This window comes from Serratia sp. CY37869 (genome assembly GCF_052168895.1).
GTDB classification, from domain to species: Bacteria; Pseudomonadota; Gammaproteobacteria; order Enterobacterales; family Enterobacteriaceae; genus Serratia; species Serratia ureilytica.
The window spans coordinates 56373-112595 of the sequence record NZ_JBJNLU010000005.1; the positions used below are offsets into that span (position 1 = coordinate 56373).

General features: G+C 60.1%; 51 protein-coding genes, 4 tRNA genes and 1 other RNA gene (2 of these 56 running past the window's edge). 17 read left to right on the forward strand and 39 right to left on the reverse strand.

Features of this window, described 5'->3' with window-relative positions; genetic code table 11:
• Nucleotides 1-1463, forward strand: the 3' portion of a protein-coding gene (locus tag ACJ8J1_RS21780) for a zinc/cadmium/mercury/lead-transporting ATPase (RefSeq protein WP_033645000.1). Its footprint begins 853 nt before the window's first position; only the last 1463 of its 2316 coding nucleotides appear in the window; its start codon lies beyond the left edge, outside the window; the stop codon is at nucleotides 1461-1463.
• A gap of 59 nt (nucleotides 1464-1522) precedes the next feature.
• Here the strand turns inward: ACJ8J1_RS21780 and ACJ8J1_RS21785 are convergent, their stop codons facing one another.
• The 3 genes from ACJ8J1_RS21785 to tusA all read right to left on the reverse strand — a co-directional run bounded on the left by ACJ8J1_RS21785 (nucleotide 1523) and on the right by tusA (nucleotide 2305).
• The gene (locus ACJ8J1_RS21785; protein WP_033645001.1) at nucleotides 1523-1798 is read right to left on the reverse strand and encodes a type II toxin-antitoxin system RelE/ParE family toxin; all 276 of its coding nucleotides are present in this window, start codon (nucleotides 1796-1798) and stop codon (nucleotides 1523-1525) included.
• Complete coding sequence (relB, locus tag ACJ8J1_RS21790; RefSeq protein ID WP_223524348.1) at nucleotides 1798-1998, reverse strand: type II toxin-antitoxin system RelB family antitoxin; 201 nt, start codon at nucleotides 1996-1998, stop codon at nucleotides 1798-1800. The genes ACJ8J1_RS21785 and relB overlap by 1 nt, the downstream gene beginning before the upstream one ends.
• A 61-nt stretch (nucleotides 1999-2059) precedes the next feature.
• Complete coding sequence (gene tusA, locus ACJ8J1_RS21795; protein WP_025304890.1) at nucleotides 2060-2305, reverse strand: sulfurtransferase TusA; 246 nt, start codon at nucleotides 2303-2305, stop codon at nucleotides 2060-2062.
• Between the two features lie 220 nt (nucleotides 2306-2525).
• Here tusA and ACJ8J1_RS21800 point away from each other — a divergent pair, with 220 nt between their 5' ends.
• The 3 genes from ACJ8J1_RS21800 to ACJ8J1_RS21810 all read left to right on the forward strand — a co-directional run bounded on the left by ACJ8J1_RS21800 (nucleotide 2526) and on the right by ACJ8J1_RS21810 (nucleotide 4305).
• On the forward strand, nucleotides 2526-3185 hold the full coding sequence (locus ACJ8J1_RS21800; protein ID WP_025304889.1) for a 7-cyano-7-deazaguanine/7-aminomethyl-7-deazaguanine transporter: 660 nt from the start codon (nucleotides 2526-2528) through the stop codon (nucleotides 3183-3185).
• A 41-nt stretch (nucleotides 3186-3226) separates the two neighbouring features.
• Entirely contained in the window at nucleotides 3227-3661 is a 435-nt protein-coding gene (locus ACJ8J1_RS21805; protein WP_033645002.1) for a GNAT family N-acetyltransferase, read from the forward strand.
• 80 nt (nucleotides 3662-3741) lie between these two features.
• Nucleotides 3742-4305, forward strand: coding sequence for a DcrB family lipoprotein (locus tag ACJ8J1_RS21810; RefSeq protein WP_033645004.1), 564 nt, complete (start codon nucleotides 3742-3744; stop codon nucleotides 4303-4305).
• 35 nt (nucleotides 4306-4340) lie between these two features.
• Here ACJ8J1_RS21810 and glpC read toward each other — a convergent pair whose 3' ends face one another.
• Genes glpC through glpA form a run of 3 tightly spaced genes read right to left on the reverse strand, consistent with a single transcriptional unit; the run spans nucleotide 4341 to nucleotide 8444 of the window.
• On the reverse strand, nucleotides 4341-5540 hold the full coding sequence (glpC, locus tag ACJ8J1_RS21815; RefSeq protein WP_033645005.1) for an anaerobic glycerol-3-phosphate dehydrogenase subunit GlpC: 1200 nt from the start codon (nucleotides 5538-5540) through the stop codon (nucleotides 4341-4343).
• A complete protein-coding gene (gene glpB, locus ACJ8J1_RS21820; RefSeq protein ID WP_033645006.1) occupies nucleotides 5537-6805 on the reverse strand; it encodes a glycerol-3-phosphate dehydrogenase subunit GlpB in 1269 nt (422 codons plus the stop codon). The genes glpC and glpB overlap by 4 nt, the downstream gene beginning before the upstream one ends.
• On the reverse strand, nucleotides 6795-8444 hold the full coding sequence (gene glpA, locus ACJ8J1_RS21825) for an anaerobic glycerol-3-phosphate dehydrogenase subunit A (protein WP_033645008.1): 1650 nt from the start codon (nucleotides 8442-8444) through the stop codon (nucleotides 6795-6797). Before glpA ends, glpB begins: the two co-directional genes overlap by 11 nt.
• Before the next feature lie 364 nt (nucleotides 8445-8808).
• Between glpA and glpT the strand changes: the two genes are divergently transcribed.
• Together glpT and glpQ are read left to right on the forward strand one after the other, a co-directional pair.
• Nucleotides 8809-10164 (forward strand): glycerol-3-phosphate transporter, encoded by a 1356-nt coding sequence (gene glpT / locus ACJ8J1_RS21830; protein WP_033645009.1) that lies wholly within the window; start codon nucleotides 8809-8811, stop codon nucleotides 10162-10164.
• An 82-nt stretch (nucleotides 10165-10246) separates the two neighbouring features.
• Nucleotides 10247-11326 carry a glycerophosphodiester phosphodiesterase gene (glpQ, locus tag ACJ8J1_RS21835; protein ID WP_025304882.1) on the forward strand — a complete coding sequence of 360 codons (1080 nt, stop codon included), beginning with the start codon at nucleotides 10247-10249 and terminating at the stop codon, nucleotides 11324-11326.
• Between the two features lie 32 nt (nucleotides 11327-11358).
• Here glpQ and yigL read toward each other — a convergent pair whose 3' ends face one another.
• Together yigL and pldB are read right to left on the reverse strand one after the other, a co-directional pair.
• Nucleotides 11359-12156: a sugar/pyridoxal phosphate phosphatase YigL gene (gene yigL / locus ACJ8J1_RS21840; RefSeq protein WP_033645010.1), complete on the reverse strand. Its 798-nt coding sequence runs from the start codon at nucleotides 12154-12156 to the stop codon at nucleotides 11359-11361.
• A 4-nt stretch (nucleotides 12157-12160) separates the two neighbouring features.
• Nucleotides 12161-13204: a lysophospholipase L2 gene (pldB, locus tag ACJ8J1_RS21845; protein ID WP_033645012.1), complete on the reverse strand. Its 1044-nt coding sequence runs from the start codon at nucleotides 13202-13204 to the stop codon at nucleotides 12161-12163.
• A gap of 147 nt (nucleotides 13205-13351) precedes the next feature.
• Between pldB and rhtB the strand changes: the two genes are divergently transcribed.
• Nucleotides 13352-13972 (forward strand): homoserine/homoserine lactone efflux protein, encoded by a 621-nt coding sequence (rhtB, locus tag ACJ8J1_RS21850; protein WP_033645013.1) that lies wholly within the window; start codon nucleotides 13352-13354, stop codon nucleotides 13970-13972.
• A 48-nt stretch (nucleotides 13973-14020) separates the two neighbouring features.
• Here the strand turns inward: rhtB and rhtC are convergent, their stop codons facing one another.
• Nucleotides 14021-14641 carry a threonine export protein RhtC gene (gene rhtC / locus ACJ8J1_RS21855; RefSeq protein WP_033645015.1) on the reverse strand — a complete coding sequence of 207 codons (621 nt, stop codon included), beginning with the start codon at nucleotides 14639-14641 and terminating at the stop codon, nucleotides 14021-14023.
• Nucleotides 14642-14653: 12 nt separating this feature from the next.
• On the reverse strand, nucleotides 14654-16486 hold the full coding sequence (gene recQ, locus ACJ8J1_RS21860; RefSeq protein WP_046688049.1) for an ATP-dependent DNA helicase RecQ: 1833 nt from the start codon (nucleotides 16484-16486) through the stop codon (nucleotides 14654-14656).
• Between the two features lie 199 nt (nucleotides 16487-16685).
• On the opposite strand from recQ, the gene ACJ8J1_RS21865 reads away from it, so the two are divergent.
• The gene (locus ACJ8J1_RS21865) at nucleotides 16686-17156 is read left to right on the forward strand and encodes a thioesterase family protein (RefSeq protein ID WP_033645017.1); all 471 of its coding nucleotides are present in this window, start codon (nucleotides 16686-16688) and stop codon (nucleotides 17154-17156) included.
• A gap of 66 nt (nucleotides 17157-17222) precedes the next feature.
• A complete protein-coding gene (gene rarD, locus ACJ8J1_RS21870; RefSeq protein ID WP_442520427.1) occupies nucleotides 17223-18110 on the forward strand; it encodes an EamA family transporter RarD in 888 nt (295 codons plus the stop codon).
• 16 nt (nucleotides 18111-18126) lie between these two features.
• Here rarD and corA read toward each other — a convergent pair whose 3' ends face one another.
• A complete protein-coding gene (corA, locus tag ACJ8J1_RS21875; protein ID WP_004934262.1) occupies nucleotides 18127-19077 on the reverse strand; it encodes a magnesium/cobalt transporter CorA in 951 nt (316 codons plus the stop codon).
• A gap of 446 nt (nucleotides 19078-19523) precedes the next feature.
• Between corA and ACJ8J1_RS21880 the strand changes: the two genes are divergently transcribed.
• The gene (locus tag ACJ8J1_RS21880; protein WP_025160392.1) at nucleotides 19524-19997 is read left to right on the forward strand and encodes a WbuC family cupin fold metalloprotein; all 474 of its coding nucleotides are present in this window, start codon (nucleotides 19524-19526) and stop codon (nucleotides 19995-19997) included.
• A 43-nt stretch (nucleotides 19998-20040) separates the two neighbouring features.
• On the opposite strand, the gene uvrD is transcribed toward ACJ8J1_RS21880, so the two are convergent.
• From uvrD to lptM, 6 genes are all read right to left on the reverse strand, one after another.
• Entirely contained in the window at nucleotides 20041-22203 is a 2163-nt protein-coding gene (gene uvrD, locus ACJ8J1_RS21885) for a DNA helicase II (protein ID WP_025304874.1), read from the reverse strand.
• Nucleotides 22204-22281: 78 nt separating this feature from the next.
• On the reverse strand, nucleotides 22282-22998 hold the full coding sequence (yigB, locus tag ACJ8J1_RS21890) for a 5-amino-6-(5-phospho-D-ribitylamino)uracil phosphatase YigB (protein ID WP_033636653.1): 717 nt from the start codon (nucleotides 22996-22998) through the stop codon (nucleotides 22282-22284).
• Nucleotides 22998-23909 carry a tyrosine recombinase XerC gene (gene xerC, locus ACJ8J1_RS21895; protein WP_033645020.1) on the reverse strand — a complete coding sequence of 304 codons (912 nt, stop codon included), beginning with the start codon at nucleotides 23907-23909 and terminating at the stop codon, nucleotides 22998-23000. Before xerC ends, yigB begins: the two co-directional genes overlap by 1 nt.
• Nucleotides 23906-24619 carry a DUF484 domain-containing protein gene (locus ACJ8J1_RS21900; RefSeq protein WP_033645022.1) on the reverse strand — a complete coding sequence of 238 codons (714 nt, stop codon included), beginning with the start codon at nucleotides 24617-24619 and terminating at the stop codon, nucleotides 23906-23908. Before ACJ8J1_RS21900 ends, xerC begins: the two co-directional genes overlap by 4 nt.
• The gene (gene dapF, locus ACJ8J1_RS21905) at nucleotides 24616-25440 is read right to left on the reverse strand and encodes a diaminopimelate epimerase (protein ID WP_004934244.1); all 825 of its coding nucleotides are present in this window, start codon (nucleotides 25438-25440) and stop codon (nucleotides 24616-24618) included. Before dapF ends, ACJ8J1_RS21900 begins: the two co-directional genes overlap by 4 nt.
• Before the next feature lie 71 nt (nucleotides 25441-25511).
• Nucleotides 25512-25718, reverse strand: a complete 207-nt coding sequence (gene lptM, locus ACJ8J1_RS21910) for an LPS translocon maturation chaperone LptM (protein WP_080273427.1) — start codon at nucleotides 25716-25718, stop codon at nucleotides 25512-25514.
• A gap of 78 nt (nucleotides 25719-25796) precedes the next feature.
• On the opposite strand from lptM, the gene cyaY reads away from it, so the two are divergent.
• Nucleotides 25797-26117: an iron donor protein CyaY gene (cyaY, locus tag ACJ8J1_RS21915; RefSeq protein ID WP_033645025.1), complete on the forward strand. Its 321-nt coding sequence runs from the start codon at nucleotides 25797-25799 to the stop codon at nucleotides 26115-26117.
• A 36-nt stretch (nucleotides 26118-26153) separates the two neighbouring features.
• Here cyaY and ACJ8J1_RS21920 read toward each other — a convergent pair whose 3' ends face one another.
• Nucleotides 26154-28706, reverse strand: coding sequence for a class I adenylate cyclase (locus ACJ8J1_RS21920; protein WP_019452546.1), 2553 nt, complete (start codon nucleotides 28704-28706; stop codon nucleotides 26154-26156).
• 316 nt (nucleotides 28707-29022) lie between these two features.
• Here ACJ8J1_RS21920 and hemC point away from each other — a divergent pair, with 316 nt between their 5' ends.
• The 4 genes from hemC to hemY are packed head-to-tail and all read left to right on the forward strand — an operon-like array spanning nucleotide 29023 to nucleotide 33048.
• Nucleotides 29023-29964, forward strand: a complete 942-nt coding sequence (hemC, locus tag ACJ8J1_RS21925) for a hydroxymethylbilane synthase (protein WP_033645026.1) — start codon at nucleotides 29023-29025, stop codon at nucleotides 29962-29964.
• Nucleotides 29961-30701: a uroporphyrinogen-III synthase gene (gene hemD, locus ACJ8J1_RS21930; RefSeq protein WP_033645028.1), complete on the forward strand. Its 741-nt coding sequence runs from the start codon at nucleotides 29961-29963 to the stop codon at nucleotides 30699-30701. The genes hemC and hemD overlap by 4 nt, the downstream gene beginning before the upstream one ends.
• 22 nt (nucleotides 30702-30723) lie before the next feature.
• Complete coding sequence (hemX, locus tag ACJ8J1_RS21935) at nucleotides 30724-31848, forward strand: uroporphyrinogen-III C-methyltransferase (RefSeq protein ID WP_033645029.1); 1125 nt, start codon at nucleotides 30724-30726, stop codon at nucleotides 31846-31848.
• Between the two features lie 3 nt (nucleotides 31849-31851).
• Nucleotides 31852-33048, forward strand: coding sequence for a protoheme IX biogenesis protein HemY (gene hemY / locus ACJ8J1_RS21940; protein ID WP_033645031.1), 1197 nt, complete (start codon nucleotides 31852-31854; stop codon nucleotides 33046-33048).
• Nucleotides 33049-33754: 706 nt separating this feature from the next.
• On the opposite strand, the gene ACJ8J1_RS21945 is transcribed toward hemY, so the two are convergent.
• The 20 genes from ACJ8J1_RS21945 to trxA all read right to left on the reverse strand — a co-directional run bounded on the left by ACJ8J1_RS21945 (nucleotide 33755) and on the right by trxA (nucleotide 51529).
• Nucleotides 33755-33883: non-coding RNA, RtT sRNA (locus tag ACJ8J1_RS21945), on the reverse strand.
• A gap of 34 nt (nucleotides 33884-33917) precedes the next feature.
• Nucleotides 33918-33994 (reverse strand) — tRNA-Pro (locus tag ACJ8J1_RS21950).
• Nucleotides 33995-34068: 74 nt separating this feature from the next.
• A tRNA-Leu gene (locus ACJ8J1_RS21955) sits at nucleotides 34069-34155 on the reverse strand.
• A 42-nt stretch (nucleotides 34156-34197) separates the two neighbouring features.
• Nucleotides 34198-34273, reverse strand: a tRNA-His gene (locus tag ACJ8J1_RS21960).
• A gap of 63 nt (nucleotides 34274-34336) precedes the next feature.
• Nucleotides 34337-34413 (reverse strand) — tRNA-Arg (locus ACJ8J1_RS21965).
• Nucleotides 34414-34548: 135 nt separating this feature from the next.
• Complete coding sequence (gene thrP / locus ACJ8J1_RS21970) at nucleotides 34549-35952, reverse strand: bifunctional threonine/serine APC transporter ThrP (protein ID WP_004934226.1); 1404 nt, start codon at nucleotides 35950-35952, stop codon at nucleotides 34549-34551.
• A gap of 365 nt (nucleotides 35953-36317) precedes the next feature.
• A complete protein-coding gene (gene wecG / locus ACJ8J1_RS21975) occupies nucleotides 36318-37058 on the reverse strand; it encodes a lipopolysaccharide N-acetylmannosaminouronosyltransferase (RefSeq protein WP_033645032.1) in 741 nt (246 codons plus the stop codon).
• A 14-nt stretch (nucleotides 37059-37072) separates the two neighbouring features.
• Nucleotides 37073-38440, reverse strand: coding sequence for an ECA oligosaccharide polymerase (gene wzyE, locus ACJ8J1_RS21980; protein WP_033645034.1), 1368 nt, complete (start codon nucleotides 38438-38440; stop codon nucleotides 37073-37075).
• Entirely contained in the window at nucleotides 38437-39522 is a 1086-nt protein-coding gene (locus ACJ8J1_RS21985; RefSeq protein ID WP_033645035.1) for a TDP-N-acetylfucosamine:lipid II N-acetylfucosaminyltransferase, read from the reverse strand. The genes wzyE and ACJ8J1_RS21985 overlap by 4 nt, the downstream gene beginning before the upstream one ends.
• Nucleotides 39519-40769 (reverse strand): lipid III flippase WzxE, encoded by a 1251-nt coding sequence (gene wzxE, locus ACJ8J1_RS21990; RefSeq protein WP_033645036.1) that lies wholly within the window; start codon nucleotides 40767-40769, stop codon nucleotides 39519-39521. Before wzxE ends, ACJ8J1_RS21985 begins: the two co-directional genes overlap by 4 nt.
• Nucleotide 40770: 1 nt before the next feature.
• Nucleotides 40771-41901 carry a dTDP-4-amino-4,6-dideoxygalactose transaminase gene (rffA, locus tag ACJ8J1_RS21995; protein WP_033631478.1) on the reverse strand — a complete coding sequence of 377 codons (1131 nt, stop codon included), beginning with the start codon at nucleotides 41899-41901 and terminating at the stop codon, nucleotides 40771-40773.
• A complete protein-coding gene (rffC, locus tag ACJ8J1_RS22000; protein ID WP_033645038.1) occupies nucleotides 41888-42619 on the reverse strand; it encodes a dTDP-4-amino-4,6-dideoxy-D-galactose acyltransferase in 732 nt (243 codons plus the stop codon). The genes rffA and rffC overlap by 14 nt, the downstream gene beginning before the upstream one ends.
• On the reverse strand, nucleotides 42597-43478 hold the full coding sequence (gene rfbA, locus ACJ8J1_RS22005) for a glucose-1-phosphate thymidylyltransferase RfbA (protein ID WP_033645039.1): 882 nt from the start codon (nucleotides 43476-43478) through the stop codon (nucleotides 42597-42599). The genes rffC and rfbA overlap by 23 nt, the downstream gene beginning before the upstream one ends.
• A gap of 49 nt (nucleotides 43479-43527) precedes the next feature.
• The gene (gene rffG, locus ACJ8J1_RS22010; protein WP_033645040.1) at nucleotides 43528-44595 is read right to left on the reverse strand and encodes a dTDP-glucose 4,6-dehydratase; all 1068 of its coding nucleotides are present in this window, start codon (nucleotides 44593-44595) and stop codon (nucleotides 43528-43530) included.
• The gene (gene wecC / locus ACJ8J1_RS22015; protein ID WP_033645041.1) at nucleotides 44592-45854 is read right to left on the reverse strand and encodes a UDP-N-acetyl-D-mannosamine dehydrogenase; all 1263 of its coding nucleotides are present in this window, start codon (nucleotides 45852-45854) and stop codon (nucleotides 44592-44594) included. The genes rffG and wecC overlap by 4 nt, the downstream gene beginning before the upstream one ends.
• Nucleotides 45851-46981: a non-hydrolyzing UDP-N-acetylglucosamine 2-epimerase gene (gene wecB, locus ACJ8J1_RS22020; RefSeq protein ID WP_033645042.1), complete on the reverse strand. Its 1131-nt coding sequence runs from the start codon at nucleotides 46979-46981 to the stop codon at nucleotides 45851-45853. The genes wecC and wecB overlap by 4 nt, the downstream gene beginning before the upstream one ends.
• Before the next feature lie 84 nt (nucleotides 46982-47065).
• Complete coding sequence (gene wzzE / locus ACJ8J1_RS22025) at nucleotides 47066-48121, reverse strand: ECA polysaccharide chain length modulation protein (RefSeq protein ID WP_033645043.1); 1056 nt, start codon at nucleotides 48119-48121, stop codon at nucleotides 47066-47068.
• 27 nt (nucleotides 48122-48148) lie between these two features.
• Complete coding sequence (gene wecA, locus ACJ8J1_RS22030) at nucleotides 48149-49246, reverse strand: UDP-N-acetylglucosamine--undecaprenyl-phosphate N-acetylglucosaminephosphotransferase (protein ID WP_025160399.1); 1098 nt, start codon at nucleotides 49244-49246, stop codon at nucleotides 48149-48151.
• Between the two features lie 296 nt (nucleotides 49247-49542).
• Nucleotides 49543-50802, reverse strand: coding sequence for a transcription termination factor Rho (gene rho, locus ACJ8J1_RS22035; RefSeq protein ID WP_004934188.1), 1260 nt, complete (start codon nucleotides 50800-50802; stop codon nucleotides 49543-49545).
• 400 nt (nucleotides 50803-51202) lie between these two features.
• Entirely contained in the window at nucleotides 51203-51529 is a 327-nt protein-coding gene (gene trxA, locus ACJ8J1_RS22040) for a thioredoxin TrxA (protein ID WP_004934187.1), read from the reverse strand.
• A 131-nt stretch (nucleotides 51530-51660) separates the two neighbouring features.
• Here trxA and rhlB point away from each other — a divergent pair, with 131 nt between their 5' ends.
• Entirely contained in the window at nucleotides 51661-52947 is a 1287-nt protein-coding gene (gene rhlB / locus ACJ8J1_RS22045) for an ATP-dependent RNA helicase RhlB (protein ID WP_033645045.1), read from the forward strand.
• Nucleotides 52948-52952: 5 nt separating this feature from the next.
• A complete protein-coding gene (ppx, locus tag ACJ8J1_RS22050; protein WP_442520428.1) occupies nucleotides 52953-54449 on the forward strand; it encodes an exopolyphosphatase in 1497 nt (498 codons plus the stop codon).
• Between the two features lie 32 nt (nucleotides 54450-54481).
• On the opposite strand, the gene rep is transcribed toward ppx, so the two are convergent.
• Nucleotides 54482-56223 carry the 3' portion of a DNA helicase Rep gene (gene rep, locus ACJ8J1_RS22055; protein WP_033645047.1) on the reverse strand. Its footprint extends 283 nt past the window's final position, so the window shows 1742 of its 2025 coding nt (coding positions 284-2025); its start codon lies off the right edge, out of view; it ends in the stop codon at nucleotides 54482-54484.

Below are 56223 nucleotides of genomic sequence, written 5' to 3' on the forward strand. Positions count from 1 at the left end.
CGGTCGCCAGCCTGCGCCCCGGCGACGTGATTGAAATCGCGCCCGGCGGGCGTCTGCCGGCCGACGCCGAGCTGCTCAATCCGTTCGCCAGCTTCGACGAAAGCGCCCTGACCGGCGAATCGGTGCCGGTCGAGCGTCAACAGGGGGAAAAAGTGGCCGCCGGCAGCCTGTCCGTCGATCAGGCGGCACAGATGAAGGTGATCTCAGAGCCCGGCAAAAACGCCATCGACCGCATTCTGCAATTGATTGAAGAGGCCGAAGAGCGCCGCGCGCCGATCGAACGCTTCCTCGATCGCTTCAGCCGCTACTACACCCCGGCCATCATGCTGCTGGCCGTCGCGGTGATCCTGGTGCCGCCGCTGCTGTTCTCGCAGCCGTGGGAGACCTGGATCTATCGCGGCCTGACGCTGCTGCTGATCGGCTGTCCATGCGCGCTGGTGATCTCGACGCCGGCGGCCATCACATCTGGGCTGGCGGCCGCCACGCGGCGCGGCGCGCTGATTAAAGGCGGTGCGGCGCTGGAGCAACTGGGCCAGATTCAAACCATCGCCTTCGATAAAACCGGCACCCTGACCGAAGGCAAGCCGACGGTCACCGACGTGCTGCCCATCGGCGCGCTGACCGAACAACGGCTGTTGCAGCTTGCCGCCGCGGTAGAGGCCGGTTCGCATCACCCGCTGGCGCAAGCGATCATTAACCGCGCCGCCGCCAGCGGGGCCGAGCTGCCGCTGGCGCAGGCGCGCCGCGCGCTGGCCGGCGTCGGTGTGGAAGGGATCGTGGACGGCAAGACCGTGCTGATCAGCGCGCCGGGCAAGCTGGCGCCGGGCCTGCTCGCCACCCAATGGCAGAGCCAGGTAGACAAGCTGGAAAACGCCGGTAAAACGGCGGTGGTGGTGCTGGAAGACGGCGCGCCCATCGGCTTGCTGGCGCTGCGTGATACGCTACGCAGCGACGCCAAACAGGCGATAGCCGAACTGAACGCGCTGGGTATTCGCGGCGTGATGCTGACCGGGGACAACCCGCGCGCCGCCGCGGCGATCGCCGGCGAGCTGGGCCTCGACTATCGCGCCGGTCTGTTGCCGGAAGATAAGGTCGCCGCGGTTACCGAGCTGAACGAACTGCGCCCGACGGCGATGATCGGCGACGGCATCAACGACGCCCCGGCGATGAAAGCCTCCAACATCGGCATCGCCATGGGCAGCGGCACCGATGTGGCGCTGGAGACCGCCGACGCCGCCCTGACCCACAACCGGCTGGTGGGCGTCGCGGAAATGATCCGCATCTCGCGCGCCACCCACGCCAATATCCGGCAAAACATCACCATCGCGCTGGGATTGAAAGGGGTCTTTCTGATCACCAGCCTGCTGGGGTTAACCGGGCTGTGGCTGGCAGTGCTGGCGGACTCCGGCGCCACCGCGCTGGTCACCGCCAACGCGCTGCGGCTGTTGAGAAAGCGCCAATAACGTGACGCCAGGCCGGGTTCCTCAATGGGAACCCGCCATTATCGATTGCAGCGAAGATACTAAGGATATTGTCGGCGCGTATGTAACACCCGCAACACCCGGATGTGAGTTTCCAGCACCTGGTAAATCAGGAGATAATGGGGATGCAAGGGGATTTCATGCGTGCCGTCCACTCTGCCACGCCGGAAAATTCGAGGATGCCTGGCGGCGGGAGTGACGGCCTCCATGATGAGAACCTTCATTTTTCTGGCCGCCAGAGGGTTATCGTTGGCGATGAATCCCACAATCTCCGCCAGATCCTGACGTGCGGCTCGAGTCCATTCGATGTTGAGCATTATGCCTGCTTCGCGTTGATCCTGGCTTCTGCAGCAGCGATAACAGCATCCATTTCAGCCATCACGTCATCATGAGGAATACCGGGCCACGGCTCATCCATGGCTTCCTGAACTCTTTCAAGAAACCAGCGCTCATAGCCCTGTGTGTGTTCCTCATTTTCCATCTTGGCAACCGTAGGCAGTAGTAAAATACTCATCATCGTTTGTCCCTTTCGAACGCTCCCCAATCGCAGGGAGCTTATCTTACGAGACGATTAAAAACTATACACCTTTCCGTAACAGATAACGGTATGGCGCCTGCTCGGTCTCCTGCGCCACCAGCGTGTGCTCCATAAAGCGGCAGAACCCCGGGATATCGCGGGTAGTGGCCGGATCGTCGGCAATAATCAGCAGCGTTTCGCCGTTGTCCATATGGCGCACGGTTTTACGCACCATCATCACCGGTTCCGGGCAACGCAGCCCCAGCGCGTCGAGCGTCTGGTCTGCCTGGGCAAATAAGTCAGTCATGCAATTTTTCTCGTTCAAAAACGATCGGCGAACGCTCGCCGCATCTCATTAGCGCCTAGTTTACGCCGGTAGTTTTTCTGCGCAAGATGCGTTAACGTTTGCGTTAAATTTAACCATTGCATTGGTTGCGCAAACGCGTATCATGCCGCCGCGCAGCGTTTTTTGCTGTTTTGACAAGACACACTGGGTTCCCTCACCCCACTGCTAAAAAGGCTACAACATGTATTCGTTTACCGCACAGCAGCGCTTCACGGCGTTGGTCTGGCTTTCGCTGTTTCATATCGCCATCATTACCTCTAGCAACTACCTGGTGCAGCTGCCGATCACCGTTTTCGGCTTCCATACCACCTGGGGCGCCTTTACCTTCCCGTTTATCTTCCTGGCGACCGATCTGACCGTACGCATTTTCGGCGCGCCGCTGGCGCGACGTATTATCCTGGCGGTGATGGTGCCGGCGCTGTTCATCTCTTATGTGATCTCCACCGTCACCTATCAGGGAGAATGGCAGGGCTTCGCGGCGCTGAGCAGTTTTAACCTGTTCGTGGCGCGCATCGCCGTGGCCAGCTTTATGGCCTATGTGCTCGGCCAGATCCTCGACGTACACGTCTTCAACCGCCTGCGCCAACGCAGCGCCTGGTGGGTGGCGCCGGCGGCGGCGATGTTCCTCGGCAACATCAGCGATACGCTGGCGTTCTTCTTCATCGCCTTCTACAAGAGCAGCGATCCCTTCATGGCCAACAACTGGGTGGAGATCGCGCTGGTGGATTACAGCTTCAAGGTGATGATCTGCCTGCTGTTCTTCCTGCCGATGTACGGCGTGTTGCTGAACATGCTGCTCAAACGCATCGCGGCGCGCAGCGGCAGCCTGCAGCCGAGCTGAGTCGTGTTATTCTGGGCGGCCCTATCCTTTGGAGGCCGCCCATGCTCCCCATCGTCCGCACCGCCACGCTCGAAGAAATCCACCGCCTTTACCAAAGCATCCCCGAATTCGGCGGCCTGCACAGCCTGGCCGATCTGCAGCAGCGTATCGGCACCGCCCCCGCCAGCCTGTTGATCGCCGAGATAGACGGGCAGCCGGCCGGTTTCAAACTCGGCTATCAACGGCAGGAAACGGTGTTTTACAGCTGGCTGGGCGGCGTGCTGCCGGCATTCCGTCGCCACGGCGTGGCGCAGGCCTTGTTGGCCGAACAAGAACGCTGGGCGCGGGTGCAGGGCTATCGCCAACTGACGGTCAAAACCCGTAACCGGTTCCGCGCCATGCTGACGATGCTGCTCGCCCACCACTATCAGATTGTTCAGCTGGAAAAGAAAGGCGAAGTGGCTGATTATCGGCTATTACTGGAAAAAAACTTGTGACAACATCTGCCTTGCATTTCAACCTGGAATAGGTTGCGATACGACAGTGAATCCCTACCGGAAAGGAAGAAGGAAGCCCGATGCGTAAAGTAGCGAAATTGATGGGTATCAGCCTGCTGGCGCTTGGCCTCGCGGCCTGCGACGGCAACACCAAAGACACCAAGGCAGCGCCAGACGGCGCGGCGGCCAGCGCGCCGGCCGGGCAGCAGGTGAGCCTGCTGGACGGTAAGCTGGCGTTCACCCTGCCGGTCGGCATGGCGGATCAGAGCGGCAAGCTGGGCAACCAGGCCAACAACATGCATGTTTACGCAGACAGCACCGGCCAGCGCGCGGTGATCGTGATCCTGGGTGACAAGACCGCAGACAGCCTGGAGACCCTGGCCCAGCGCCTGGAGAACACCCAGCGCGCGCGTGACGCCAACCTGCAGGTGATCACCAACAAAGCGCTCGACGTCAACGGTGTGCCGCTGCGTCAGCTGGACAGCATCATCACCAGCGGCGGTGAAAAGGCGTATTCTTCCGTCCTGATCGGCTCGCTGAACAACAACATGCTGACCATCCAGGTAACGCTGCCGGCAGACAATCAGCAGCAGGCGCAGACTGAAGCCGAAGGCATCATCTCCACCCTGAAGCTGAAGCAGTAATCCCACAGAGGGCCGGCTTGCCGGCCCTTTCGTTTTTATGCCAGCGCCTGCGCCAGCAGGGTGATCGGATGTTCGCAGCGTTTGCTGGTGGACATTTCGATCTGCCATTTGCAGGTTTCGCAGTCGGTCACCACCAGATCCACTCCGCTCTCTTCTATCTGCCGGAACAGCGGCGCGCCAATGCCTTGCGACGTGGCGTAGTTCTCCGATTTGAACCCGTAAGTGCCGGCGATGCCGCAGCACTGCGAATCCAGCACCACCAGCTCCAGCCCCGGTATCTGCCGCAGCAGCTCCAGGGTATAGGCGGTCCAGCCCATCTTCTCCATATGGCAAGGCGTGTGATAAGCCACCCGCAGCGGCGTGCGCTTGAGCGGCAGGCTGCGCCCCTGATTGATCAGGCGATAGAGATAGCGCGTCGCCAGCTCCACCCGATCGCGCACCGCAGTGGTGTCTACGTCCAGCAGATGAGGGTATTCGTCACGCAGGGTGAAGGTGCAGCTCGATGAGGTCGCCACCACCGGAATGCCGCGCTCTAGCACCGTTTCCTGCAGCGATTCGGCATTGACCCTAGCCTGCTTTTTAGCCTGCTCGATAAATCCGTTGGCGATCAGCGGCACGCCGCAGCATTTCTCGCGTTTCAGCAGCTGCACGCCGATATCCAGCGCGTTGAACACCCGGACCAAATCCTTGCCCAGCTGCGGGTGGTTATAGTTGACGAAGCAACCGTGGAAGAATGCCACCTGCTCGGCGTAACGCTGCTGAGCCTGCGCCTGTTGCCGGTACCAGCGGCGGAAGGTGCCGAAGGAATATTTCGGCAGTTCGCGCCGGTGATCGATCTTCAGCGCCTTGTCCAGCAGCTTGCGCACCGGTTTCAACCCGGTGGCGGCGTTGACGATCGGCGCAAACGGCGTCGACAGCGATCCCATGATATCGGTATGGCTGAGGATGGCATCGCGCAGCGTCGGCTTGCTCTGGGCGAAGTCGGCGCGGGCGCGCTGAATGATGTCGCCGATTTTGACGTCGGACGGGCAGGCCACTTCACAACGCTTGCAGTTGGTGCAGTATTTCAGCGCTTCGTCGTACAGCGCCGGGTCTTTCAGCCGCAGCCGCTCGCCGTCCGGCCCCGCCTGTTTCGGCCCCGGGTAGAGCGGGTTCACTTTGGCGACCGGGCAGTAAGTGGTGCAGACGGTGCATTTGATGCAGCTTTCAAAGCTGTGGTCCCGATGCAGGCTCATACGTTCTCCTCCGCGGCGATCTGCTGCGCGACGTGCAGCGCGCCGATCAATGACACGCCGGCGCCGCAGCCCTGCTGCAGCGGATCGTAGCCGCCGGCGACCGCGCCGATGGCGTACAGGTTGTCGAACGGCACTCCCTGCTTCATCGCCCGCAACCTGCCGTCGGTACGCACGCCGAACTGCAGGTAAGGCTGCGGCGCGAACAGCTCGCGTCGGCTCCAGTCGGCGCGATCCGCCCGACTGTGTACGTCCAGCCCGAAGATCGGTTCGCGCACCCCGTCGAAATCGGCCACCAGTCCATTGCTGAAGAAGCTGCCGCTGGCCAGCACCACCTGCTGCGCCCGCAGCGGAATATCGCCGTGGTTGCGGGTGTACAAACCGGTGACGCGGCTGGCCTCGCTCTCGGCGCGCAGCACGCTGTCGCCCGGCATGAAAACGCCGCCCAACTGCTGGAAACGCCGCCGCAGCGCCTGATGCAAGCGCATGCCGGGCACCGAAGGCGGCAACGTCGGCAGCAGTCGGATCGGCTTGCCGACCGCATCCTGCAGCACCGCCAGCGACGCGTCGTCCTCCAGGCCCAGACAGGCCGGCAGGAAGAGCGCCTCGGCCTCGCCCGCCAGCCGCCGCAGCTCTTCGGCCATCGGCGGCAGGCTTTCCATCAAATCCAGTACCCGGGCGATGTTCACCGCGCGGAACTCGCTGGGGTTATTGCGCAATCTGTCCAGCGCCGGCATGTGCAGATAGGCTACCTCCGTCTCTACGCCAAGCTCGCGGCTCAGGGCGTCGGCGGCCATCTGCGGTTGGAAGTCGAGGAACCCTTCGATGCCGATCACCGCAATACGCCGCCACGGCAGTTGGCCGGTCAGCGGCAGCGTCGGGATCGCTTGCGGGCTGAGCCAGGTGGCGCGGCGCGTGCCGAGCGGCGTGATGCGCAGATGGTTGTTCACCCCCTCGCCCTGCAGATTCAACCCGCAGCGTTCCAGCAGCCGCTGCGCGGCGGCGGACAGCGCCGCCACCCGGCCGGGCCCGATCAGGGCGTACGGATGCTGCGGCGCCTGTTGCGCCAGCTGCGGCAACGCCGCCAGCGGCATCTCGACCGGCGTGCCGTCCGGCAATCTCGCCAGCAGATCGAGCGAGCCGGAGGAGAAGTAGAGCGCGCTCTGGCCAGAACTGACCACCGCGCAGCGCTTGCCCTGTTCGGCCACGGCAATGGCGCAGCTCAGGCCCGCCAGACCACCGCCAATCACCACAACGTCAAATCGCATCATCCGCCTCCTGCTCCTGGTCGGCCTGGGCTTCAAGCCCGCATAATCCCTGGTAAACCCAGCTGGTGAATTCGCTCTCGCGCAGCGCATCGCCCCAGGCGATCGGCCGTACGCCTTTCCAGCGTTCGTTGAGGAACTGCGACAGCTGCGCGATGGATTGCTGCGGCGTGCTGACGTTAAAGCGCGTCAACAGCCCGGCGGCGCGGCAGGCGCAGAGTTCGCCCTGGCAGGTGCCCATGCCGACACGGGTGCGGCGGCGCAGATCCACCAGGTTATTGACGGTCAGCGAGTTGACCGCATAGCGCACTTCCCCGGCGGTCACCGCCTCGCATTCGCACACCAGGCTGGTGTCGAGCCGATCGGCCGCCGGCACCTGGCTGGCGCGATCGCCGTGCCGATAGATCGCCGAGCCGCGAATGCTGGCGGGCAGAGAAACCACGCTGCGCACCGTTTCCTCCGCCGACTGACGGGATCCGGGCAGCGCGTCCTGCGCGGTGGTGCACGGACTATTTACGCCGAGCTTTTCGCATACCTTGTCGGTGGCCCACTCCGCCATCAGGCGGTAGGTCATCAGCTTGCCGCCGGTGATGGTGATAAACCCTTCCAGCCCGTCGCGGGCGGCGTGATCGAGCAGCACGATGCCGCGGCTGACGTTGCGCCCGCTGGGATCGTCGTCGCTGGCCACCAGCGGCCGCACCCCGGCATAGGCGCGCAAAATGCGGGTCTGCGCCAGGGTGGGCGCCAACAGCGCCCCTTCGCGGATCAGAATGTCCACCTCCTGCGGGGTCACCAGCATGTTGTCAATTTGGTCGTAGTCGATATGGGTCGAGGTGGTGCCGATCAGCGAGATGGTGTCGCCCGGCACCAGGATGTCGGCGTCCGCCGGTTTGCGGCAGCGGTTGATCACCATGTTGTTGATGCGATGGCCGAGGATCAGCAGCGCTCCCTTGGCCGGGAACATGCGGATGCGCAAATCGGCGTATTCGGCGATCTGCTGGCCCCAGATACCGGCGGCGTTGACCACCACCGGCGCGTGCAGCTCATAGCGCCGCTGATTCTGATGGTCGTAAACGCGCACGCCCGTCACCCGATCGCCGCTGCGCAGCAACCCCACCACCTGATGGTAGGTCAGGATCTGCGCGCCGTGCTCGCGCGCGTCCAGCATGTTGGCGGCGGTCAGCCGGAAGGGATCGACGGTGCCGTCCGGCACCCGCACCGCGCCGATCAGCGCCGGGTTGGCCGCCGGCTCCAGGCGCAGCGCCAGCTGCGGGTCGATCGCTTCGGCGTCGATGTCGGCCTGGCGACAGGCGGCGATAAACTGTTGCTGATAGTCCAGCGAGTCCTGCGGCAAGGTGATGAACAGCCCATCGGTGCGCTCGATGCAGTGGTGGGCAATGCGTTTCAGGATGCGGTTCTCTTCGATACACTCGCGCGCCGACTCGCCGTCGGTCACCGCATAGCGCGCGCCGCTGTGCAGTAAACCGTGGTTGCGGCCGGTGGCGCCGGTGGCGATGTCGTGGCGCTCCAGCAAAATGCATCGCAAGCCGCGCCGCGCACAGTCGCGGGCGATGCCTGCGCCGGTGGCGCCGCCGCCGATGATGATCACATCCGTTTCGCCGCCGTCAAAATAGCTGCTCATGTCGCTCCCTCAGGATCGGTAGTTATGAGCCTATTGAGCCACGGTTATTAGGGTCTTTGTTTGATAAGGAACAATAACGAACATGAAACGAAATAAAAATGTCCACAAAAAACCATCAATGTGATCATAATCACGATTTTTGGACGTTTTTCTATTTCATAACGTTAACGAATCGCTCAAAATCCGCCGTGGTTTCATGAAAGTGTAACAATTGCGCCATTCGTCACAGCGACACCAGGCGTATTTGATGACAATGGCGCTCGTTATGGAACACAAAAACACCACATTCGATATCCGCTCAATCATCAAATGAACGTAAAAGGTCATATTGATGTGATAACAGATAAAGCCATCGGAGGCGCTCATGTTGAGTATTTTTAAGCCGGCCGCACACATCGCCCGTGTGCCGAGCGATAAGGTAGACCCGCTCTACCGTAAGCTGCGCTGGCAAATTTTCCTGGGGATCTTCTTCGGTTACGCCGCCTACTATCTGGTGCGTAAGAACTTCACCCTGGCCATGCCTTACCTGATCGAACAAGGCTTCAGCCGCGGTGACCTCGGCTTCGCGCTGTCGGGCATCTCCATCGCCTACGGCTTCTCCAAATTCATCATGGGTTCGGTCTCCGACCGTTCCAACCCGCGAGTGTTCCTGCCTGCCGGCCTGATCCTGGCGGCGGCGGTGATGTTGTTCATGGGCTTCGTGCCGTGGGCAACCTCCAGCATCGCCATCATGTTCGTCCTGCTGTTCCTGTGCGGCTGGTTCCAGGGCATGGGCTGGCCGCCGTGCGGCCGCACCATGGTGCACTGGTGGTCGCAGAAAGAACGCGGCGGCATCGTCTCCATCTGGAACTGCGCCCACAACGTGGGCGGCGGCCTGCCGCCGCTGCTGTTCCTGCTGGGCATGGCCTGGTTCAACGACTGGCACGCGGCGCTGTACATGCCGGCCTTCGGCGCCATCCTGGTGGCCCTGATCGCCTTCGGCCTGATGCGCGACACCCCGCAATCCTGCGGCCTGCCGCCGATTGAAGAGTACAAAAACGACTACCCGGACGACTACAGCGAAAAAGACGAAGAAGAGCTGACCGCCAAGCAGATCTTCATGCAGTACATCCTGCCGAACAAGCTGCTGTGGTACATCGCGGTCGCCAACGTGTTCGTCTACCTGCTGCGTTACGGCATTCTGGACTGGTCGCCGACCTACCTGAAAGAAGTGAAGCACTTCGCGCTGGACAAGTCTTCCTGGGCCTACTTCCTGTATGAATACGCCGGTATCCCGGGCACCCTGCTGTGCGGCTGGATGTCGGACAAAGTGTTCAAAGGCAACCGCGGCGCCACCGGCGTGTTCTTCATGACGCTGGTGACCATCGCCACCGTGGTGTTCTGGATGAACCCGGCCGGTAACCCGACCGTGGACATGATCTGTATGCTGGTCATCGGCTTCCTGATCTACGGTCCGGTAATGCTGATCGGCCTGCACGCGCTGGAGCTGGCGCCGAAGAAAGCCGCCGGCACCGCCGCGGGCTTCACCGGCCTGTTCGGCTACCTGGGCGGCTCGGTTGCGGCCAGCGCCATCGTCGGTTACACCGTAGACTTCTTCGGTTGGGACGGCGGCTTCATGGTGATGATCGGCGGCGGCGTGCTGGCGGTTATCCTGCTGCTGCTGACCATGCTGAACGAGAAGAAACACCACGCGGAAATCGCTGCCGGCAAGCGCGGCTAACCGTCACACGACTTTTGCATGATTTAAAGGCCGCCCTGCGGCCTTTTTACTACCCTGCCCCCAACAACACGGAGAAAACGGAATGCGGACTCAAGTCAAAGCCCTGCTGACAGGGATCATTCTCGCCACCTCAATGGTCAGCGCCGCGCAGGCGGCGGACAAAGTGGTGATCGCCCACCGCGGTGCCAGCGGCTACCTGCCGGAACACACCCTGCCGGCGAAGGCGATGGCCTACGCGCAAGGCGCCGATTACCTCGAGCAAGATCTGGTGATGACCAAGGACAACGAGCTGGTGGTGCTGCACGACCATTACCTCGATCGCGTCACCGACGTCGCCGAACGTTTCCCGAACCGCGCACGAAAAGACGGTCGTTATTACGCCATCGACTTTACGCTGGCGGAGATCAAATCGCTGAAGTTCACCGAAGGCTTTGACATCGAAAACGGCAAGAAGGTACAGGGCTACCCTGGCCGCTTCCCGATGGGCAAATCCGACTTCCGCGTCCACACCTTCCAGGAAGAGATCGAATTCGTACAGGGTCTGAACCATTCGACCGGCAAAAACATCGGCATCTATCCTGAAATCAAAGCGCCTTGGTTCCACAAGCAGGAAGGCAAAGACATCTCCAGCAAAGTGCTGGCGGTGCTCAAGCAGTACGGCTACACCGGCAAGAACGACAACGTCTACCTGCAGTGCTTCGACGCCAACGAGCTCAAACGCATCAAGAACGAGCTGGAGCCGAAGCTGGGCATGGATCTGAAGCTGGTGCAGCTGATCGCCTACAACGACTGGCAGGAAACCTACGAGCAGAAAGCCGACGGCAAGTGGGTGGAATACGACTATGACTGGATGTTCAAACCGGGCGCGATGAAGAAAATCGCTCAGTATGCCGACGGCATCGGGCCGGACTACCACATGCTGGTGGTGGCGGATCAATCCAAACCGGGCCACATCGTGCTGACCGACATGGTGAAAGAAGCGCACGCCAGCAAGCTGGCGGTGCACCCGTTCACCATCCGCGCCGATGCGCTGCCGAAGTACGTGACCGACGTAAACCAGCTGTATGACGTGATTTACAACCAGGCCGGCGTCGACGGCGTGTTCACCGACTTCCCGGACAAGGGCGTGCAGTTCCTGCAGAAGCAGGGCCAGCACAAGTAATAACAAGGGCGCTGCAAGGCGCCCTGATTATTTCAGAGGAACATCTTGCGCAGGTAGTGCGGCACCGCGTTATCGGCATTGGAACCGATCACCTCCAGCTCCGGCAGCATATCCTTCAGGCGCTGATGCGCATCGCGCATGATGCAGCCCTTGCCGGCCATCGACAGCATCTCCAGATCGTTCATGCCGTCGCCGAAGGCGATGCACTCTTGCAGCGTATAACCGATGATCTTGGCCACTTCTTCCAGCGCATGCCCTTTCGACACGCCGCCCGCCATCACTTCCAGGCAGGTCGGGAACGAGAAGCTGACGTTGACCCGATCGCCCCAGCGGGCGTTGATGGCGTCTTCCACCTGCAGCAACCGCTCGTGGTCTTCACAGGTGAAGTAAACCTTGCAGACGCCGTCGGTTTCCAGCAGGCCCGGCTCGAACAGCTGATATTTGAACACCGACTCCTGGAAGTACTCTTCCTGCTCCGGGCTTTCGCGGTTGGTAAACCAATCGTCGTTGCGGTAGACGTTGGTGGTAATCTGCGGATCGTCGTGCAGCATGCCGTACAGATCGCGGGCGATATCCCCGTCCAGGTTATGGCTGAAGATCAGCTCGCCAGCCGTGTTGTGCACCCGCGCGCCGTTGGAGGTGATCATAAAGGCGCTGATTTCCAGGCTGTCGCGGATCTGCGCCACGTCGATGTGGTGGCGGCCGGTGGCGAACACGAAATGCACGCCGCGCTGGGTCAGCAACTTCAGCGTTTCTTTGGCGTACGGCGACAGGGTATGGTCGGGAGACAGCAGCGTGCCATCTAAATCGGAAGCGACGACGTGATACATAGCGTTATGTTCTAACCTCTGATGGAGTTGTCGGCGGCAGCGCGCCGCCTAAGTGTTGAGCAAAGAAGCGCAGGATTGCGTTCAGTGCTTCGGCGCGCATCGCGTCCCGCTCGAACAGGATCTCATGGCGTGCGCCGTTGATAACCCACGGAAGCCCCCCTTCGCAAGGGCGCCCCGCGTCTGACAGAGCCTGACAAAAAGCCTGGTGCGAACGGTTGTCGACCACCCGTTCTTCACCGGCCTGCAAAAGCAACAGCGGCGTTGTGATTTTCCCGGCCTGCGCGATGATCTGCCGGCCGGCGCGGATGCTCTCACGCACCCAATGGTAAGTCGGCCCGCCCACCTGCAGCTCGGGATAGTCGGCGTAATAACGCAGGCTGCGCCGGTAGCGCTCGCGGCTGTGAGTCAACACGTTGACCACATAGGGCAGCGGACGCCACTGGCCGGTGCCCACCGCGTAATAATCACGGATCGCCGGGCGTGTCTCCACCCAGTCGAGAATGCGGTCGGCCAGCCAGCCCGGCATCGGCAACTGGATGCCGAACATCGGCGCGCAAAACGCCGCCGCGTCGAACGCCTGCGGCCGGCGCTGCAGGAACTGCGCCAGGATCGCGCCGCCCATCGAATGCGCCAGCGCGAAACGCTGCCGGTAACCGCGCGACTCGACCTCGCGCAGCCACAGCTGCTCGAAATCGTCCACGTAGTCGGCAAAGTTTACCACATGACCGCGGTGCGTATCCGCCAGTAAACGCCCGGAGCGCCCCTGGCCGCGATGATCGACGATCACCACGTCGTAACCGCAGTGGAACAGGTCGTAGGCCACCTCAGGGTATTTCACGTAGCTTTCGATGCGGCCGGGGCTGACCACCACAACCCGCTGATGCCGCGCGGAACGGAAGCGCACAAAGCGGATCGGCACGCCGTCCACGCCGCTGAACTCGCCTTCTTCGCGCTGCCGCCAGAAATCCAGCAGCGGCCCGGTGGCGAAGGCAGCGAACTGCGTTTCACGCGTTAACCAGTCATCGGAGCTGAGAGTGAACGAGGTCATCGAGAGCGTTTTCCCTGTGGAGCCGGCGGAAAATGTGACCGCTGGCACAAGAAATCATACTAGCGTATTGTGATTCAATTCTGACAAAAAACGGCGCCGCCTCGGCGCATTGTGGCACAAAACGACACTTTCAGGGAGCCGAGAACCATGACCTTGGACTGGTGGTTAACCTACCTGCTGACCACGCTTATCCTTAGCCTGTCCCCCGGATCCGGTGCCATCAACACCATGAGCACCGGCATCAGCCACGGCTATCGCGGCGCCGCCGCGTCAATCGCCGGGCTGCAGGTCGGGCTGAGCGCGCACATCGTGCTGGTGGGCATCGGCCTCGGCGCGCTGATATCGCAATCGCTGCTGGCGTTCGAGCTGCTGAAATGGCTGGGCGCCGCCTACCTGGTGTGGCTCGGCATCCAGCAATGGCGCGCCGCCGGCGCGCTGGATCTGCATGCGCTGGCGGGCAGCATGCCGCGCCGCCGCCTGTTCCGCCGCGCAGTGCTGGTCAACCTGACCAACCCGAAAAGCATCGTGTTCCTCGCCGCGCTGTTCCCGCAGTTCATCTTGCCCCATCAGCCGCAGGCCGAACAGTATCTGGTGCTCGGCGTCACCACCGTGGTGGTGGATATTCTGGTGATGATCGGTTACGCCACCCTGGCGACGCGCATCGCCGGCTGGCTGAAGACCCCGCGTCAAATGCAGCTGCTCAATCGGGTGTTCGGTTCGCTGTTTATTTTGGTGGCGGGGCTGCTGGCGACCGCCCGCAAAGCCTGACAAAAAAGGCCGGGCATCGCTGCTCGGCCTTGGGCATTTCACTGCCGGTTAGCGGGTAAAGATCAGGTGTAACCCGAAGCCGGTAAACAGCACGCCAGCCACCCCGTCTATCCACTTGGCCAACCGCTGATAACCGCGGCGCATCGCCGGCAGCGCGAACACCACCGCCACCAGGCTGAACCAGACGAAGGTCTCGGCGACGATCAGCAAGAACAGCCCCCAGCGCGCCCCGGCGCCGACGCTGTCGCCGACGAACAGCGAGAACACGCTGCCGAAATAGATCACCGCTTTCGGGTTGGACAGGTTGGTCAAGAAGCCGCGAATAAAGCTGCGCCCGGCCTTCGGCAACGCCACCTGGGCCTCTGCCGCGGGCGGAGCTTGCTGCGCCCGCGCGGAACGCAGCAGTTGCCACCCCATCCAGCACAGGTAAATGCCGCCGCCGACCATGATTATCTGATGCAGCCAGGCCATCTTCTGCAGGATCAGATGCAGCCCCATCAACGCCACGCCGGCCCATACCACGATGCCGAGCGAAATGCCGACCACGCCCATCATCGCCTCGCGGCGCGAGCGGCTGGCGGCGGTCTGCGACACGAAAAAGAAGTCCGGCCCCGGGCTCATCAGCGCAATCAGATGCACCAGCGCCACGGTGAGAAACAGCATCAGCATGATTTATCGCCCTCAGTCTTCGTCATTGTCGAGATGGTCGCGGATCATCGCCATAAAGGGCGCGCCGAAACGCTCCAGTTTGCGCTGCCCCACGCCGTTGACGCTCAGCAGATCGCCGGCCTTGATCGGCATCTGTTCGGCCATTTCCAGCAGCGTGGCGTCGTTGAACACCACGTAGGGTGGAATGTTTTCTTCGTCGGCGATCGACTTGCGCAGTTTGCGCAGCTTGGCGAACAGCTTGCGATCGTAATTGCCGCCGTAGGATTTCTGGTTGGCGCTGCTGCGCGACTTCAGGCTCTGAATGCGCGGCACCGCCAGCTGCAGCGCCACCTCGCCGCGCAACACCGGACGCGCCGCCTCGGTCAATTGCAGCGCCGAGTGCATGGCGATGTTCTGGGTGATAAAGCCCAGGTGGATCAGCTGACGCAGCACGCTGGTCCAGTGCTCCGTGGTTTGATCGCGGCCAATGCCGTACACCGGCAGCTTGTCGTGACCGTATTCGCGAATGCGCTGATTGTTGGATCCGCGCAGCACTTCCACGATGTACCCGAGGCCAAAGCGCTGGCCGACGCGGTACACGCAAGACAGCGCCTTGCGCGCGTCCTCCAGCCCGTCGTAGCGCTTGGGCGGATCGAGGCAGATATCGCAGTTGCCGCAGTTTTCGTGCTTGCCTTCGCCGAAGTAATTGAGCAGCACCAGGCGACGGCAGGTTTGCGCCTCGGCGAAAGCGCCCATGGCGTTCAGCTTGTGACGCTCGATGTCCAGCTGTTGCCCGGCGGGTTTCTCCTCCAGACAGCGGCGCAGCCAGGCCATGTCGGCGGGATCGTACAGCAGGATGGCTTCGGCCGGCAGGCCGTCGCGCCCGGCGCGGCCGGTCTCCTGATAATAGGATTCGATATTGCGCGGGATGTCGAAATGCACCACAAAACGCACGTTGGGTTTGTTAATGCCCATGCCGAAGGCGACGGTGGCCACCACCACCTGCAGATCGTCACGCTGGAACGCCTCCTGCACCTGGGCGCGGCGATCGTTGTCCAGCCCCGCGTGGTAAGCGCCGACGCTCAGCCCGCGGCTTTGCAGGCGCGCGGCGGTGTCTTCCACCTTGGCGCGGCTGTTGCAATAGATAATGCCGCTCTTGCCGCGCTGATCCTGCACGAAGCGCCACAGCTGGTCGAGCGGTTTGAATTTTTCCACCAGCGTGTAGCGGATGTTCGGTCGGTCGAAGCTGCTGACCTGCACCAGCGGATCCTGCAGCGACAGCAGACGCACGATATCGCCGCGCGTGGCTTCGTCGGCAGTGGCGGTCAACGCGATCACCGGCATCGACGGGAAGCGCTGTTTCAACTGCCCCAGCGCGCGGTATTCCGGCCGGAAGTCGTGGCCCCATTGGGAGATGCAGTGCGCCTCATCCACCGCCAGCATCGCCGGCGGGCAGTGATCGAGCAGGTTGAGGAAGCTTTCCATCATCAGCCGCTCCGGCGCGATGTACAGCATCTTGATGGTGCCGTTGCGGCAGCCGGCCATGACGTCCAGCTGCTCCTCGCGGGTTTGCGTCGAGTTGTAGCAGGCGGCGGAAACGCCGTAGGCCAACAGTTGGTCGACCTGATCCTTCATCAGCGAGATCAGCGGAGAAACGACCAGCGTCAGGCCGTCCATCACCAGCGCAGGGATTTGGTAACACAACGACTTGCCGCCGCCGGTCGGCATCACCACCAGGCAATCCTGCCCGCCGATCGCGGCATTGATAATCGTTTGCTGCCCCGGACGGAATTGCTGGTAGCCGAAGGTATCGCGCAATACCTGCTCGGCCAGCAACTCTCTGTTAATCACTGCTGCGGTTGACACACACTTCCCCATTTTTTCATCGGTACACACCCACCGGGTATGATTACACAATATCGTTCAGCATGACACCAACGCGCGCGTGACTCTTTTGCCTAAACGGGCTGGCAAGCAACAAAGGTTAAGCATAAAATCAACATTCCATTAACCTGGACTGACCAGTTAGCTCCCTTAAAACGCAAAAGAAAAACGGAAACCCGCTATGTCGACAACACCACTGACCCTGGAAGCCGCCCGCCGCAAGATCGGCGAAATTTTTGTCTACCACATGCCGTTCAACCGCGAGCTTGGCCTGGAGCTGCGCCGCTTCGACGATGACTACGTCGAGCTGAGCTTCACCAACCAGCGCAAGCTGGTGGGCAACGCCGCGCAGGAAATTCTGCACGGCGGCGTGATCGCCGCCGTGCTTGACGTCGCCGCCGGGCTGGCCTGCGCCGGCGGCGTGCTGACGCGCCTGGAGCCGCTGGTTGAAGAGGAGATCGCCGCCAAGCTGTCGCGCATGGGCACCATCGACCTGCGCGTCGACTACCTGCGCCCCGGCCGCGGCGAGCACTTCGTCGCCTCCGCCAGCGTGCTGCGCAGCGGCAACAAAGTCGCCGTCGCGCGCGTAGAACTGCATAACCACGACGGCCTGCATATCGCGACCGCCACCGCCACCTACCTGGTCGGCTGATGATTGTGTGCGGTGAGCGTCTTCAGTACACTCACCGCATCTTAAGTTCCCCACCAGAGTGACGTCATGGACGCAAAGCAAACGCGTCAGGGCATTTTCTTTGCCCTGGCCGCCTATTTTATGTGGGGCATCGCCCCGGCTTATTTCAAACTGATCCAGCAAGTGTCCGCGGATGAGATCCTCACCCACCGGATCATCTGGTCGTTTTTCTTCATGCTGGCGCTGATCACGCTGGGCCGCAACTGGCCTAAAGTGCGCGCCGCCTGCCAAAATCGCAAACGGCTGCTGTTGCTGGCGGTCACCGCGCTGTTGATCGGCGGCAACTGGCTGCTGTTCATCTGGGCGGTGAACAATCACCATATGCTGGAAGCCAGCCTGGGCTACTTCATCAACCCGCTGGTTAACGTGCTGTTGGGGATGCTGTTTCTCGGCGAACGTTTCCGCCGCATGCAGTGGGTAGCGGTGGCGCTGGCGTTCACCGGGGGGCTGGTGCAGCTCTGGCAGTTCGGGTCGTTGCCGATCATCGGTCTGGGGCTGGCGTTCAGCTTTGCCTTCTATGGCCTGCTGCGCAAGAAAATCGCCATCGACGCGCAGACCGGCATGCTGATTGAAACGCTGTGGCTGCTGCCGGTGGCGGCGGCCTATCTGTTCCTGTTCGCCGACAGCCCCACCAGCCACCTGAGCGCCAACCCGTGGTCGCTGAACCTGCTGCTGGTCGCCGCCGGCATCGTCACCACCGTGCCGCTGCTGTGCTTCACCGCGGCGGCTACCCGGCTGCGCCTATCGACGCTCGGTTTCTTCCAGTATCTCGGCCCGACGCTGATGTTCCTGCTGGCGGTCACCTTCTACGGCGAGACCGTCGGCCAGGACAAGCTGGTGACCTTCGGCTTTATCTGGGCGGCGCTGATCCTGTTCACCCTCGACGCGCTCTATACCCAGCGCAAGCTGCGCTGAGCCCGGCGCCGCCGGGTTACAGCCAGTTCTTGCGCTTGAAGTACAGGTAAGGGGCCAGGCCCGCCAGGATCATCAGCGTGATCGCGCCCGGGTAGCCGAACGACCATTTCAGTTCCGGCATGAATTCGAAGTTCATGCCGTAGCTGGAAGCCACCAGCGTAGGCGGCAGGAACACCACCGACACCACCGAGAAGATCTTGATAATACGGTTCTGTTCGATGTTGATGAAGCCCATCGCCGCCTGCATCAGGAAGTTCACCTTCTGGAACAGCGATTCGTTGTGCGGCAGCAGGGATTCGATGTCGCGCAGCACTTCACGCGCCTGCTCCAGCTGGCCGGTCGGCAGACGCGCCTTGCGCACCAGGAAGTTGAGCGCGCGCTGGGTATCCATCAGGCACAAACGCACCTTCCAGCCGATATCTTCCAGCTCCGCCAGCGTCGAGAGCGCGGCGTCGTATTCGTCGCCCTGATGCCCTTCCATGATCACCCGGCTGAGCTGTTCCAGATCGCTGTAGATATTCTCTATCTCGTCCGCCAGCTGTTCAATCTTGGTCTCGAACAGATCCAGCAGCAGTTCGTAAGCGTTGCCTTCGAGCATCGTCTGGTTGCGGGCGCGCATGCGGTACAGGCGGAACGCCGGCAGTTCACGCTCACGCAGGGTATACAGGCGGCCGTCGCGGATGGTGAACGCCACCGTGGAGTTGCCGGCGTGATCTTCCGCATCTTCAAAGTAGAAAAAGGAGTGGATATGCAGACCGTCTTCGTCTTCGAAGAAACGGGCGGAGGCTTCGATGTCGTCCAGTTCGGGACGCGTCGCCAGGCTTTGTCCCAGCTCATTCTGCACGCGCTCACGCTCGCCCTCTTCCGGCTCGACCAGATCAACCCACAGCGATGACGTGAGATCATCCGAGTCGTCCAGTTCCAGACGGGACAAGCGGCGGTTATCTAATTTAAAAGCGCTCAGCATGTGCCAAAACTCCGTGAAGGTAACGGGTGCGGACAACGCGTTGAAGCACAGAAACAGAGGGAGATGCGTATCACCGATTTGTTTCAGACCATGAAGAGATCTGACTCATAGCGACACTTTGCGGGGTCGCCGACAACCACGAAGGCTATCAGCAAAAACGGAGAGCCTTAGAAGTTATACCTGCGGCGCAGGTCAGTGAGCCAGTATCTACTGGGTGTGTCCAAGGCGTCTGTCCTCAATGATAATAGTGCGCGCATGTTACGCCGAGAAGAAAAAGCCTGTCAACACGTTAGGCGGGATAATTGCGCAACAAATCATCACGATGATCAATAGCAGAAATGGGGCTTAAACCGTACTGAAAAAGTCGCGGCGATCGCTTACCGCCACCAAGAATGTTGCTAAGATGACATCACCCTAATGGTACGACAAGCATGCGGATTTAAATGATGAAACAGATTACCGCCCATGAACTGACCGCGATGAGCGAACAGGCCGCCAGCGTGGCCCGCCTGCGCGCGCACCGCACCTTACACGAAGAGCTGAGCGACCCGGTGCAACGCCTGGCGATCGCCATGGAACCCGGCACCTATATCCGCCCGCACCGCCATCCGCAAACCTGGGAGCTGCTGACGCCGCTGCGCGGCCGCTTTGTGGTGCTGCAGTTCAACGATGACGGCGTTGTAACACAGCGCACCCTGCTCGGCGAAGAAACCAAAGTGCTGGAGATGCCGGCCTTTACCTGGCATGCGGTGCTGTCGGTCGATGCCGGCGGCGTAGTGTTCGAAGTGAAGCAGGGCCCGTATCAGGCGCTGACCGAAGAAGACTGCATGCAGTGGGCGCCGCAGGAAGGCGGTGAAGGCACCGAAGCGGTGATGCGCTGGTATGCCACCGCCCAGGTCGGCGACCGGTACCCTCACTGATCGTGAAAGGTTGCAGGGGCTGGCCCCTGCAACGCCTCTCTCTTTATACCGTTTCCAAACGCGCGTAGGCCGCCACCAGCCATTTGATGCCCTCACCCGGGAAGGCGATCTGCAGCCGGCTGTGCTCGCCACTGCCCTCCAGATTGACGATGGTGCCTTCGCCAAACTTGGGATGACGCACGCGCTGGCCCAGCTTGTAACCGGTGTCGTTCTCGCTGATCGGCGTGCCCATGCGGCGGTGATTGACCGGGCGCGATACGCTGGCGCGCAGGCGCACTTCTTCCACGCACTCCTCCGGCAATTCGCCGATAAAGCGCGACGGCCGGTGATAAACCTCTTTGCCGTACAGACGGCGCGTTTCGGCATAGGTCAGCGTCAGTTTCTGCATGGCGCGCGTCACGCCCACATAGGCCAGACGGCGCTCCTCCTCCAGACGGCCGCCTTCGTCCAGCGACATCTGGCTCGGGAACATGCCTTCTTCCATGCCGACGATAAACACCAGCGGGAACTCCAACCCCTTGGCCGAGTGCAGGGTCATCAGCTGCACCGCGTCCTGATAGGCGTCGGCCTGGCCTTCGCCCGCTTCCAGCGCCGCGTGCGACAGGAATGCCTGCAGCGGCATCAGATCCTGATCTTCTTCCTGATAGCTGAACTGGCGCGTCGCCGTCACCAGTTCCTCAAGGTTTTCGATGCGCGCCTGTCCCTTCTCGCCCTTTTCCTGCTCATACATGATGAACAGCCCGGAGTCGCGGATCACCCGATCGGTCTGCACGTGCAGCGGCATATCGGCGGTTTCATGCGCCAGCGACTCCACCAGCTCGATGAAGCGCTGCAGCGCCGACGCGGCGCGGCCGGCCAGAACCTTGTCCTGCATCAGTTCACGCGTCGCCTGCCACAGCGTCAGCTGGCGATCGCGCGCCGCCTGGCGCACTACGTCGAGGGTGCGATCGCCGATGCCGCGCGTCGGGGTGTTGACCACGCGCTCGAAGGCCGCGTCGTCGTTGCGGTTGGAGATCAGGCGCAGGTAAGCCAGCGCATCCTTGATTTCCTGACGTTCGAAGAACCGCTGGCCGCCGTAGATGCGGTACGGCATCGCCGTCTGCAGCAGCGCCTCTTCCAGCACACGCGACTGGGCGTTGCTGCGGTACAAAATGGCGCAATCGTTCAGCGCGCCGCCGTTGTCTTGCCAGGTCTTGATGCGGTTGACCACGAAGCGCGCTTCGTCGAGTTCGTTGAAGGCGCAGTAGAGGGAAATCGGCTCGCCTTCGCCGCCTTCGGTCCACAGGTTTTTCCCCATGCGCCCGTCGTTGTTGGCGATCAGGGTGTTGGCCGCTTTCAGGATGTTGCTGGTGGAACGGTAGTTCTGCTCCAGGCGGATGGTTTCCGCGCCGGGGAAATCCTTCAGGAAGCGCTGGATGTTTTCCACCTGCGCGCCGCGCCAGCCGTAGATAGACTGGTCATCGTCGCCGACGATCATCACGTTGCTGTTACCGCCCGCCAGCAGGCGGATCCAGGCGTACTGGATGCTGTTGGTATCCTGGAATTCGTCCACCAGCACGTTGGTGAAACGTTCGCGATAGTGGTTGAGGATATGCGGCTTGTTCAGCCACAGTTCGTGCGCGCGCAGCAGCAGCTCGGCGAAATCCACCAGCCCCGCGCGATCGCAGGCTTCCTGATAGGCCTGGTAGATACGCAGCCAGGTGGCCTCTACCGGGTTGTTGTAGGTCTCGACGTGCTGCGGGCGCAGGCCTTCGTCTTTCTTGCCGTTGATGTACCACATCGCCTGACGCGGCGGCCACTGTTTCTCGTCGACGTTCAGCGCCTTGATGATGCGCTTGAGCAACCGCAACTGGTCGTCGCTGTCGAGGATCTGGAAATCCTGCGGCAGGTTGGCTTCCAGATGATGAGCGCGCAGCAGGCGGTGCGCCAGACCGTGGAAAGTGCCGATCCACATGCCGCCCTGGCTGGTGCCGATCAGATGTTCGATACGGTGGCGCATTTCCGCCGCCGCCTTGTTGGTGAAGGTCACCGCCATGATCGAATACGGTGAGCAGTTCTCCACCGACAGCAGCCAGGCGATGCGATGCACCAGCACCCGCGTCTTGCCGCTGCCCGCTCCGGCCAGAACCAACAGGTTGCTGCGCGGCGCCGCCACGGCTTCACGTTGTTTTTCATTCAGGCTGTCGAGCAGATCGGAGACGTCCATAGGCACCACTAATGGTTAAGGAAAAACCCGCCGGCGACGGGTTTTTCACTGGAAATTTATACAGAGTTCTGGCAGGGATTATAACAATGCTGTCAGCGATGCCAACTGCGAAATCTCAATATGCGGCAGCAGGCGGCTGTCGGCGGCCTGCATCAGGCTGCGTTGCCGATCGTTGATCCAACAGGCCTGCAGCCCCGCGCGCAGCGCGCCGGCCACGTCGGTGGTCAGATCGTCGCCCACGTGCAGGATCTGCTCGGGCGCCACACCCAGCCGCTCGACGGCCAGGTGATACATGTCCTGATACGGCTTGGCGCGCCCGTCCGGCCCGGAACGCAGCACAAACTGAAAGTAGCCGTCCAGGCCGCACTGCGCCGGATCGGCGTTGCCGTTGGTGATCGCCACCAGCGGGTAGCGCGCCGCCAGCGCCTTCAGCGTGGCATGGGTCGCTTCCGGCACCTCAATACGGCTGCGCCACAGCGCGAAATTCTGCATCGCCGCATCGGCCCCGATCGCCGCTTCGGCGTCGCGCAGCCCCTGCCGGCTCAACGCCAGATGAATGGCGCGCCAGCGCCACTGGGTGACGTCGTGGTAGATCTCCGGATCCTGCTCGCGCAGTTCCTGGCGCAGGCGGTGGAAATCCGCCGACTGGAAGCCGTTCAGGCCGGGATGGTAGCTCTGCAGGAAGGCCACCGACTGCTGCTCGGTTTGCCGGATCACCGGACGGTTGTCATACAGCGTGTCGTCCAGATCGAAAGTCAGCGCCGCCAGCGGGCGCAGCGGGCGATAAAAATGCATCAGGATTTCCCCCGTTTGGCGCGCGGATGCGCGGCATCGTACACGTTCGCCAGATGTTGAAAGTCGAGGTGGGTATAAATTTGCGTGGTGGTCAGGTTGGCATGGCCGAGCAGCTCCTGCACCGCACGCAGATCGCCGCTGGACTCCAGCATATGGGTGGCGAAGGAGTGGCGCAGCTTGTGCGGATGGATATGGCTATTGACGCCCTGCTTCACGCCCCATTCGGCGAAGCGTTTTTGCACGTTGCGCGTCGAGATGCGTCGCCCCTGATTGGACAGGAACATGGCGTCGTCCTGCGGCCCAAACAGATCGCGCATCGCCAGCCAGTGTTCCAGCCAGGTGACGGCGGTGCGCCCAATCGGCAGTTTGCGTTCTTTGCTGCCTTTCCCCATCACCCACACCTCGCCCGCCGCCATATCGACATGGCGGCAATCCAGCCCCACCAGCTCGGAGAGGCGCAGGCCGGCGCCGTACATCACCTCCAGCATGGCGCGATCGCGCACCGCCAGCGGATCGTTGAGATCGATCTCCAGCAGCTGGTTCATTTCATCGACGTCGATGTTTTTCGGCAGATGGCGGCCGCTGCGCGGCGTGCGGATGCCCTTCGCGGGGTTGGCGTGCAGCACGCCCTGGCTGACCAGCCAATCGAGGAAGCTACGCAACGAAGAGAGCCGCAGCGCCAGGCTGGCGGACTGCAGACCGGCGCGTTTGCTGCGCGCCGCCAGCATGCGCACCCGGGCGGCGTCCAGCGTCGTCCAGTCGGTGACGCCGATCTCCTGCGCCAGGCGCATCAGCGCCGTCAGCTGGCGTGAATAGCTGAGCTGCGTCAGCGGGCTGAGTTGCCGTTCTACCTTGAGATAACGCAGAAAAGCGTCCACCGGCTGCTGCAGGCTGGGCGCAATCGGCGTCATGCGCGTTCGATCCAGCGTTCCAGCAGCGCCGGCAGCATGCGCGCCAGCTGATTGAGCATCACCGTACCCATGCCCTGCTGATAATGTTGCGTATCGCGGCTGCTGAAGATCACCATGCCCAGCTCGCCGTCGTCGCCCAACATCGACAGCGCCACCGAGCCAATTTGGCCAATCTGTTTGGCCTGCGGCAACAGCAGCAGCAGCTCGGGGCCGTTCAGGCTGCCGAGATAGTGTTGTTCGCTGCCCAGCCGCTGAATGCGGAACGGCTCGAACGCCGAACGCGTCAGCGCCAGATGGGTGAAATCGGAAGGCGCGCCGATATTCCAGCGCTCGGCGAACAGCCGCACCGTGGCGCCGGCCAAACCGAAGCCGCGCGCCCAGCGCTGCAGCCGGTTTAGCATGTCCTGCAGGCTGTCGGCGGTGGCCAGATCGGCCTGCAGGTGCAGCAGCCTGGCGAACAGCCCTTCGTTGGCGCTGGCCTGCTCCATCAACAGCGTGATCTCTTCTTCCAGCCGTTCGATGTGATTGCGCTGGCGAGCCAGATGCCATTCCACCAGCGAAACGGTGCCGCGCACCGGGTGAGGCACGCGCATCTGCTCAACCTGGCGCGCGTTGCGAATAAAGAAATCCGGGTTCTGCAGCAGGTACTGCATCACGGCGTCGTCATCCAGCGCCAGGCCGGCGACGCTCTGTTCTTCTACGCTTTTCATAGATGAATAAATCCGTCATAGACATGGGTTGCCGGACCGGTCATAAACAGCGGATTGCCCGGCCCTTTCCAGCGAATATGCAGGCTGCCGCCCGGCAGTTCTACATGCACCTCTTCTGACAGCAATTCCTGTTGGATCCCGACCGCCACCGCCGCACAGGCGCCGCTGCCGCAGGCCTGCGTTTCACCGGCGCCGCGCTCGTAAACGCGCAGCTTGATGTGATCGCGGCTGACCACTTGCATAAAGCCGATGTTGGCCCGTTCCGGGAAGCGCTCATGCCCTTCCAGCACCGGTCCAAGCAGCTCCACCTTGGCGGTTTTTACATCATCCACCTGCAAAACACAATGCGGGTTGCCCATCGACACCACGCCGCACAGCACGGTATGTTCCGCCGCGCGCATGATGTAGGTCTTTTCCGCCTTGGCGGCGCGGAACGGCACCGCCTGCGGATCGAAATTCGGCTCACCCATGTTGACGCACACCAGATCGTCGTCGGTGACGCTGAGCACCATGCGCCCGGTTTGGGTGCTAACGCGGATATCGCGCTTGTTGGTCAACCCTTTCAGCCGCACAAAGCGCGCGAAACAGCGCGCGCCGTTGCCGCACTGCGCCACTTCGCTGCCGTCGGCGTTAAAAATTCGGTAGTGAAAATCCAGCTCGGGATCGTAAGGCGGTTCTACCACCAGCATCTGGTCAAAGCCGACGCCCAGGTGCCGATCGGCCAGCCGGCGGATCAGCTCAGGTGAAAAATAGACATTCTGTGTAACGGCATCGACCACCATAAAGTCGTTGCCCAGACCGTGCATTTTGGAGAACTGCATATCATACTCCGCTATCTGGACGCGCTATCCGTCTTGATTTTGCGGCGGCGCTCGCCACCGCAAACCGGGTGTTACTGGGCAACCATCGACGGTTTTTGCTGAGAGCCAGACTGCTCCTGCTGGTTCTTTTGCACCTGATCGCCCGTTTGCACCGGCGGTTTGGCCGGTTTTTGGCCGGCGGAGTCGGCAGGTGGGAAGTAAAGCGGGCCTTTCAGACCACAGCCGGCGAGGCCGGTAACCAGAACGGCCATCAGCGCATAGCGTAGTTGTTTTTTCATTTGCATTAATGCCTGTAATTCATGCGTCCAAGGTCTCTATAATCGCAGGTGGATCATGAAAAGCAATAGGAATTGAATATGAACGACAGTGAGTTTCACCAGTTGGCCGACCAGCTGATGCTGAATATTGAAGAGACACTGGACGATTTTGACGGCGATGCGGATATCGATTACGAAACCAATGGCGGCGTGATGACGCTGAGCTTCGAAAACGGCACCAAAATCGTCATCAACCGCCAGGAGCCGCTGCACCAGGTGTGGCTCGCCACCAAGGCCGGCGGTTACCACTTCAACTACCGCGACGGCGTCTGGGTATGCGATCGCAGCGGGCAGCCGTTTTACCAACTGCTCAGCGAAGCGGCCAGCGCGCAGGCCGGCGAGGAACTGAGTTTTTCCTGAGGCTAAGCAGGGCTCGGCAACCGAGCCCTTGCGGCGTCAATGCAGCTGGAACTGCTGCTTCAGCGGCTGAGCGGCGCCGTCGGCCACCGTCACGCACAGGCTGGACAGCACGTTGCTGCGGAACGGGATCACCTGCGTGCGCCCGTCGAGCTGCACGATTTGATAGAACTGCGGCAGGTTGAAGTTGATGAAGCTCGAGCCGTAGGTAAAGCGGTCGTGCGACGAGGAATAGAAGCGGCTGACGTCGCGCACCAGCTCCTCTTTGCTGCCCTCGCAGTGGTGATACACCTCTACCCGATTCGACTCATCCAGAATATAGATGTTGAAGCCCTTGTCGTCTGAGGTGTCTTCGAAGAAGAACTGGATGATCCCCTCGCTGGCGAAACCGTCCACCACCGGCGGCAGATGCACCTGATCGGTTTCCACCTTGATAGACAGGCCGTGCAGCTTGTTGTTGGAGATGGCGCCGTAAAACTCCACCGCGTTCTCCAGCTTCTGCACCGACACGCTCAGGCGCTCGAAGAACAGCCCCCAGGTTTGCCCGGCGACGCGCACCGCCTTGAAGCGGCCGGGTTCCAGCCGGGTGCTGGACAGGCGCAGCTCGATGCACTCAGACACCAGCTGCTGAATGCGGGTGCGAATAAGGCCGCGCAGGTGCTGACTGTAGCAGAACACTTCCACCGACTCCGGCGGTGCGGCGTCCTGGTGCATTTTGCCGAGAATGGTTTTCAATGCTTCCAGCACCGACTGCTCGCCGCTGAAATGCAGGGTGCGCACTTCGTTCCAGGAGTTGCGATACAGCAGATCGATGCTGCCCACCAAACACTGCTGCTGCTGGCCGAAGCTGAACACGTCCAGCTTGCGGAAATCGAAGTGCACCACCTGATTGCGGAAGGCGGCGGTCGGATCGTTTTCCAGATTGACGATGATCGCCAGATGGCGAATCTCGCACGGGCTGTACAACGCTTTCGGCGTCGGTGCCGGCAGGCGCAGCGGGAAGTGATGGGAAACGTCGGCCACCAGCTCCTGCAGCTTGGCGGTGTCGCACAGATTGCCGCTCTTGATGTGCAGGCGGGTCTGCGGCGTCAGCAGGCCGTTGAAATAGGCCCAGGCCACCAGCTTGTTCAGGTAGCGGTTATATTCCAGCGGCTGATGGCTGACGATCGAATCCATAGCCGGTGCCTGATTATACAGGTACCAGCCGGTGCGGTTGGCGCGGCCAACCGGCACATGAATAAAGGTTAAATCGTTTTCCGACAGGTCCGGCGAGATCTGCGGGTTCACCAGCGTCACCTTGCCGGGCAGCGCTTCGAACGCCGCATACAGTTTGCGGGTCAGCACGCCGATATCCTGCGGGCTGGCGCTGACGCTGAGGTTGTTGCGGCGGGCGAAACGGATCAGGTTGCGGTAGCTCTGCATCATCGCGTCGAGCAGTTCGTTGTGCGCTTCGCGCACTCGCTCGATCTTCCAGTTGGCGCGGTTGTCCAGCATCGCCAGACGCTCTTCGCTCCAGCCCCACTCGCTGACCAATTGGCTGAGGATCTCGCGCCGCCAGCCGACGCAGGCCTTGGCCAGCGACAGCTTTTCACACACTTTCAGGTAGAAACAGCGACGGGCCAAATCGAGGCGGGTGGTGTCGTTGATGTCGGTCAGGTAGCGGGTGACGCGCTCGAGCATCATGCAGTAGGCGTCGAGCCCGAAGCTGACGATCTCGCCCTGGTGCAGGCGATGTTTGATGTCCGTCGCCAGCAGTTGGGTATTGGGGTATTCCCAGGAATAGGCTTCCAGCAGCAGTGTTTTCAGCACCGCCTTGTAAGGCGAATCGATGCTCTTGTACAGCTGCCACAGGCTGGCGCCGAAGTACTCTTCCGCCGACAGCGAACTCAGGCCGCCGAGATCCAGCCACTCGTTCGGCGTCAGCGCGCCCTGCGCGTACAGCGACAGCACGTATTCATCGTAGTGCGCTTCTTCTTCGCCCGGCACCATGTTCCACAGGATGCGTTTGCCGGCCAGGCGCACCGCGGTGCGGTAGAACTCGTCCAGCAACAGGATGTGCTGCGTCGAGCCGCAGTCTTCGCCGCCCAGGCTGCCGCTTTCATTATGGCGGAAGCGGTTTTCGTCGATCAGGAAGAAGCTGACTTCCACCCCCATCGACGCGGCCCACTTCTCAAGCAGGCTGCATTTTTGCTGCAGGCGGGTGCGTTCTTCGTTGTCCAGCCAGGACTGGTGGCAGACCCAGATGTCGAGATCCGAGCTGCAGCTTTGGCCGATAGACGAGGTGCTGCCCATCGAATAGACGCCGGTGATCGGCAGCTCGCCGCTGGCCGGTTTGTCAAACGGGCTACCCCATTTGTCTTCTAAATCGTTCAGGTAATCTTGTTGAGTTTCATCAGGCGTGTAGAGGCAAATGCCGTGGGGAACGTTACCGTTCAGGTAACCCGGCATCAGCGGGTGGTGGTGGTGCAGTAAGGTGGGCAGCAGACTGTATACCCGTTGAAACGCGGGCTTCATAGCCGCCAGGGCGCGATCGACGCGTAGCTGATTGATCGCATCCAGTCTCTGCTTCAATGTCTCGATGTAGAGGTACAAGACGTCTCGCCTGATTATCCCGGTGTTTAGAAAAAAACCCGTATTCCATAAGCGCCGTTAGTGTAAGAAGAATATTTGGCGACTTATTGCTGGAAACGTGATCAATTTAACACCTTGCTGATTGACCGTAAAGGAGGTAACGCTTCACAATTATTGTAGCGCTTCCCTAAACGATTTACCCGCAGTGTTAACTGCCCCAAAGCACATCACACGTCCCTTTGATTCCGTTGTCCTTTTTCCGCCTCCGGCTTCTTGCACTGACAGTATTGACTCTCAGTGGTAGGATGGATGGCGAAATATAAAAACGGTAACAAGCATGTTAGACAAAATTATTCGAATTGCCACCCGACAAAGCCCGCTTGCACTTTGGCAAGCACATTATGTGCAGCAACGTCTGATGGCCTGCCATCCCGGCCTGCAGGTCGAGTTGGTGCCGATGGTCACCCGCGGCGACGTTATTCTGGATACGCCGTTGGCGAAAGTCGGCGGTAAAGGCCTGTTTGTTAAAGAACTCGAGCTCGCGCTGCTGGAAGGCCGCGCCGACATCGCCGTGCATTCGATGAAAGACGTGCCGGTCGATTTCCCTGCCGGGCTCGGTTTGACCACCATTTGCGAACGCGAAGATCCGCGCGACGCTTTTGTTTCCAATCGTTTCGCCTCGCTCGATCAGCTGCCGCTGGGCAGCGTGGTCGGCACCTCCAGCCTGCGCCGTCAGTGCCAGCTGCGTGAACGCCGCCCGGATCTTGTCGTGCGTGACCTGCGCGGTAACGTCGGCACTCGCCTGGCCAAGCTGGACAACGGCGACTACGACGCGATTATCCTGGCGGTGGCCGGCCTGAAGCGTTTAGGCCTGGAGCAACGCATCCGCAGCCCGCTGAGCGCCGAAGAGTGCCTGCCGGCGGTCGGCCAGGGTGCAGTCGGCATTGAATGCCGTCTCGACGACAGCGTCACCCGCGCGCTGCTGGCGCCGCTGAACCATGCGGCCACCGAAACCCGCGTGCGCGCCGAGCGGGCGATGAATACCCGCCTGGAAGGCGGCTGCCAGGTGCCGATCGGCAGCTATGCCGAACTGGATGGCGACAGCCTGTGGCTGCGCGCCCTGGTCGGCGCGCCGGACGGCAGCCAGATGGTGCGCGGCGAACGCCGCGGCCCGGCCGCCGAGGCCGAACGGATGGGCATTGAGCTGGCGGAAGAGTTGCTGGCGCGCGGCGCGCGCGAGATCCTGCGCGAGGTTTATCAGGGAAATCCGCCGGCATGACGATCCTGGTAACCCGCCCATCGCCTTCGGGGGAGCTGTTAGTGAGCCGGCTGCGCGCACTCGGCCGGGTTGCCTATCATGCACCGCTGATCGACTTCGCGCCGGGCGGCGACCTGCCGAAGCTGCCGCAGGCGTTGCAGCAGCTTAGCGCCGGCGATCTGGTGTTCGTGCTGTCGCAACATTCGGTGAGTTATGCCGATTCGGTTATCGGCCGCGCCGGGCTGAGCTGGCCCGCTCACCTGGCTTATTACGCCATCGGCCGCACCACCGGGCTGGCGCTGCACCGCATCAGCAGTTTGCCGGTGGAATACCCGCGCGAACGCGAGATCAGCGAAACGCTGCTGTTGCTGCCGGCGCTGCAAAAATTGGCGGGCAAACGCGCGCTGATTTTACGCGGCAACGGCGGCCGCGAACTGTTAGGGTCGACGCTGAGCGAGCGCGGCGCCGACGTCAGCTATTATGAATGTTATCAACGCAGCCCGGTGCACTACGACGGCAGCGAGCAAAGCGCCCACTGGCAGCGCGCCGGTGTGGATACGCTGGTGGTGACCAGCGGTGAAATGTTACAACAGCTCTATACTTTAGTTCCTGATTACTATCGTTCTTCATGGCTGCTGCGTTGCCGCCTGGTAGTAGTGAGCGAACGCCTGGCTACCCTCGCCCGGGAATTGGGCTGGCGTACGATTCGGGTAGCTGACAACGCCGATAATGACGCGCTGATCCGCGCGCTACAATAATCTGACTATGGGATGTGCCACTATGACGGAACAAAATACCCCAGCCGCCCCGGTTGAAGAACCCACCACCGCGGTTGAGAGCTCCCAGCAGCCAGCCGCTGCCAGCCGCAAAGGCAAGAACACCGGCCCGGTGCTCGGCGCGATCGCTATCGTGCTGGTCATCGCCCTCGGCGCGGGCGGTTATTACCATACGCATAAGCAGGCACAACAGCTGATCGCCGCCAATCAGGCGCTGCAGCAGCAGCTTGACGGCGTGAAGCAGAGCCAGCAGCAGGAAAGAAATGCGCTGGAAGGCTTGTTGCAACAACAGGGTAAAACCCTGGACGCCGCCGATCGCGAGCAGGCGAACCTGGCGCGCCAACTGAGCGAGCTGCAGGAAAAAGTGGCGACCATCTCCGGCAGCGACGCCAAAACCTGGCTGCTGGCGCAGGCCGATTTCCTGGTGAAAATGGCCGGCCGCAAGCTGTGGAGCGATCAGGACGTGACCAGCGCCGCCGCGCTGCTGAAAAGCGCCGACGCCAGCCTGGCGGACATGAACGATCCGAGCCTGCTCGACGTGCGCCGCGCCATTACCGAAGACATCAGCACGCTTTCTACGCTGACCCAGGTCGATTACGACGGCATCATCCTCAAGGTCAATCAGCTGTCCAATCAGGTGGATAACCTGCGCCTGGCCGATAACGACACCGACGAAGCGCCGATGGATCAAAACAGCAGCGAGCTCTCCGGCTCGATCGGCGAATGGCGGCAGAACCTGGCCAAGAGCTGGCGCAATTTCATGGCCGACTTCATCACCATCCGCCGTCGCGATACCAGCGCCGAACCGCTGCTGGCCCCGAATCAGGACATCTACCTGCGCGAAAACATCCGTTCGCGCCTGCTGGTGGCCGCACAGGCCATTCCGCGTCACCAGAACGAGACCTACAAGCAGTCGCTGGAAACCGTCTCCACTTGGGTGCGCGCCTATTTCGACACCACCGACCCGGCGACCAAGGCCTTCCTTGAAGAGCTGGACAGCCTGAGCCAACAGTCGATCTCGATGGACGTGCCGGATCAGCTGAAAAGCCAGCCGCTGCTCGAGAAAGTGATGCAGACCCGGGTGCGCAACCTGATGACCCAGTCCCCTGCCGCTCATCAGGAGGGTTAAGCCATGTTACGCGTGCTATTTCTGTTCCTGGTGGTGATCGCCAGCGTGGTGCTCGGGCCGATGTTGGCCGGGCATCAGGGCTATGTGCTGATCCAGACCGATAACTACAATATTGAAACCAGCGTCACCGGCCTGGTGATCATGTTGGTGCTGCTGTTCGTGGTGCTGCTGGCGATCGAGTGGATCCTGCGCCGCATCTTCCGTACCGGCGCCCGCACGCGCGGTTGGTTTATCGGCCGCAAGCGCACCCGCGCGCGTCAGCAAACCAAAGCCGCGCTGATCAAACTGGCGGAGGGCGACTACAAGCAGGTTGAAAAACTGATGACGCGCAACGCCGATCACGCTGAGCAACCGGTGGTGAACTATCTGCTGGCCGCCGAGGCTGCGCAGCAACGCGGCGATGACTTCCGTACCAATCAGTATCTGGAGCGGGCCGCCGAAGCCGCCGATACCGATCAGCTACCGGTGGATATCACCCGGGTTCGCATCCAGCTGGCGCAGGGCGAGAACCACGCCGCGCGCCACGGCGTCGATCGCCTGCTGAACCAGGCGCCGCGCCATCCGGAAGTGTTGCGCCTGGCGGAACAAGCCTATCTGCGCACCGGCGCCTATGCGTCGCTGCTGGAAGTGCTGCCGTCGATGCGTAAAATCGAACTGCACAGCGAAGAGCAACTGCAGGCGTTGCAGCAACAGGCTTACATCGGGCTGATGAATCAGGCGATGGCGGACGAAGGCAGCGAAGGCCTGAAACGCTGGTGGAAAGATCAGAGCCGCAAGACGCGTCACGAAGTGCCGCTGCAAATCGCGATGGTGGAGCACCTCATCGAATGCAACGACCACGAACTGGCGCAGGAGATTGTGCTCGACGGCCTGAAACGCCAATATGACGAGCGCCTGGTGCTGTTGCTGCCACGGCTGAAGTCCGGCAACCCCGAGCAGCTTGAGAAAGCGCTGCGTCAGCAGATGAAGCAGCACGGCGCGACGCCGCTGTTGAACAGCACGCTGGGGCAGTTGCTGATGAAGCACGGCGAGTGGCAGCAGGCGGCCGACGCCTTCCGCGAAGCGCTGAAACAGCGTCCGGACGCCTACGATTACGCCTGGCTGGCCGATACGCTGGAGAAACTGCATCGTTCGGATGAAGCGGCGCAGATGCGGCGTGAAGGACTGATGTTGACGCTGAAACAGAACGGCGGCGAATAACGGCCCGCCCGGCAGAGAAAGCGTGGCCTCGGTGCCACGCTTTTTTTTGCCCGTTAGCTTGCTGAAGCGCAAAAAAAAACACTTGCCGCATGGCAAGTGTATAAAGAAGCAATCAGGTCTAGGACAACAGGGGCGGTGCCTCACTCAACGTTTTGCCCTGAGCGTGATGACGGGTTAGTCATCGTTCTCGTGGGCGATAGGCACCCTAAATCGGCTCTGCGTCATTCCCAGGGTTTATGAAGCCTAAGGCGAACATAAGAAATGGAATGAGCATCTACGCTGTAGGTATTGCACTTGGCGTGCCAACTTTCAGATCCAGGAAAGTCTCTATAAAAAATAGCATTCAATTAATTGAAAATATTGAATTTTTATTTACGCCTAACTTTCTCTCAGCATGCCGTCCCCTGTCGTTCTTTACCCACGGCCGATCTGGCGCTGTCGCCGCAAAACGACGACTTAAGCCAAAGCCAATTTTAATGTTTAAAATCAATTAATTATGTGTCTCAAGCTGGCGACAACGTCGAACCACATTGTCGCTGAAAACCTACACACGTGCCGGTTGAGACAAAATGCCAATGTTCAGATACGCAAAAACCCGTGCAATGCTGCACGGGTTGGTCGCTATGCGTTTCGTCGCGGCGGGAAGGACTTACCCTCATAAACGGCGGACGTAAAAAAACCGACTTACGTCGGTTTCTTTGAAACTGGTCGGCGAGAGAAAGATGACGCGCGCCCCAGGATGTAACGCCCAGCGGGCCGTTGCTAAAGCAACGTTGTTTCGCTTCGCGAGGCTCGAACCTCCTGCGGAGGTGCTCATCCTCATAAACTGCAGGCGTAAAAAAACCGACTTGCGTCGGTTTCTTTGAAAGTGGTCGGCGAGAGAGGATTCGAACCTCCGACCCACTGGTCCCAAACCAGTTGCGCTACCAAGCTGCGCTACTCGCCGATTTGTGTTGCTCATACTACCCGATTTATCAGACCGTTGTCCATATAAATCTTATATTTATCAGATATTTTGCGTGGTGCGAAGAGAGGGACTTGAACCCTCACGTCCGTAAGAACACTAACACCTGAAGCTAGCGCGTCTACCAATTCCGCCACCTTCGCACTGTCACAAAATACTGCTAAATCTTCACTTCGCTTAGGAAGTGGGGTGGCTAATGGGACTCGAACCCACGACAACTGGAATCACAATCCAGGGCTCTACCAACTGAGCTATAGCCACCATTACTACTTCTTCTTACTCACGCGGTAATATTACCACCGCAGCTCCTGCGCACAAACTTAATGGCGCGCCCGACAGGATTCGAACCTGAGACCTCTGCCTCCGGAGGGCAGCGCTCTATCCAGCTGAGCTACGGGCGCGTAGCGCCGTTGCGGGAGGGGATACTACGGATTTACGCCAATCCTGTCTAGTGCTTTTTCGCAGAAATGTTGCGTTTGATTACGCTTTGCTCACTCCTGCGCAGGAAAGCGCACTCCGTAGCCCCTTTTCACCGTTTATTGCCGCGTTTCTACCCGATTTTCAGCCGGATGATGTTTCTTATGCATGCCGAAAGCGAAGTAGCACAGGCTGACGCCTGCTAAGAAAATCGCCCCGACCAGCAGGGAAATTCGCGTATCCGGGTTGATTCCCATGCCGACCAGCACGCAAACCAGAAAAGCGATGGTCAGATAGTTCACATACGGGAACATGATCGACTTAAAGCTGTGGTTTTTGATCGCTTCCTTGTGCGCGCGGCGGAAATAGAGCTGGCTTATCAGCACCACGAACCACGGCACCATGCCCGGCAACACGCTGGCGCTGTAGACATAGACGAACACCTGCTCCGGATTAGGGATGATGTAGTTCAGCGCGGAGCCCACCAACAGGCAGCCGATGGTGACGGCGATGCAGTTGACCGGCACGCCGCTGGCGGAAAGCTTGGTCAGCGCCGCCGGCAGTTGGCGATTCTTGGCCAGGGCGTACAGCATGCGGCCGCCGCTGTACATGCCGCTATTGCAACCGGAAAGCGCGGCGGTCAGTACCACAAAGTTAATGATGCCGGCAGCGGCGACGATGCCGATCTTGGCGAAGGTCAGCACGAACGGGCTGCCGGTAGTGCCGATGCCGTTCCAAGGGAAGATGGTCACGATGACGAAGATCGCGCCGACATAGAAGATCAGGATGCGCCACAGGATATTGTTGATCGCACGTTTCAGCGTCACCTGCGGGTTTTTGGCTTCCCCGGCGGTAATGCCCACCAGCTCAACCCCCTGATAGGACGCCACCACGATGCACAGCGCAAACAGGAAGCCCTTCCAGCCGCCGGCAAAGAAGCCGCCGTGCGCCGTCAGATTGGCGAAACCGATAGGTTCACCGCCGTTGCCGAAACCGAAGAAGATCACCCCCAGCCCCACCAGAATCATCACGATGATGGTGGTGACCTTGATCATGGCGAACCAGAACTCCAGCTCACCGTACAGGCGCACCGCCGCCAGGTTGGCCAGCGCCACCATCGCCACGGCGATCAGCGCGGGGACCCACTGCGGTATTTCCGGGAACCAGAACTGCACATACACCCCGATGGCGGTGATCTCGGAAATGCCGACGGCGATCCACATAAACCAGTACCCCCAGGCAGTCAGGTAGCCGAAATAGGGATTCATGTATTTATGCGCGTAAACGGCGAACGACCCGGCGACCGGCTCGAGGAACAGCATCTCCCCCATCGAACGCATAATGAAGAACACGAACAGCCCGGCGATGATGTAAGCCAGCAGTACCGACGGCCCGGCCCATTTCAGCGTACTGGCCGATCCCATAAACAGGCCGACACCAATGGTGCCCCCGAGAGCGATAAGCTCGATGTGCCGGGCCTCAAGGCCTCGGTGTAGCCCTTGCGGTTTCTCTTTGTGTGCCATAAATCCTCAATAATTTTTCTCGGGTTGTGTTTGCCTGCCGGCCGCTGCCGGTCGTTATTGTCATTATTAAAAGAATAAATCATCCCCTGCCGTTCGAGTTGGCATCAACGGGTAGTCGGAGCGAAGTTACCGTGAGAAGAACATCGTTCAGCGCTGTCGCATCAGGCTTCAGCGGCCAGGGATAATTTCCGGGCGGTATCGTTTCGCATTTCGTCGCTATAAGCAAACCGCAATTTAAAACTTTATGGAATAAATGCGGCGACGTTTAGGGCTGGGGGTTATAGATATGCGGGAGAAATAGGCAAAAGCAGATTATTGGTACAGCAGACCGGGGCGAACCGACACATTCCACCCCGGATAAGCGATTACATTTTACCGCTGTAGTAGTAGCCGACAAACTTCAACAGCTTCAGCTGCCGGCCGATACGGCTGGGCTGGCTGAGCAGGCGGTAAAGCCACTCCAGACCGAGTTTCTGCCACACCTTGGGCGCACGCTTCACATGGCCGGTAAACACGTCGTAGGTGCCGCCCACGCCCATATACAGCGCCTGCGGATGCACCTTGCGGCAGTCGCGCATCAGGATCTCCTGCTTCGGCGATCCCATCGCCACCGTCACGATGGCGGCGCCGCTGGCGCGAATACGCTCGAACAGCGCCTCTCGCTGCTCCGGTTTGAAATAGCCGTCCTGGCTGCCCACCAGGTTAACGTTCCACTGGCTGCGCAGCTTCCGTTCGGTTTCCGCCAGCACCTCCGGCTTGCCGCCGACCAGGAAGACCGGCGTGCCTTCACGGCCGGCGCGCTGCATCAAGGCTTCCCAAAGATCGGCGCCCGCGACGCGCGAAACGTCCGCCGCCGGGTATTTGCGGCGAATCGAGCGCACCATGCTGATGCCGTCGGCGTACTTGTACTCCGCTTCATCCAGCAACGCATGCAGCGCCGGGTCCTCTTCCGCCTTCAGGATCTTTTCCGCATTCATGGCCACCAACGTGCCCTGTTTGACTCGGCCGCCGTCGAACAAAAAGTCCATGCAGTGCGCCATATCGCGAAAGCCCCACAGGCTGAAACCGCGCAGCTCATACTGCGGCACCGAAATCTTTGTTTCCATCGTCGTCATTACCCTTACAAAAAACCGTCCGCCCGTGGGGGAGAGGCCAGCGCGCGGGCGCGCGTCACTCTGGCCTTGATGAGCCCGGCGGTATCGAACAGCCAATACAGCAACTTCGCCAGCACCAGACAGGCGCCGAAAATAATGCAGAAGAACACCACGCGCGAAACGAATGAGTCCACCCCTTCGCGCGCCAACACGATCATGTTGAACACCGCGCCGAAGCAGAATCCTTGCAGGATAGCCGCCTTATAGCGGTTCGGTTCGGTTTTGCCCAACTCATACAGCCAGTCGAACCACTTGATGATCATGCCCACCAGAATCGCGCCGAGCGGGATGAACAGCGCGCCGCCCATCACCACCAGCGAACCGATCAGCGTCGGGGATATCGCCAGCCCGGAGTGGTTGTTCAGCACTTCCCAGGTAAAATAGTTGGCCGAGTTCAGCACCACGTCCGGCCGGCCCGGCCATAGCCACGTTGGGATAAAGACGTAGAAATCACGCAGGATCGGCGCCAGGCCCTGGAAATCGATCTTGTCGTAATTTTGCAGCAGCAGCGCCAGATTTTCCCACGGCGAGAAAGTGTCTCGGGTCAGATAGAGGAAGGTATAAAACGCTTCCGCGCCGCTGACGTCCAGGCTGTAGCGCTTCAACGCCAGCCAGAACATGCCGACCACGCCGAATATGCCGGCCGCCGCCAACATCCACAGCGTGATCCAGCCGCGCACGATGCCGATAAACAGGAACAGCGCGAAGGCGATGATGATATTGGCGCGGGTGCCGCCGACGATCACGTAGGTCAAAATGCCGAACGCCACCGTCGCCACCAGGAACAAGAACCAGGCGCGCAGATCCTGCCGCAGGAAATAGACCACCAGCATCGCCGGAATGAAGAAGTAGAAGAACCGTTTGAGCGCCACGCCGGACACGTCGCTGGAGAAGATCTGGCTGTAGGAATTGAGCTTGAACAGCAGGAAGCCGTTCTGCATGAAGAAGATACCCACGGTCCCGATCGCCACCAGCGCCAGCAGCACCCAGGTCATATGGGTTTCCACCCGGTTCATGGTGAACAGCGCCGCGCGCGGCTGAGAGCGGCGCTTGCGCAGCCGGGTCTTGTAGGTGACGTAATAGATGGCGTAAAACGCCGTCGCCGACAGCAAGGCGTACAGCAGAAACTCCACCGGCACCACCTCGACGTCAAACTGAAACACCAGCAGACAGGTCAGCGGGAAGCCGAAATAAAACGTCAGCAAATACAGCAGCGAGAAGAAGACGTTGAAGTTAAAGCGCACGCGCCGAAACTCCTGGTAGGTCAGCGTCAGAATAAACGTCAGGCTGACCAGGTAGACGACGAACAGACCGCCGAATTGCGCCAACGTCATGAGTGCTCTCCCGCCGCCAGCGCCAGGGCTTGCTGCCAGCCATCGACATAGTTCGGATTAAAGAAGGCGATCGTCTGCTTATCCACCGCCGCCAGCTGACGCTGCGCTTCGCGCACCACCGCCTCGTCGAGCGAGTCGCCGTAGAACAGCACCGGCAGGTGCTGTTCCGCCAAATCCTGCCAGAACGGGTTCTGCCGGCTGAGCACGAAAGGCACGCCAAACTGAATCAGCAGACACAGGGTGCCTATCCCCTGCTGGCGATTGAAAATGAAATAACCCAGATCGCAGGCGCGCAGGATGTTGAGGTAGTCCTCAAACGCCACCTGCTGCGTGAGCAGCTGCAGGTTTTTCTCGCCGAACAGCGGCAACCCGGCGGCGCGCACCTGCTCGATGTAGGCGTCGTTATTGGCCGGATAGCCCATCGGCAGGATCACGCGCACGTCAGCGCCGAACTGCTGATGTATCGCCTGCAGCGCTTCGATATGCCGGTTGCTGCGATCGCCGGAGTTGCCCACCAGAATCGTCATCGGCCCGGCCAGATTTTTCTCGACGTGAACGTCGGTCAGCGCCGGATCCATCCGCGTCGGGAAGTACAACAACGAGGCCGGCACCCGCGCATGGCGCTGCTGATAGTGGATCACGTCGCCGCGGGTGGCGAACACGTTCCCCACTCGCCCCTGAGCAATGCGGCGCAGCAGGTAAAACAGCCGAAATTTCCAGCTGGTGGCGTCTTCGTACAGATCGGCACCCCAAATATGCCAACTGACCTGATGCGCCTTGATCTTGCCGCTCAGCAGCGCCAGCCACAGCCCCGGGTTAAACTGACCGTGCAGGAAGAAGCGCGCATCGCGATCGGCCTGGGCGCGGGCGATCACCGCCGCCGCCAGGCTCTTCTTGTCGGCGTAAGGCTCAATGTTCAGGGCGGGGAAATCCCCCAGTGCCGCCACATCCTTGGCCGCCACCATAAAATGCCGCGTCTGCTCAGCCGGCAAACGCGGCGCCAGCACGTCGTTGAAGAAGCGCAGCACCGTCTGGTTATGATGCGGGATATCGGATCCCAGAACGTGAATCAGTGTGGTCATACTCGTCTACGATAAATAAGAAACACGCAGCTACAGAGCGCGAAATACACGATGTAGGTTGCCATATAGGCCTGAGCCGCCCCCAGCGCGCCGCGCAGCGGGATCAGCCAGTGCGAGAACAGCGTCAGCAGCAGAAACTGGCTGACTTCCGTCAGGATATAAAAGCGCAGCGACGCTTTGGCGATCACCAAATAGCCGAACACATAGGCCCCGACTTTCAGCACGTCGCCCACCAGCTGCCAGGCAAACAGATCGCGCATGGCGACGAACTTGTCCGAGAACAGCAGCCAGATGGCGAAATCACGCAGCAACCACACCGTAAAGCTCGCCGCCGCTACCGCCGGCAGCACGAATTTCAGCGAGCGCACGATCTCCCGCGAGATGGCGCCCTTGTCCGTCAACCGCGACAGCGTCGGCAGCAGATAGACGGTAAACGAGGCGGTGATAAACTGCAGATAGGCATCGGAAATGCTGCTGACGCCTTGCCAGATCCCCACCTCATCCCAACCGTAATGCGCGGCCAACAGGTTACGCATCATCACGTAGGCCACCGGCAGCGTCACCGAGGTGATCAACGCCATGAGGGTGAATTTGCCGAGGTTGCCGGCCACCCCTTTGTCCCAGCGCGGAGCCAGGTAGCGCAGCGGCAACGTTTTGCGCCGCCACAGCATCAGCCCGGCCGGCAGCACCACCAACGCCGGCACCAACGCCAGCCCTGCCAGCGCGCCTTCATAGCCGCCCAGCTTGAAGCACAGATAATAAGCCACCACGCCGATCAGGCTGCCGCCGATCACCGCCAGCGCGTTGCCCATCGCGTCGCGATAGCCTTTCAGCACCGCCATGAACAGGTTGGCGTAGGCGATGCCCATCTGAATGAAGGCGACGGCGCGCACCACGCCGACGTAATCGGCATGCCCGAACAGCCCGATGCTGATCGGCTCGGCGGCGAACAAAAACACCAGCGCCAGCAAGGTCGAAAAGCCCAGCACAATGCTCGACGCGGTGCCGACCGCCAGACGCAGACGCTGCGAGTCCTGGTGGTACTCCGCCACGTATTTGGTGATGCCGTTAAAAATGCCCGCGCCGGACAGCACGCCCAGCACGGTGATCAACTGGCGAAAGTTACCCGCCTGCCCCACGCCGCTGGGGCCAAACGCCACCGCCAGCAATTTCACCACCAATAGCCCCACGCCAATTTTGATCAGCGTAGAGCCGGCGGTCCATATCGATGCTTTTGCCAACGACATATCAGGCGAAGAAGCTCAGAATGGTATTGATTACCGTACGCTGATTGACATCGGACATATTGTAGAACAGCGGCAAGCGCACCAGACGCGCACTTTCCTGCGTGGTGTAACGGTCTTCGCCGGCAAAGCGGCCAAACTGTTCGCCGGCCGGGCAGTCATGCAGCGGGATATAGTGGAACACGGCCATGATTTCGGCTTCCTTCAGGTAGTCGATAAAGGCCGTGCGCTCTTCGATATCGCGCAGCTTGATATAGAACATGTGCGCGTTATGCACGCAGTCCGCCGGAATGCTCGGCAACTCGATACGGCCTGACCGAACCAACGGCAGGAAACTGTCGTAGTACTTCTGCCACAGCGACAGGCGGCGCTGGTTGATGCGCTCCGCCACTTCCAGCTGACCCCACAGGTAGGCGGCCTGCAGGTCAGACATCAAGTAGCTGGAGCCGATGTCGCGCCAGGTATATTTGTCGACCTGGCCACGGAAGAACTGGCTGCGGTTGGTGCCTTTCTCGCGGATGACTTCCGCCCGATCGATCAGGGCCGGATCGTTCACCAGCGTCGCACCGCCTTCGCCGCCGGCGGTATAGTTTTTGGTTTCATGGAAGCTGAAGCAGCCGATATGGCCGATGGTGCCCAATGCCTTGCCTTTATAGGTCGACATCACGCCCTGCGCGGCGTCTTCCACCACGAACAGGTTATATTTCTTCGCCAGCGCCATGATGGTATCCATCTCGCAGGCGACGCCGGCGTAGTGTACCGGCACGATCGCGCGGGTTTTATCGGTAATCGCCGCTTCGATTTTGGTTTCGTCGATGTTCATGGTGTCCGGACGCAGATCGACGAACACCACTTTGGCGCCGCGCAGCACAAAGGCGTTGGCGGTTGAAACGAAGGTAAAGCTCGGCATGATCACTTCGTCGCCCGGCTGAATATCCAGCAGGATGGCGGCCATTTCCAACGACGCGGTGCAGGAAGGCGTCAACAGCACTTTCGCGCTGCCGAAATGCTGTTCCATCCACTGCTGGCAGCGACGGGTAAAACCGCCGTCGCCGCACAACTTGCCGCTGCCCATGGCAGCCTGCATATATTCCAGTTCAGTGCCAACAACCGGTGGTGCGTTAAATGGAATCATGTCTACCTCTGTATAACCAGTACGCGGTGCTTTCAATCACGGCACCCTGTCGTTGATAGAGTCGTAATGCGGCGATATTGCCTATCTGGGTCGCGACCCGCAGGTGCTGCATCCCCTGACGCCGGGATTCGGCGAGCGCCGCCGCCATCAGCCTGGAACCAATCCCCCGGCCGGATGCGCCGGGGAAAGCTGCCAACAGGCCGATGCGTGTTTCCCGTTCGCCCAAATTGCGCAGGCTGACGAATCCTTCTGGGTGCCCCTGTTCGTCCAGCGCCAACAGGCACTGATGATCGAAGGTGCCCAAAACGGCCTTTTCGATCCACAAAGCATAAAACCGGCCGCTGTCATCAGGTTGATACCAGGGCGCACGAAAGCGGCTGGCGGCGAACGCCTGAGCCGCCGCGCTACGCAATGCGGGGATATCGGCCTCGGTCGCAAAGCGTATCGCCTGTACGCGGTCACCAAATTCAAGTATCGACCTGTTATCAAGCGCCAAAACCAGATCGACCTCGCCCTCAACCAGGCGGAAGCCGAAATCGGCCAATCCATCCGCCAAGGCCAGTTGCTGCGCGGAGATTTTGGCCTGCACCAGGGCATAAGCCGCCAAGTCGGCCTCAGCCAGAACCGGGGCTGAGGAGGAGAAGATGAGTTTCGCGCTGTCCAGCGCGAAAAACTCACTTTCCCATGACAAAGGCTCAATAATGGCGTGGACGCACATGCAGCAAATCCAGCAAATACTTGCCATAGCCGGTTTTGGACAAGGAGTGGGCGGCACGTTTGACGCCCTCATCATCCAGCCAACCGTTGCGCCAGGCGATCTCTTCCAGACAGGCGATTTTAAATCCCTGACGTTTCTCGACCGTCTGCACGAAGCTACTGGCTTCCAGCAGGCTGTCGTGAGTCCCGGTGTCCAACCAGGCAAAACCGCGCCCCAGCAGCTCGACAGTCAGATCACCGCGCTCCAGATACATCTGGTTGATGCTGGTAATTTCCAGCTCGCCGCGCTCGGAAGGCTTCACCTGCTTGGCAAACTCCACCACCTGGCTATCGTAGAAATACAAGCCGGTTACCGCCCAATCGGATTTCGGTTTTTTCGGTTTTTCTTCGATCGACAGCGCGCGGAAATTGTCGTCAAACTCCACAACGCCAAAGCGCTCAGAATCCATGACCTGATAACCGAACACGGTGGCGCCCTCGGTACGAGCCGCGACGGTTTTTAATTTCGGACTGAAAGACTGGCCGAAGAAGATGTTATCTCCCAACACCAGGCAGCAAGAATCGCCGTTGATGAACTCCTCGCCGATCAGGAACGCCTGGGCCAGGCCTTCCGGCTTAGGTTGCGCGGCGTAGCTGAGATTGACGCCAAACTGTTCGCCATTACCCAGCAAACGTTCGAAGGACGGCAAATCCGCTGGGGTCGAGATGATTAAAATGTCGCGAATCCCCGCCAACATCAGCACCGACATCGGATAATAAATCATCGGTTTGTCATAGATCGGCAACAGCTGTTTGGACACACCGCGCGTGATCGGATGCAAACGCGTGCCGGAACCGCCGGCCAGAATAATACCTTTCATACTAGCTCCCAAATCCGCAGCGCCTTATAAGGACAGCACTGCGCTACATTCAATCGGACAGCCCCAAACGCTCGCCGGCATAAGAACCGTCTTGCACCCGGCGCCACCAGACTTCGTTATTCAGGTACCAAACCACGGTTTTGCGAATGCCGCTTTCGAACGTTTCCTGCGGCCGCCACCCCAACTCACGGTCGATCTTGCCAGCGTCGATGGCGTAACGCATATCGTGGCCCGGACGATCCTTGACGTAAGTGATCAGATCGCGGTAGTGCGCCACGCCCTGCGGTTTGTTCGGCGCCAGTTCTTCCAGCAGGTCACAGATGGTCTGCACCACTTCGATATTCTTGCGCTCGTTATGGCCGCCGATATTGTAAGTTTCGCCCACCACGCCTTCGGTCACCACCTGATAGAGCGCGCGCGCGTGATCCTCGACATACAGCCAGTCGCGCACCTGCGCGCCGTTGCCATATACCGGCAGCGGTTTACCAGCGACGGCATTCAGGATAACCAGCGGGATCAGCTTCTCCGGGAAGTGATAAGGGCCGTAGTTGTTCGAACAGTTGGTGACGAGGGTCGGCAAACCATAGGTGCGCAGCCAGGCGCGCACCAGATGATCGCTCGACGCCTTGGAAGCGGAATACGGGCTGCTCGGCGCATAGGGCGTGGTTTCGGTGAACAGATCGTCAGTGCCATGCAGATCGCCGTACACTTCGTCGGTGGAGATATGATGGAAGCGGAAAGCCTGCTTCTTCTCCGCCGCCAACGGCTGCCAATAGTGGCGCGCCGCTTCCAGCAGGGTGTAAGTGCCGACCACGTTGGTCTCGATAAACGCCGCCGGGCCGTCGATAGAGCGATCGACGTGACTTTCCGCCGCCAGGTGCATCACCACATCCGGCTGATAGCGGGCAAACACCCGATCCAACCCGACGCGATCGCAGATGTCGATCTGCTCGAAGGCATAACGATCGCTGTCGGCCACTACCGCCAGCGACTCCAGGTTACCGGCATAGGTCAGCTTATCCACCACCACTACGCTGTCGCCGGTGGCCTCGATGATATGTCGCACGACCGCAGAACCAATAAATCCGGCGCCACCGGTGACTAAGATACGCTTCAACGCCAAACTCCTTTGGTATCCACCACCCAGCTTTGCTTGATCTCTTCCGGCCGGATGGCCTTGAACTGCTGATGATCGACCAACATCACGATCACATCGGCCTGCTGCAACGCCTCAGCGATCGTTTTCAACGCCACATGACCCACCAACGATGCCGGCAGGTGTTCGACGTTAGGTTCCACGACTAGCGTTTCCCCCGAATGCCAATCAGCAATCAAATGGGCAACTTCCACCGCCGGGCTTTCACGCAGATCGTCGATATTGGGTTTGAACGCCAGGCCGAAGCAGGCGATTTTCACCTCGGACGCGCGCTTGTTAGTCGCGGCCAGGCAATCGGCCACCGCCGCTTTCACCCGGTCGACTACCCACAGCGGTTTACCGTCGTTTACCAGGCGCGCGGTGTGGATCAGACGCGCCTGCTGCGGATTCTGCGCCACGATAAACCACGGGTCGACGGCGATGCAGTGGCCGCCGACGCCCGGGCCAGGCTGCAGAATATTCACTCGCGGATGACGGTTCGCCAAACGAATCAGTTCCCAGACGTTGATCCCCTGCTCGGCGCAAATCAACGACAGCTCGTTGGCGAAGGCAATGTTCACATCACGGAAGCTGTTTTCCGTCAGCTTGCACATCTCGGCGGTTCGCGCATTAGTCAGTACGCATTCACCCTCGAGAAAAATCTTGTATAGCGCACTGGCGCGCGCCGAGCACTTCGGCGTCATACCGCCGATCACACGGTCGTTTTTAATCAGCTCCACCATCACCTGCCCCGGCAACACGCGCTCCGGGCAGTAGGCAATATTCACGTCCGCCGCTTCGCCCGCTTGCTGCGGGAAGCTGAGATCGCTGCGCGTTTCAGCCAACCATTCCGCCACCTGCTCAGTGGCGCCCACCGGCGAAGTGGACTCAAGGATCACCAGATCGCCTTTTTTCAGCACCGGCGCCAGCGACTTCGCCGCTGTCTCGACATAGCTCAGGTCGGGTTCATGATCGCCCTTGAACGGCGTGGGCACCGCGATCAGAAACGCATCGGCCGGCTGCGGTTTGGTCACCGCCCGCAGATAACCGCCCTCAACGGCGTCCTTGACCACTTTATCCAGATCCGGTTCGACGATGTGGATCGCGCCACGGTTAATGGTATCTACCGCATGTTGGTTTACATCAACGCCCACCACTTTTTTCTTGCGTGAGGCAAACGCCGCCGCCGTTGGCAAGCCGATATAACCCAGACCAATGACAGAAATAGTGTCAAAGCTCATAGTGTCACCTGATGATTCTTTAAGGCTTCGAGGATACGCTGGCAGGCATGTCCGTCACCGTATGGGTTATGCGCCCGGCTCATCGCTTGATATTCGCTTTCGTCCGTCAACAACCGAGTTACCGTATCAACGATTTTGGTCACATCGGTCCCAACCAGACGCACCGTTCCCGCATCCACCGCCTCCGGGCGCTCGGTGGTATCGCGCATCACCAGCACCGGCTTGCCTAACGAGGGCGCCTCTTCCTGAATGCCGCCGGAATCGGTCAGGATCAGGTGCGCTTTGGTCATCAGATAAATAAACGGCAGATAATCCTGCGGTTCGATCAACATGATGTTATCGATACCTTTCAGAATACGGTTGACCGGCTCGCTGACATTCGGGTTCAGGTGCACCGGATATACTACCTGCGCCTCCGGGTGGTTGCGGGCTATTTGAGCCAACGCGCTGCAGATCCGCTCAAAACCGCCGCCGAAACTTTCCCGGCGATGGCCGGTGACCAGAATCAGTTTTTTGTCGGCGTCGAGGAACGGGTAACGCTGCGCCAGGCTAGCCTGCAGAGCGGCATCGCTCATCACCCGATCACGCACCCAAAACAGCGCGTCGATTACCGTATTGCCGGTCACGAAAATCTGATTATCCGGCAGTGTTTCGCGCAGCAGGTTTTGACGTGAATTTTCGGTCGGCGCAAAATGGAATTTCGCCAAATGCCCCGTCAGAGTTCGGTTGGCTTCTTCAGGCCAAGGGGAGTACAGATCGCCAGTACGCAATCCGGCTTCCACATGCCCGACAGGAATTCGCTGATAGAACGCCGCCAGGCTGGTCGCCAGCGTGGTGGTGGTATCGCCGTGCACCAGCACCACATCAGGTTTGAACTCTTCCAACACCCCTTTCAGCCCTTCCAGGATGCGACAGGTGATTTCCGTTAGCCCCTGGCCAGGTTTCATGATGTTCAGGTCGTAATCCGGCGTAATCTCAAACAACCGCAATACTTGATCCAACATCTCACGATGCTGCGCCGTTACACAGACCTTTGCGTCAAAGGCCTCATCCTGAGCCAAAGCATGTACCAGCGGCGCCATTTTAATGGCTTCAGGTCTGGTGCCGAAAACAGTCAACACTTTCACAGAGAATCTCTTTTTGGTCAGTTAAGCGCAGGCGTACCTGCGAACCGAGCGCACTAAGCGCCCATCGGTAAGTTAAATCTATGGTTACTTCGGCTGCCGACGCGCCAAGGCCACACCGGCGCCAACCAACGCGCCCATCGCGCCCCACAAAATCAGCCAGAAGACCCGGCGTGGGCTGTCGCGTTTTACCGGCTCTTCCGGCGTGCGCAAATAGCGATAGGTCTGGAACTTCTCATCCAACGTCGGGCCAACATTCAGCGTCGCCAGCATTGCGCGGTTCTGATCGTAATCCAGATCGTAGGTCGGGCCGGAGGCCTGCAGGCCTTCCAGACGCGCCTGCAGCATTGGCCGGCCCAGCAAGAACAGATCCGAATCCGGCAACTGTTCGGCCGGAGTGTCGGTTTGCGTACGGCTGATCCCCTGGCTCTCGGCAATTTTCAACGCCTGTTGCGTGGTGTTCAGCTCGCGCTTGTAAACCGACTCCGCGACCGCTTCCTGACGCTTGACCTGTGCCTTCATCGAGGTGGTGCGAGCGGCCCACGCGCCCTGGATCTCTTCGTTCAGGTGCAGGGCTGCGCGGTGGCTGGCGAAGGCCACGTATTGTCGCAGCAGGCGGTTGGCGTCCGCGGCGGTTTCCGCCGTCAGCTTCACGCCGTCGTTCGGGACTTTTTTGTCGTCGCGCGGCGTAAACAGGATGTTATTGATCAGCTCGTCGAGCAATGCCGCATCGGCACGGGCATCCCCTTCCTGACGCTGTTTGTAGTAATCGCTCTGCAGCCAGAAATCGCGACGCGTGTCGTAAGCCGCCAGCTGCATGATGAATTCATTGTACGCTTCATCCGCGATGCTCGGCTGATCGCCGGCCGCCGCCGCCGGCAGCGTGCGCACATCCAGATTGCGCAGGAACTGCTGCTGGGAGTAATAACCGCCCAGCGCATTCACCGTCGGCCTGTCGGTGATCGCGGTGGCGCTCCACTCTTGCTTAACCAGGTAAGAAACGATCAGCGCGACCGCCGCGAACAGCACCGCAATGCCGATAATCCACGGTTTGCCGCGCCACAGGGTGCAGCACAGGCCGCGGATATCGAGTTCGTTATCCACCGCCGGGGTATGCTTGTCAGACGTTGTTTCTGGATTCATCACAGCCAAAAAGCCTCTGGTCTCTGGTTAAGGTACTTGCTTGTTATCGCCCGAACGCCGCAGCCGGCGCTTGATACGCTTAATGTACCGCGCAACCCGCCAGGCGCGCTTGATGCAGTAACCGTACAGGAAGAAGGCAAGCAAGAATAATGCCAACATAACCCACTCAGGGATAAAAGTCAGGCGTTCGCCGATCACGCCCACCGCAGCCAGCAACGCGGCCGCCAGGGTGATCAGCACGAAAGCCTGCCGCGGCGTAAAGCCGGCGCGCATGATCAGGTGGTGAATATGTTGACGATCGGGAGAGAAGGGGCTCATCCCCTTGCGTAAACGACGATACATGATTGCTATCATGTCCATCAGCGGAATAGCGATGATCCACAGCGCGGTCACCGGGTTGATCGAGTGCGCCTTTCCCTGTGAACTTTGCAGCAGCAGCCAAATGGCGGTAAAGCCGATCAGGGTGCTGCCGGCATCCCCCATAAACACCTTATAACGGCGGCCGAGGATGCCGAGATTGAGCAAAATATAGGGAACGATAGTGGCGATCATCGCAAAGCACCAGAACGCCAGCTCATGATGGCCGCTCAGGTACAGCAGCAGGCCCAGCGCCCCGAAGGAGACGCACGACAAACCGCCCAGCAGACCATCGATGCCGTCGACCATATTGAAAGCGTTGATCGCCGCCCATACCGCGAACAGCGTCACCAGATAGCCGAACGGCCCCAGCAGCATCTCCCAGTCACCCAGCACATGGCCGAAGCTGCGCAGATACAGACCGGCGAACACCATCATGGCGATGCCGACCAGCGCCTGCACCAGGGCGCGAATTTTAACGCTGATATCGAAACGATCGTCGAGCGCCCCCACAAACACCAGAATACCGGCGCAGGTGAGATAAAGCTTGGCGTGTGCGATGGGTTGTTCAGAGATCCAAAACGCGAAGCACAACCCGGCATAAACGGAAATACCGCCGACCAGAGGAATCAGCCCCTGATGGCGTTTGCGATAATTGGGTTTATCTACCAGACCAATACGTTTTGCCGCCTTGCGGGCAACAAAGAGAAAAGCCAAAGAAAACAGGAAAACAAATAGAATTTCAGTACTCATAGTGAGTAAGTTCACAGTTAACAGATCTCTGTAGAAGATAAGGCAGCTTACCACGGGCTAAGGCTTGTGCCATTGGCCCCCGCTACCTTTCGGTCATTTCCTATGACAACGGTGATTCATGCCTATTTTCTTCGCATCGACTGACAAAATGACAGCAGCAAAGCCGACCGGCGCGAAACCGACCGACAAACAAGATGAATTCTCAATAAGTCGAGGAAACAACTTACTTTTCCATTACTGCTACTTATCGTATCCGCCAAAAGCGAAAAACGCCACGACTAGGCGTGGCGTTCAGCGAATTTTTTAACGAATTATGAGCGTTTCATCATATCGAAGAATTCATCGTTGGTTTTAGTCATCGCCAACTTATTAATGAGGAACTCCATCGCGTCGATTTCACCCATCGGATGAATGATTTTGCGCAGGATCCACATTTTTTGCAGCTCTTCAGAGGTGGTGAGCAGCTCTTCTTTACGGGTACCGGAGCGGTTGTAATCGATAGCCGGGAATACGCGTTTCTCGGCGATTTTACGCGCCAGATGCAATTCCATGTTGCCGGTACCTTTAAATTCTTCGTAGATCACTTCGTCCATCTTCGAACCGGTATCAACCAGCGCGGTCGCGATAATGGTCAGGCTGCCGCCCTCTTCCACGTTACGCGCCGCACCGAAGAAGCGCTTCGGACGATGCAGGGCGTTGGCGTCCACACCACCGGTCAGCACCTTGCCCGAGGCCGGCACCACGGTGTTGTAGGCGCGCGCCAGACGGGTGATGGAGTCGAGCAGAATGATCACGTCTTTCTTGTGCTCAACCAGGCGCTTGGCCTTCTCGATCACCATTTCGGCCACTTGCACGTGACGCGAAGCCGGCTCGTCGAAGGTCGATGCGATCACTTCGCCTTTCACCAGGCGCTGCATCTCGGTCACTTCTTCCGGACGTTCGTCGATCAGCAGCACCATCAGCACGCAGTCTGGGTGATTGTAGGCGATGCTCTGCGCGATGTTCTGCAGCAGCATGGTTTTACCGGCTTTCGGCGGTGCCACGATCAGGCCACGCTGGCCGCGGCCAATTGGCGCCGCCAGATCCAGTACGCGCGCCGTCAAGTCTTCGGTCGAACCGTTGCCGCGCTCCATCCGCAGACGGGAATTGGCGTGCAGCGGCGTCAAGTTCTCGAACAGGATCTTGCTGCGGGCGTTTTCCGGCTTGTCGTAGTTGACTTCGTTGACTTTCAGCAGGGCAAAATAGCGCTCGCCTTCTTTTGGCGGACGAATCTTACCGGAAATGGTGTCACCTGTGCGGAGGTTGAAGCGGCGGATTTGGCTAGGGGATACGTAGATGTCGTCGGGACCGGCGAGGTAGGAACTGTCTCCAGAGCGGAGGAAACCGAATCCATCCTGCAATATCTCGAGCACGCCGTCGCCGAAGATATCTTCTCCGCTTTTCGCATGTTGCTTCAGAATGGAGAAGATGATGTCCTGCTTGCGCATGCGGGCAAGGTTTTCCAGCCCCATATTTTCGCCGAGAGTAATCAGCTCAGAAACCGGCGTATTCTTTAATTCGGTAAGATTCATAGTGGTGGGTTCTTAAACTCGGGGTATGTCTCGAACTTGTATCGTGAATGGTATGGCAGCGAGATGCGTGCCTGTTTACTGGACGTTCGATCACCGGGCGCAGAGCCGTCGCGGTAAGAAATGGCTTACATCGGGCGCACGCATTGACGGTTGAAGATCGAAGGTACCTTAAAAATGATTTTTGCAAAACCGTTTGATTGCCAAAACACGGGTTGAGTTCAGTTTACTTTCAACGCCGGTGGTTCGACACAGAGTATAGCTTTAGATTCAAACTCTTTAGATTTAAAACTTCGGGCAAGTTCTATATGCAGTGTGGTTAAACTTAACACGCTTCTTGGCAGGCGTCTAGCGGTGAATTGAACATCACCGCCAGGCGCCTGATACTGGGCTTCCCGCCCGATTACAGATTCGCGTTCAGGAAATCTTTGAGCTGACCTTTGGACAACGCGCCAACCTTGGTCGCGGCCACTTCACCGTTCTTGAACAGCAACAGCGTAGGGATGCCACGGATACCGTACTTAGGCGCGGTAGCCGGGTTCTGATCGATATTCAGCTTGGTGATGGTCAGTTTGCCTTCGAACTCTTCGGCAATCTCATCCAGAATCGGAGCAATCATCTTGCACGGCCCACACCATTCAGCCCAGAAATCGACCAGGATCGGCCCTTCCGCTTTCAGCACGTCAGCTTCGAAGCTGCTGTCAGTCAGGTGAATAATTTTATCGCTCATGTTCTACTCCACAGGATTATGTCTACCTTGTTGGTGTAGCATTAACCAACTCAAGGTGATTTTATTGCACCGCGTTTATTTCAACGGATGTGCTTTCGTAAAGCAATAGTTAGCTGATATTCTACCACACTATGAGCAAAACACACTTGACCGAACAGAAGTTTTCCGACTTCGCCCTGCACCCGTTAGTCCTTGAAGCCCTTGAGAAAAAAGGGTTTCACAATTGCACGCCCATCCAGGCGTTAGCATTGCCGCTCACGCTCTCCGGGCGTGACGTTGCAGGTCAGGCGCAAACCGGTACCGGAAAGACGCTGGCGTTTTTGGCGTCTACTTTTCACTATTTGCTGACCCACCCGGCGAAACAGGATCGCCAGACCAATCAGCCGCGCGCCTTGATCATGGCGCCTACGCGTGAACTGGCGGTGCAAATCCACTCCGATGCGGAAGCCCTCTCCCAGAGCACCGGCCTGAAGCTGGGCCTGGCCTACGGCGGCGACGGCTACGACAAACAGCTGAAAGTGCTGGAAAGCGGCGTGGACATTCTGATTGGCACCACCGGCCGTTTAATCGATTACACCAAGCAGAACTATGTCGATCTCGGCGCGATGCAGGTCGTCGTGCTGGATGAGGCCGATCGCATGTACGATCTCGGCTTTATCAAAGACATCCGCTGGCTGTTCCGCCGCATGCCTGCGGCCGATCAACGCCTGAACATGCTGTTCTCCGCCACGCTGTCCTATCGCGTACGCGAACTGGCCTTCGAGCAGATGAACAACGCCGAATATGTTGAAGTGGAACCGGAACAGAAAACCGGCCACCGCATTAAAGAAGAGCTGTTCTACCCGTCCAACGAAGAAAAAATGCGTCTGCTGCAGACGCTGATCGAAGAAGAGTGGCCGGATCGCGCCATCATCTTCGCCAACACCAAGCACCGCTGCGAAGACATCTGGGGCCACCTGGCCGCCGACGGTCACCGCGTCGGCCTGCTGACCGGCGACGTGGCGCAGAAAAAACGCCTGCGCATCCTCGACGACTTCACCAAGGGCAATCTGGATATCCTGGTCGCCACCGACGTCGCCGCGCGCGGTCTGCACATTCCCGCCGTCACGCACGTCTTCAACTACGATCTGCCTGACGACTGCGAAGACTACGTGCACCGCATCGGCCGTACCGGCCGAGCAGGCGCCAGCGGCCACTCCATCAGCCTGGCTTGTGAAGAGTACGCGCTCAACCTGCCGGCGATCGAGACCTATATCGATCACAGCATTCCGGTGAGCAAGTACAACAGCGATGCGCTGCTGACCGATCTGCCGGCACCGAAGCGCCTGTCGCGTCCGCGCGGCGGCAACGGCCCACGTCGCAACTCCGCGCCACGTCGCGGCGGCGCGCCGCGCAGCAACCGTAAACGCTCGAGCTGATCGCCATGCTCAGCTCCAGCACGCTTTATGCTGCCATCGATCTCGGCTCCAACAGCTTCCATATGTTGGTGGTGCGCGAGGTGGCCGGCAGCATTCAGACTCTGGCGCGGATAAAGCGCAAGGTGCGCCTGGCGGCCGGGCTGGATCAGCACAATCACCTGTCGCATGAGGCCATGCAACGCGGCTGGCAGTGCCTGCGGCTGTTCTCCGAACGCCTGCAGGACATCCCGCGCGAGCAGATCCGCGTCGTCGCCACCGCCACCTTGCGCCTGGCGTCCAACGCCGATGAGTTCCTGCAGGCCGCCGAGCAAATCCTCGGCTGCCCGGTGCAGGTCATCAGCGGCGAAGAAGAAGCGCGGCTGATTTATCATGGCGTCGCGCACACCACCGGCGGGCCGGATCGGCGGCTGGTCGTCGATATCGGCGGCGGCAGCACCGAACTGGTCACCGGCACCGGCGCACAGGCATCGCAGCTGTACAGCCTGTCGATGGGCTGCGTCACCTGGCTGGAGCGCTACTTCAGCGATCGCAACCTCGGGCAAGAAAACTTCGAGCGCGCCGAACAGGCCGCGCGCGAAATGGTGCGGCCGATCGCGCCGCAGCTGCGCCAGCAAGGTTGGCAAATCTGCGTCGGCGCTTCCGGCACCGTACAAGCGCTGCAGGAAATCATGGTGGCGCAAGGCATGGATGAACGCATCACCCTGCCCAAGCTGCGCCAATTGAAACAGCGGGCCATTCAGTGCGGCAAGCTGGAAGAGCTGGAGATCGAAGGGTTGACGCTGGAACGCGCGCTGGTCTTCCCGAGCGGCCTGTCCATTCTGCTGGCCATCTTCCAGGAGCTGGGCATCGAAAGCATGATGCTGGCCGGCGGGGCGCTGCGTGAAGGCCTGGTTTACGGCATGCTGCATCTGCCGGTGGAGCAGGATATTCGCATCCGCACCATCCGCAACCTGCAGCGTCGCTACCTGATCGACACCGAGCAGGCCGAGCGCGTCAGCCAGCTCGCCGCCAACTTCTCGCAGCAGGTCGCCAACGAGTGGCAGTTGGATGCGCGATGTCGCGAGCTGTTGCACAGCGCCAGCCTGATCCACGAACTCGGCCTCAGCGTCGATTTCAAGCAGGCGCCGCAACACGCCGCCTACCTGATCCGCCACCTGGACTTACCCGGCTTTACCCCCGCGCAGAAAAAACTGCTGGCCACCCTGCTGCAAAACCAGAGTAACACCCTCGACCTGTCGCTGTTGAACCAGCAAAATGCCCTGCCGCCGCGCACCGCGCAGCGTCTGTGCCGCATTTTGCGCCTGGCGATCATCTTCGCCAGCCGCCGCCGCGACGACACGCTGCCGGCGGTGCGTTTACGCGCCAATCAGGACGATGAACTGACGGTGATCTTGCCGCCGGGTTGGCTGGAGCAGCATCCGCTGTGCGCCGAGGCGCTGGAGCAGGAAAGCCACTGGCAGAGCTACGTCCACTGGACGCTGCGATTGGAAGAACAACGTTGAAATAGCAAGGGCGCGATGAGCGCCCTTTCTTTTTAATTCCCGCCTTTGGCCTTGGCCAGCTGGGCGCGGATATTGGCCAGATGGCTCTGCCCCTTCTGCATCCGCTCCTGCGGGCTCACCACTTTGCGCTCGGTTTCCCACGCCAAATCGTCCTGCGGCAGCTCCAGCAGGAATCGGCTCGGCTCCGGCCGCACCAACTCACCGTACTGACGGCGTTCGCGGCACAGGGTGAAGATCAGCTCTTTTTGCGCGCGGGTGATCCCCACATAGGCCAGACGCCGCTCTTCATCGACATTGTCTTCGTCGATGCTGCTCTGGTGCGGCAGCAGCCCCTCTTCCATGCCCACCAGGAACACGTAGGGGAACTCCAACCCTTTGGAAGCGTGCAGCGTCATCAGCTGCACCTGATCCAGCTCCTCTTCGCTTTCACCGCGCTCCATCATGTCGCGCAGGGTGAAGCGCGTCACGACCTGGGTCAGCGTCATCGGCTCGTCCAAATCGTTGCCTTCCAGCATCTCCGTCATCCAACCGAACAGCGTATTGACGTTCTTCATCCGCATTTCGGCGGCCTTCGGGCTGGTCGAGGTTTCAAACAGCCAGCTTTCATAATCCACGCCGCGGATCAGATCGCGCACCGCCGCCACCGGCTCACGCTCCGCCTGTTGGGCGATGCCGCCCAGCCAGTGGGTGAAGCGCTGGAGCGATTCCAGCCCGCGCCCGGTCAAGTGCTGGCTCAGCCCCAGATCGAAACTGGCGTGGAATAAACTCTTGTTGCGCTGGTTGGCCCATTCGCCGAGCTTCTGCAGCGTCGCCGGACCGATCTCGCGCTTGGGGGTATTGACGATGCGCAGGAAGGCGCTGTCGTCGTCCGGGTTGGTCAGCACGCGCAGGTAGGCCAGCAGATCCTTGATCTCGGGGCGAGAGAAGAACGACGTGCCGCCGGAAATCTTGTACGGGATGCGGTTCTGCATCAGCATCTTTTCAAACACCCGCGACTGGTGGTTGCCACGGTAGAGAATCGCATAGTCGCCGTAGTTGGTTTTTTTCACGAAGTGGTGGGCGATCAGTTCCCCCACCACGCGCTCGGCTTCGTGATCCTCGTTGTTGGCGGTCACCACCTTCAGCTCTTCGCCATACCCCAGCTCGGAAAACAGCCTTTTTTCAAACACGTGCGGGTTATTGGCGATCAGGATATTGGCCGCCTTTAAAATGCGCTCGCTGGAACGGTAGTTTTGCTCCAGCTTGATCACCTGCAGCGCCGGGAAATCTTCCTTCAGCAGCACCAAGTTCTGCGGCCGCGCGCCGCGCCAGGAGTAAATCGACTGGTCGTCGTCGCCCACCACGGTAAAGCGCGCGCGATGGCCCACCAGCAGCTTCACCAGCTCGTATTGGCTGGTGTTGGTATCCTGATACTCATCCACCAGCAGATAGCGGATGCGCTGCTGCCAGCGTTCACGCACCTCTTCGTTGCGTTGCAGCAGCAGCGTCGGCAACAGGATCAAATCGTCGAAGTCCAGTACGTTACACGCCCGCATATGGGCGTGGTAAAGACCGTAGCAATGGGCGAACAGCTTGTCGCGCTCCGAGCGCGCCAACTCTGCCGCCCGCTGGGGATCGATCAGGTCGTTTTTCCAGTTGGAGATGGTCGAAATCAGCTGCGCCACCAGCGTCTTATCGCTTTCCAACCACTTTTCGGTCAGCTCTTTCAGCAATGCCAGCTGATCCTGGTCGTCGAACAGCGAGAAGTTGGACTTCATGCCCAGCGCCACATATT

Excerpts from the sequence above, each read along its gene's own strand:
- ACJ8J1_RS21785 (WP_033645001.1), bottom strand. The coding sequence starts at position 1,798 with ATGCTCAACATCGAATGGACTCGAGCCGCACGTCAGGATCTGGCGGAG.
- relB (WP_223524348.1), bottom strand. The coding sequence starts at position 1,998 with ATGATGAGTATTTTACTACTGCCTACGGTTGCCAAGATGGAAAATGAG.
- tusA (WP_025304890.1), bottom strand. The coding sequence starts at position 2,305 with ATGACTGACTTATTTGCCCAGGCAGACCAGACGCTCGACGCGCTGGGG.
- ACJ8J1_RS21800 (WP_025304889.1), top strand. The coding sequence starts at position 2,526 with ATGTATTCGTTTACCGCACAGCAGCGCTTCACGGCGTTGGTCTGGCTT.
- ACJ8J1_RS21805 (WP_033645002.1), top strand. The coding sequence starts at position 3,227 with ATGCTCCCCATCGTCCGCACCGCCACGCTCGAAGAAATCCACCGCCTT.
- ACJ8J1_RS21810 (WP_033645004.1), top strand. The coding sequence starts at position 3,742 with ATGCGTAAAGTAGCGAAATTGATGGGTATCAGCCTGCTGGCGCTTGGC.
- glpC (WP_033645005.1), bottom strand. The coding sequence starts at position 5,540 with ATGAGCCTGCATCGGGACCACAGCTTTGAAAGCTGCATCAAATGCACC.
- glpB (WP_033645006.1), bottom strand. The coding sequence starts at position 6,805 with ATGCGATTTGACGTTGTGGTGATTGGCGGTGGTCTGGCGGGCCTGAGC.
- glpA (WP_033645008.1), bottom strand. The coding sequence starts at position 8,444 with ATGAGCAGCTATTTTGACGGCGGCGAAACGGATGTGATCATCATCGGC.
- glpT (WP_033645009.1), top strand. The coding sequence starts at position 8,809 with ATGTTGAGTATTTTTAAGCCGGCCGCACACATCGCCCGTGTGCCGAGC.
- glpQ (WP_025304882.1), top strand. The coding sequence starts at position 10,247 with ATGCGGACTCAAGTCAAAGCCCTGCTGACAGGGATCATTCTCGCCACC.
- yigL (WP_033645010.1), bottom strand. The coding sequence starts at position 12,156 with ATGTATCACGTCGTCGCTTCCGATTTAGATGGCACGCTGCTGTCTCCC.
- pldB (WP_033645012.1), bottom strand. The coding sequence starts at position 13,204 with ATGACCTCGTTCACTCTCAGCTCCGATGACTGGTTAACGCGTGAAACG.
- rhtB (WP_033645013.1), top strand. The coding sequence starts at position 13,352 with ATGACCTTGGACTGGTGGTTAACCTACCTGCTGACCACGCTTATCCTT.
- rhtC (WP_033645015.1), bottom strand. The coding sequence starts at position 14,641 with ATGCTGATGCTGTTTCTCACCGTGGCGCTGGTGCATCTGATTGCGCTG.
- ACJ8J1_RS21865 (WP_033645017.1), top strand. The coding sequence starts at position 16,686 with ATGTCGACAACACCACTGACCCTGGAAGCCGCCCGCCGCAAGATCGGC.
- rarD (WP_442520427.1), top strand. The coding sequence starts at position 17,223 with ATGGACGCAAAGCAAACGCGTCAGGGCATTTTCTTTGCCCTGGCCGCC.
- corA (WP_004934262.1), bottom strand. The coding sequence starts at position 19,077 with ATGCTGAGCGCTTTTAAATTAGATAACCGCCGCTTGTCCCGTCTGGAA.
- ACJ8J1_RS21880 (WP_025160392.1), top strand. The coding sequence starts at position 19,524 with ATGAAACAGATTACCGCCCATGAACTGACCGCGATGAGCGAACAGGCC.
- uvrD (WP_025304874.1), bottom strand. The coding sequence starts at position 22,203 with ATGGACGTCTCCGATCTGCTCGACAGCCTGAATGAAAAACAACGTGAA.
- yigB (WP_033636653.1), bottom strand. The coding sequence starts at position 22,998 with ATGCATTTTTATCGCCCGCTGCGCCCGCTGGCGGCGCTGACTTTCGAT.
- xerC (WP_033645020.1), bottom strand. The coding sequence starts at position 23,909 with ATGACGCCGATTGCGCCCAGCCTGCAGCAGCCGGTGGACGCTTTTCTG.
- ACJ8J1_RS21900 (WP_033645022.1), bottom strand. The coding sequence starts at position 24,619 with ATGAAAAGCGTAGAAGAACAGAGCGTCGCCGGCCTGGCGCTGGATGAC.
- dapF (WP_004934244.1), bottom strand. The coding sequence starts at position 25,440 with ATGCAGTTCTCCAAAATGCACGGTCTGGGCAACGACTTTATGGTGGTC.
- lptM (WP_080273427.1), bottom strand. The coding sequence starts at position 25,718 with ATGAAAAAACAACTACGCTATGCGCTGATGGCCGTTCTGGTTACCGGC.
- cyaY (WP_033645025.1), top strand. The coding sequence starts at position 25,797 with ATGAACGACAGTGAGTTTCACCAGTTGGCCGACCAGCTGATGCTGAAT.
- hemC (WP_033645026.1), top strand. The coding sequence starts at position 29,023 with ATGTTAGACAAAATTATTCGAATTGCCACCCGACAAAGCCCGCTTGCA.
- hemD (WP_033645028.1), top strand. The coding sequence starts at position 29,961 with ATGACGATCCTGGTAACCCGCCCATCGCCTTCGGGGGAGCTGTTAGTG.
- hemX (WP_033645029.1), top strand. The coding sequence starts at position 30,724 with ATGACGGAACAAAATACCCCAGCCGCCCCGGTTGAAGAACCCACCACC.
- hemY (WP_033645031.1), top strand. The coding sequence starts at position 31,852 with ATGTTACGCGTGCTATTTCTGTTCCTGGTGGTGATCGCCAGCGTGGTG.
- thrP (WP_004934226.1), bottom strand. The coding sequence starts at position 35,952 with ATGGCACACAAAGAGAAACCGCAAGGGCTACACCGAGGCCTTGAGGCC.
- wecG (WP_033645032.1), bottom strand. The coding sequence starts at position 37,058 with ATGGAAACAAAGATTTCGGTGCCGCAGTATGAGCTGCGCGGTTTCAGC.
- wzyE (WP_033645034.1), bottom strand. The coding sequence starts at position 38,440 with ATGACGTTGGCGCAATTCGGCGGTCTGTTCGTCGTCTACCTGGTCAGC.
- ACJ8J1_RS21985 (WP_033645035.1), bottom strand. The coding sequence starts at position 39,522 with ATGACCACACTGATTCACGTTCTGGGATCCGATATCCCGCATCATAAC.
- wzxE (WP_033645036.1), bottom strand. The coding sequence starts at position 40,769 with ATGTCGTTGGCAAAAGCATCGATATGGACCGCCGGCTCTACGCTGATC.
- rffA (WP_033631478.1), bottom strand. The coding sequence starts at position 41,901 with ATGATTCCATTTAACGCACCACCGGTTGTTGGCACTGAACTGGAATAT.
- rffC (WP_033645038.1), bottom strand. The coding sequence starts at position 42,619 with ATGTGCGTCCACGCCATTATTGAGCCTTTGTCATGGGAAAGTGAGTTT.
- rfbA (WP_033645039.1), bottom strand. The coding sequence starts at position 43,478 with ATGAAAGGTATTATTCTGGCCGGCGGTTCCGGCACGCGTTTGCATCCG.
- wecC (WP_033645041.1), bottom strand. The coding sequence starts at position 45,854 with ATGAGCTTTGACACTATTTCTGTCATTGGTCTGGGTTATATCGGCTTG.
- wzzE (WP_033645043.1), bottom strand. The coding sequence starts at position 48,121 with ATGAATCCAGAAACAACGTCTGACAAGCATACCCCGGCGGTGGATAAC.
- rho (WP_004934188.1), bottom strand. The coding sequence starts at position 50,802 with ATGAATCTTACCGAATTAAAGAATACGCCGGTTTCTGAGCTGATTACT.
- trxA (WP_004934187.1), bottom strand. The coding sequence starts at position 51,529 with ATGAGCGATAAAATTATTCACCTGACTGACAGCAGCTTCGAAGCTGAC.
- rhlB (WP_033645045.1), top strand. The coding sequence starts at position 51,661 with ATGAGCAAAACACACTTGACCGAACAGAAGTTTTCCGACTTCGCCCTG.
- ppx (WP_442520428.1), top strand. The coding sequence starts at position 52,953 with ATGCTCAGCTCCAGCACGCTTTATGCTGCCATCGATCTCGGCTCCAAC.